Origin of the sequence: Enterococcus sp. DIV1368f, from assembly GCF_051712245.1 — a bacterium.
In the GTDB taxonomy this organism is placed as follows: domain Bacteria; phylum Bacillota; class Bacilli; order Lactobacillales; family Enterococcaceae; genus Enterococcus; species Enterococcus faecalis.
This window is the reverse complement of the sequence record NZ_JBIOON010000001.1, coordinates 889,388-937,500: the sequence shown is the minus strand read 5'-3', so window position 1 is coordinate 937,500 and position 48,113 is coordinate 889,388. Positions and strand designations below refer to the sequence as shown.

The following is a 48,113-nucleotide window of genomic DNA, read 5'->3' as shown; positions in this document are numbered from 1 at the left end:
TACGGCGTGGACTACCAGGGTATCTAATCCTGTTTGCTCCCCACGCTTTCGAGCCTCAGCGTCAGTTACAGACCAGAGAGCCGCCTTCGCCACTGGTGTTCCTCCATATATCTACGCATTTCACCGCTACACATGGAATTCCACTCTCCTCTTCTGCACTCAAGTCTCCCAGTTTCCAATGACCCTCCCCGGTTGAGCCGGGGGCTTTCACATCAGACTTAAGAAACCGCCTGCGCTCGCTTTACGCCCAATAAATCCGGACAACGCTTGCCACCTACGTATTACCGCGGCTGCTGGCACGTAGTTAGCCGTGGCTTTCTGGTTAGATACCGTCAGGGGACGTTCAGTTACTAACGTCCTTGTTCTTCTCTAACAACAGAGTTTTACGATCCGAAAACCTTCTTCACTCACGCGGCGTTGCTCGGTCAGACTTTCGTCCATTGCCGAAGATTCCCTACTGCTGCCTCCCGTAGGAGTCTGGGCCGTGTCTCAGTCCCAGTGTGGCCGATCACCCTCTCAGGTCGGCTATGCATCGTGGCCTTGGTGAGCCGTTACCTCACCAACTAGCTAATGCACCGCGGGTCCATCCATCAGCGACACCCGAAAGCGCCTTTCACTCTTATACCATGCGGCATAAACTGTTATGCGGTATTAGCACCTGTTTCCAAGTGTTATCCCCCTCTGATGGGTAGGTTACCCACGTGTTACTCACCCGTCCGCCACTCCTCTTTCCAGTTGAGTGCAAGCACTCGGGAGGAAAGAAGCGTTCGACTTGCATGTATTAGGCACGCCGCCAGCGTTCGTCCTGAGCCAGGATCAAACTCTCATAATAAAAGTTAGAACAATCTTGCGATTGTTAAGCTCAATTTGTTTGCTAGCATATTGCTTGCTTGTTAAAAATGTTTGTTGTCTTGAATTGAATCAAGACGCCCTACACATTTGGTTCGTCTATTCTTTGTTCAGTTTTCAAAGGTCTACGTTACCTCGCAGCAACTTTTATATCATAACAAACTTTCGTTTGAATGTCAAGAACTTTTTTTGAAAAAGTTTTTTTAAGTTGTTTTGCTCGGTTGTCGTTGTCTGTTGTGACAACTTCTATATCTTATCATTATCTCAGTTGTTTGTCAACAACTTTTTAAAATTTTTTTGTTATTTTATAACAAGTTTTTTTGATCAAATGATTGATTTAAAAGCAATCTCTTTAACGACTTTGTTATTCTAACATGTTATTTATCTTTTCGTCAAGAAAAATTTTTAACTTTTTAAAACTTTTTTCTTAACGAACTGTTTGTCAGAACAGATATTAATATACCAAGGATTTTTCTAAAACGCAACTATTATTTTGCAGAAAAATAACATTTTTTTCAATTTCGAACGATGAATATTTTCTGCAAAGAAAACATTCGTTTCTTTATCTTATAATCCCTTTTCTCTTACTGAAATGTTCGTTAATCATTCGTAAAAAAAAGCAACGTACTTTATTGTACGTTGCTCTCGTCTTTTATTCCAGCGATTGGAATAAAAATTCTAAAGATCGTTCCTTGATGCAATACGCTTTCTGCATCAATACGTCCTTTATAGTTTTCGACTAATTGTTTTGCAATCGATAGTCCTAAGCCATTACCGCCTTTATTTCTTGCACGGGCTTTATCTACTCGGTAGAATCGATCAAATATTTTCTCCAAGTCTTCTTCAGTGATTCCTTCACCAAAATCTTGCACAGCTATTTCAAATTCATTCATCGTTCGAGAAATGGAAATATGCACTTCTTTTCGATCGGTTGAATATTTAATCGCATTATCTAATAGAATAATTAGCAATTGTTCAAAGTGATTACGATAGATTTTCAGCTCAACTTCGGTTGGTAAATCGTCATCTAATGTGATATGAAACTCAGGATAAACCAATTGGAAGTTATTGAATACTTGGTAGACTACTTGTTTAGCATCTGTTCGTTCATTTGCATATTGGGTGTCCACTTGTTCAGCGCGTGAAAGGTCAAGCATTTCTTGGACCAAACTCTTCATGCGACTAATTTCTTGTAAACTGGCCTTTAATGATTCATCTAAAATTTCAGGATCGTCTTTTCCCCAACGATTTAAAAGGTTTAAATGGCCTTCCATAATCGCAACGGGCGTTCTTAATTCATGGGAAACATCTTCAACAAACTGCTCTTGTTGTTCGATATAGCGTCTCATACGATCTAACATTTCATTAAAGATTTCCGAGATATCTGCTAACTCATCTCTCGTATTAATCTCCGGCATGTGGACATCTGATTGCGGGTCTTTGCGGATTGTATCCATCGTGTCTCTCAATACTTTTAATGGTTTTAAGAAATAAGAAGAGAGAATAAAACCTAAGACACTACTTACAATCAGAGAAATCACTTCTAAAACTACAAGTGTTAATAATAAATGATTACGAATTTCATAAAAAGAAGAAAGTTCATAAAACGCTTGAATATAGCCAATCTTTTCTCGTGTTTCTTTTGAAAAAATAGGTTCCACGGAATAAAAACCGGTTTTATCAAAAACGGTTCGAACAACAGGTAATTGTCGATCCAATTGTAATAACTTATCATATTCATTTTGTGTTTTAAAAACTAGCTTTTGGTTTGTGTCATACACAGATAAATAAAGTTCTGGTTGTCCTAGTTCAGATATGAAACTGTCCATTTCCATAAACGAACCTTCTACTGCTGTATGCTTATTATAGTAGTTTTCATCTCTTTCACTCGGCGTTTTTAAATAGTCAAAAACGTCTGTTACCGTTAAATTTTCATTGGCATTAGCTAATCGATTTGTTACTTCTGCAATCGTTGCTTCGACATTTTCCTTTTCTTTGGCAACAATAAGACTGACAGAAGACTTATAGGTAATCACCGCAAAAATGGTAAAAACTACAAATATAAAGAAAGAACTTGCGAAAGCCCACTTTATAGTTAAAGATGGGCCTTCCAGTTCTTTTTTAATCGTTCTTTTCATTAATTAGTTCTCACGAACGCATAACGTAGCCAGTTCCACGGACAGTTTGGATGTAGCTTTCTTCTCCAGGTACGTCAATTTTATTTCGTAAGTAGCGGATATACACATCCACAACGTTTGTTTCTACTTCTGTTTCATAGCCCCAAACTTTATTTAGTAACACATCACGTGCCAAGACAACATTCACGTTTTCCATTAGCGTTAATAGTAATTCGTATTCGCGTTTTGTTAATTCAATCATTTCAGAATTACGACGAACGACACGATTTTCTTTTTCAATTGTTAAGTCACGATATGTAATCGTTGTTTGTTTTGCAACGTTTTTATCGCCCTCAATATCAATACGACGAAGTAACGCACGTAAACGAGCTAACAATTCTTCAATTGCAAATGGTTTAACAATATAATCATCCGCTCCATGGTCTAAGCCAGAAACACGGTCAATTACTGAATCACGCGCAGTCATCATAATAATTGGTGTATTTTTCACTTGGCGAACACGGCGACATACTTCTAATCCATTTAATTCTGGTAACATCAAATCAAGAAGGATAGCATCCCATTCGTTGTTAAGAGCGGCTTCCAATCCTGTACGACCATTGTAGTGTACTTCTGTCGTATACCCCTCATGTTTTAATTCAAGCTCAACGAATCTCGCTAAGTTCTTTTCATCTTCAATAATTAAAATGTTGCTCATTTGATTAATTGTCCTTTCTCTTTAAAAGCTATACTCAAGCTCAACCTTTTTATTCCTTACTACTTATTAGAGAATTACTACTCAATCTGTCTGGTTCTTTTTTAAGCCACAGTAAAACCATGAGCATGGTGAGCCACACTCATGGTCTCCAGCATGTTTATTCTTCGTTGTACCAGCTGTAATGGTAGATTCCTTCTTTGTCTGTGCGTTCGTACGTATGAGCACCGAAGTAATCACGTTGTGCTTGAATTAAATTCGCTGGTAAGCGATCTGAACGATAAGAATCGTAATAAGCAATTGCAGATGAGAATGTTGGTACAGGAACACCTGCTTGAACAGCAATCGCAACAACTTCACGAACGGCTTGTTGATATTTTTTCGTAATTTCTACGAAGTATTCATCTAACAACAAGTTTTCAAGTGCTGGATTTTTTTCATATGCATCGGTAATTTTTTGTAAGAATTGTGCACGGATAATGCAACCTGCTCGCCAGATTTTTGCAATTTCACCAAATGGTAAATCCCATCCGTATTCTTCAGAAGCTGCACGGAGTTGTGCAAAACCTTGCGCATAACTCATTAATTTACTAAAGTATAATGCTTCGCGAATTTTTTCAATCAATTCTTTTTTATCGCCTGCAAAGTTAAAGGCTGCAGGTTTTGATAAAATGCCACTTGCTTTTACGCGTTCTTCTTTGTAAGCCGAAATAAAACGTGCAAATACTGATTCTGTAATTAATGGTAATGGTACGCCAAGATCTAACGCACTTTGGCTTGTCCATTTACCTGTTCCTTTGTTGCCTGCTGCATCAAGAATAACATCAACGATTGGTTGGTCGGTTCCTTCATCATCTTTACGTGTCAAAATGTCAGCCGTGATCTCGATAAGGTAACTGTCTAATTCGCCTTCGTTCCATTCTTTGAAAATCTCTGCCATTTCATCAACAGATAAACCTAAGATTTGTTTCATTAAATCGTAGGATTCAGCAATTAATTGCATGTCCCCATATTCAATCCCATTATGAACCATTTTTACATAATGTCCAGCACCATTTGGGCCAATGTAAGTCACACATGGTTCACCGTCTTCTGCTTTAGCTGAAATTTTTTCAAGAATTGGCGCAACTAACTCATATGCTTCTTTTTGTCCGCCAGGCATGATAGATGGTCCTTTCAAGGCTCCTTCTTCTCCGCCAGAAACGCCAGTACCAATAAAGTTAATTCCTGAGTTTGCTAGTTCTTCATTACGTCGCATTGTGTCTTTGAAGAACGTATTACCGCCATCAATTAAGATGTCGCCTTTATCAAGGTGTGGTAACAATTCTTGGATTGTCGCATCTGTTGCAGGTCCAGCTTTAACCATCAACATAATTCGACGAGGTTTTTCAATTGCATTCACAAATTCCTCAATTGAGTATGTTGCTTGAAAGTTTTTGTCAGGATGTTCTTCAACCACTTCTGTTGTTTTTGATCCTGTACGGTTATACAGCGCAACTGTATAGCCTCTGCTTTCAATGTTTAAAGCAAGATTTTTTCCCATGACAGCCATGCCGACTACGCCAAATTGTTGTTTTGTCATTTTATGACCTCCTATATTATAATCAACGAAAATTCTATGAGCATTCTCTTATAATCCTCACTATTATAACGCACTATCTTTCATATGAAAACAATATAGTGCCAATAAATTTCCAATTTCTTCATATTTTCTTAAAAAAATACAAATCCCCTAGGCTCCATGGTTAGCCTAGGGGATTCAACATTTCAAAAAATGTTTTTATGCTTATGCTTCTTTAGACATTACGTCTTTTCCATCGTAGTGACCACATGCTGGACATACGTGATGGCTTTTTTTCATTTCACCACAGTTTGAGCATGCATTTAAGCCTTTGATTGTTAATTTGTAGTGTGTGCGACGTTTTGCTTTTTTCGCTTTAGAAGTTCTTCTAGCTGGTACTGCCATTGTTGTTCCACCTCCTTGTAAAGATGCGTGTATTTACATACACAATATATTCCAACCTAGCTGTTATCTTCCTCTTCAGCATTATCGCTGAGTAATTCTGATAGTTTAGCCAGACGAGGATCCACTGTTTGTTCTGCTGCTTTCTGCTTACTTTCCAAATATGCTTCTTCTGAAATCACTTCCCAGTCATTGCCACTTGGCATTTCTTGACTGTTTTGTTCTTCTTCTGTAAGCACTTGAATTGGAATGGACAATAGAATGTTGTCTTCGACAGATTCATCTAAATCAATTGTTGGCTTGTCCAATAAAATAATCTCTTCAGCTGCAAATCGTTCATCTCTTGTATCCATTTGTTCTTTTGTCATAAAGACTTCATCGACCGTGATTTGCATTGGCAAAGCCACAGGTTCTAAAGAACGGGATGAAGGAACGGTTACAGTTACCTGAATAGTGTAATGAAGTAAATATTCTGATTTATTGACTGCTAATAAGCCTTCTACTTTGATTGGACTTACATCCAACAAGGTATCATCTCGTTGAAGAAGCTCTTCTTTAAGATGCAATGTTTCTGAAAACACTAGCGGCTCTTCTTTGTATTTATTTAATTCTAACAAAGACCACTTCATAATTATCACTCCTAAGCAACAAAAGCTATTATACAGGGGTATGAAAGCTTTGTCAATGAAATTTTCTTGACAGCCCTTTCTTATTTCCTGTTTTTCTTTCGTTTTTTTTATAATTGTTTTTCTGTTGAAGATAACTTAGCGCTTATTTAATTAAATAACAAAATTTTTGTGTGAAATAACATAAATAATTTAAAACTCAGACATAATTTTACTATTTGTGCCCAACTCTTTATTTACTGAATACGTGTTTTCTGAACATTTCGTACTACTGTCTTCTTTGTAAAAAAAGCTGAGACAAACTGACGAATCGGTTTGTCCCAGCTTTGCGTCCGAGTACATATTGCTTAAAATCAAATGATTGAATTAATTAGACTTAGATAGCTGTTGTTGCTCCGCGGTAAACAATACCACGACGAGGATCAACAGTAATCACTTCGTCATTATTAATTAATGATGTTGCATCTGCAGCACCTACGATAACTGGAATATTTTGCGCAATCGCTACAACAGCTGCATGAGAAGTTAAACCACCTTCTTCAACAACTAATGCTGATGCTTTTTCAATTGCAGGCATGTATTCTTTATCTGTTGTTTTTGTAACTAAAACAGCTCCTTCAGTCGCTTTAGCAACTGCTTCTTCAGCAGTTCCTGCCACAACGGCTTTTGCAATAATTGCTTCTTCGCCGACACCTTGACCTTGAACTAATTTAGAACCGATCATTTGAATTTTCATTAAGTTTGTTGTGCCTTTTTCGCCAACTGGAACACCAGCAGTGATAATGATTAAATCACCTTCTGAAGCATAACCTTCTTCTTGTGATACTTTTGAAGCTAAGTTAAACATTTCATCTGTGCTTGATGGTTTGTCAGCAACTGTTGCGTAAACACCCCATGATAATGATAAGCTACGTGCTTTTTGTTCTGAGAACGTAATTGCAACGATATGTGCTTTTGGACGGTATTTAGAGATCATACGTGCTGTATGGCCTGATTCTGTTGCCGCAACGATTGTTTGGATACCCAAGTTACGTGCTGTATGGCCAACAGATTGTCCGATTGCTTCAGTCATATCTGTTTTGCTATATAATTTCAATGCGAATGAATCTTGGTTAACTAATGTTTCTTCTGTACGAACTGCAATACGAGCCATTGTTTGAACAGCTTCTAATGGGTAATCCCCTGCTGCAGTTTCGCCTGATAACATTACTGCATCTGTTCCATCGTAGATTGCGTTTGCTACGTCATTTGCTTCCGCACGTGTTGGACGTGGGTTACGTTGCATTGAATCTAACATTTGTGTTGCAGTGATAACTGGTTTACCTAAAGCATTACATTTTTTAATTAAAGCTTTTTGGACAACTGGAACATCTTCTGTTGGAATTTCAACACCCATGTCGCCACGAGCAACCATTAAACCATCAGAAACTTTTAAGATTTCATCGATATTATCGATACCTTCTTGGTTTTCGATTTTAGGAATGATTTGGATGTGTGTTGCGTTTTCTTCTTCTAAAATTTTAGTGATTTCTAAAACGTCAGAAGCACGACGAACGAAGCTAGCTGCGATAAAGTCAATTCCTTGACCAATTCCGAAACGGATATCGTTAGCATCTTTTTCAGTGATCCCTGGTAAGTTTACAGAAACGCCTGGTACGTTAACGCCTTTTTTGTTTTTCAAGACGCCTTCGTTTTTAACAACTGTTACGATTTCGTTTGCATCACGGTCGATATCAGTTACTTCTAAATCGATTAAACCATCATCTAAAAGAATGTGTGAACCTACGTTTACATCATTGATTAATTCTGGATAAGTGATTGAGAATTTTTCATTTGTTCCTAAAACTTCTGTCATAGAAATACGTACTGAATCACCAATTTTCATTGTGATTGCGCCATTTTCCATGTCATTTGTGCGGATTTCAGGACCTTTTGTATCTAGTAAGATCGCTACGCGTTTCCCTGTAATTTTTACAGCTTCACGAATGTTTTTAATACGAGCACCATGCTCTTCGTAGTCACCATGTGAAAAGTTCAAACGGCAAACATTCATACCTGCATTAATTAAGTTTACTAGCATATCAACGGATTCACTAGCTGGTCCAATCGTACATACGATTTTCGTTTTTTTCATTACTAAAACGCTCCTATTCCAAATTTGTTTATACAAAGCTAATAAGATTAGCTAATATACAAGATTAAAAAGAAATTTCATGATTTAACTCATAAAGAGATAAATCTGGTTTGTGTTTATTGTTTTCTAACGTGTCAATAATATCAGCTGCAACTACTTGGTTATCTAACATACCGATACATAAACCGCCTTTGCCTTCTTTTAGAAGTTCAACAGCATATGACCCAAATTTACTTGCTAATACACGGTCACGAGCACTTGGCGAGCCCCCACGAACCACGTGTCCTAAAATTGATACACGCGTATGGAAATCACCGTATTCAGAAAGTTTATCAGCAAATTCATTTCCGCCCATTACGCCTTCTGCTAAAATGATTAAGCAATGTTTTTTCCCGCGGTCGCGGCCTTCTTGAATACGTTTGGCAACGTTTTTCATATCAAAATCATGTTCAGGAATAATGATTTCATCTGCTCCGCCTGCCACGCCTGACCACAATGCGATATCACCAGCGTTACGTCCCATTACTTCGATAACGAATGTACGAACATGAGAAGTCGCTGTATCACGAATTCGGTCAATTGATTCCAAAACAGTGTTAATCGCTGTATCAAAACCGATTGTGAAATCTGTTCCAGGAATATCATTATCAATTGTTCCAGGAATTCCAACAGCAGGGAAACCACGTTTTGTCAAAGCCATTGCGCCATGATAAGAACCGTCTCCACCAATAACAACTAAGCCCTCAATACCGAATTTTTTCAATTGTTCGATTCCTTTTAATTGCCCTTCTTCAGTAGCAAATTCAGGATAACGAGCAGAGTACAAGAATGTTCCACCACGTTGAATCTTATCGCCAACGTCAGCAACATCTAAACGACGGATGTCGCCTGCGACTAAACCGGCAAATCCATAGTTAATACCGTAAACTTCGATTCCATCAAAAATACTTTTGCGTACGACTGCACGAATTGCAGCGTTCATTCCAGGGGCATCTCCCCCGCTGGTTAAAATACCAATGCGTTTCATTCGCTATTTCACCTCATATAATATACTTTCAACTGCCAAAAGAAACCTTTTCGCAAAAATTGATATACAAAAATATTACGTCATTCATTTTACCATTAAAGAACCAAAATGTCTTGATTTAAGAAGAAAAAAATGAAAAAAGTTGAAAACAACTAGTATTTTTTACCGTAAATCATTTGAAAATGACGTTTTGCTCGCCTAAAACGTAAGCTAATTGTTGCTGGCTAGCGCTTGTATGAGCGACCCAATTTTCTTCATTTAATACTATTTTCTTTCCTGTTTTTTCAAAATAGACAATCACTGGAATGTGTCCAGCATGACGACTGAGTACCTCTTTCATTTTCTGAAAAACGTCCGTTTGTTCGACATCTTTTGTAATTCTGATAAAACACGTTTCGTCACTAATTGATGTTTCTACTTGTTGGGCTTTTTCTATTCGTTGAACCAATATTTGCAATTCTTGATTGTACGTACTGCGTTCCACTTTTCCTTCCACATAATAAACTTGCCCTTTCTCGACACTCTGTCTTAACTGGCGAAAAACAGTTGGGAACAATGTTAGTGAAATACTTCCTGTTGTATCATCGCCATCAACAAAGGCCATTTGTTCTCCCTTTTTGGTCCGAATCGTCCGAATGTTTTTGACATAAATCAATAATTTCGTGGGCTGATTTTCAACAAGTTCATGAACAAGTTGCGTTTGCTTGGCTAAGCGTGTTTTTTTGAACTCTTCTGTCGGATGTCCTGATAAATAGACCCCTAAATATTGTTCTTCTTGTTCTAGTCGCTCTTCTAGCGGATAATCGGCAATTTCTTCTTCCTTTGGCTTCAACGTTTCTAACAAATCCATACTACCACCGCTGAGAAGAATACTTTGGATATTACTCTCTAAACCTACTGCTAATTGACGGCGATTAGGCGCAATTTCGTCAAATGCACCGATGGCAATCAATGGTTCGATATTTTCAACTTTCAACCACTTACGGTCAATTCGCAAAAGAAACTCATCGAACGTTTTGTACGGTCCGTTTTCTCGGCGTTCATTTAAAATATTTTGAATGAAGTCTCGGCGGATTCCTTTTAAAGAACTAAAACCAAATAAAATTTGCTGTTGCTGATTTAGGTAAAAGCTGTAGTGACTTTGGTTAATTGACGGCTGCAAAATCGTCTGCTTGTTTTTTCTAGCTTCGCCAATATATTCTTTAATTTTTGTTGGATTATGACGAACAGAATGCAACAATGCGACATAAAAAGCACTCGGATAATGAACCTTCAAGTAAGCCATTTGAAAACCAATAAAGGAATAGGCAAATGCATGCGAGCGGTTAAAGCCATAATTAGCAAAGCGCTCAATATAATCGTACACTTGGTTAGCTGTTTCTTGGGGATAGCCTTGTTGTAACGCACCATTAACAAAATGATTTCGTTCTTCATCTAGCACATCTTTTTTCTTTTTACTAATGGCCCGACGTAAAATGTCAGCTTGTCCTAAAGAGAAGCCTGCCATTTTCGCAGCAACTTGCATAATCTGCTCTTGGTAAACAATAATTCCGTACGTATTTTCTAAAATGGGGGCGAGACTAGGCTCTGGATAACTAATTTGTTCCAAGCCTTTTTTCCGGCGGATGAAAACATCAATATTTTGCATCGGCCCAGGACGATACAAGGCATTGACAGCAGCAATATCTTCAATGCTAGTTGGTCCTAATTTTCTTAATACATTCCGAATTCCAGCAGATTCAAACTGGAAAACACCACTTGTTTCCCCTTTTCTAAATAAAGCCAGCGTTGTTTCGTCATTTAATGGAATCTGATTTAAACGAATGGTTTGATTATAGACGCGTTTAACAGCTGTGAGGGTATCATCAATGATGGATAAATTTCTTAAGCCCAAGAAATCCATTTTCAGAAGACCAATTTTTTCAACATCATTCATAGTAAATTGGGTCAATAAAATTTCATTCGATCCTGGTTGTAACGGAACCAAATTCAAAAGATTTTCATCACTAATTACCACACCTGCTGCGTGCGTAGAAACATGGCGAGGCAATCCTTCTAGCTGAACAGCTGTTTTATAGAGCAATTGATTATTTGGCGAAAAATTGACCAATTCTTGCATCCGTTTCGACTCTTGGTACGCTTCTTCTAACGTAATTTTCAGCTTGTTTGGGACAGCTGCCGACCAACGATTCGCTTCACTCTGGGACAACCCGAAAACACGTGCAACGTCCCGTAAAACCATTTTCGCAGCCATCGTACCAAACGTGGCAATTTGCGCCATGTGATAATGACCATATTTTTGACTGACATAAGCTAAAACTTCCTCCCGCCGATTATCAGGAATATCTAAATCAATATCGGGCATCGTGTAGCGTTCTGGATTCAAAAAACGTTCAAAAAGCAAATCATATTTGATTGGATCTACATCTGTAATTGATAGCACATAGGACACTAAAGAGCCTGCAGCTGAACCTCGGCCAGCGCCTGTAACAATTTGATTGTTATGACAGAAGTCCATCACATCCCAAACGATTAAAAAGTAATCATCAAAACCCATATTGTGAATGATGGTTAACTCTTTTTCTAATCGTTTTTGGTAAACTTCATTTAGATGAGTCACTCTTTCTGGTAATTTTTCTAAACACAATGTACGTAAATAAGAACCTGCCGTTTGATTAGCTGGCACAGGAAAATGCGGTAATAATTTTTGATGTAAAGGAATGTCAACTCGGCAATTTTCAGCTAGCTGAATCGTATTCTGGACCACTTCTGCACCAGCTATTTGAAGCATTTGTTCCATCGTCGTCTCTGCTTCACGCAAGTAATTCAGACCTTCTATTTCCGGTGTTTGGCTTGTAATATTCAATTGATTATTTTCTTTGATGCTCTCAAGAACAGTTACGGCAAAGCCTTCTTCCCTTGTTAAATGACGTACCTCTTGCAAAGCCACGCCAGGTAATTGTTCTCTTTGGTAAAAAGAAAAGAGCGCTGGATTGCGTTGTTGATTCATTGAAAAAGAATGTTCAACAAATAACGACTGGGGATCAAAATATGAAGCAAGTTGTTGGAAAGCGTGAACCGCTTGTTGTTCATCTTCAAAAAATGTTTGGGCGACTTCTCCTTTAGCTGACAAAGTCACGGCAAATAAATCACTTAATAAGGATTGATGTTCCGCTAAGTAAAAGGGACCCTCTGTCGTCATTTTGCTGCTAGATAGTTGCATTAATTGCTGATACCCTTTTAAATTTTTAGCAAATAAAAGCAACTCGGAATGCCCTTCTTTTTCTGCTGGGGTATATTCTAATCTTAAACCGATAATTGGTTGAATTCCCGCTTCTTGGCATGCTTCATAAAATTCAACCGCCCCATGCAAGACATTGATATCGGTAATCGCTAATGTTTGATAACCTAACGCTTTCGCTTGTTTTACATAGGAACGAATCCTAACCGTACTAGATAAAAGCGAATAGGAAGTAACGGTATGTAATTGTGGAAATGACATTGGACAGCTCCTTTTTGAATCCTTGCTATTTTTTTCCTCTTCTCTTATTTTCCTATCGCGGATTCTTTACTTTTAAAGAAAATATGCTAAACTAAGAGCTAGAAAAGAGGTGCTCATATGCGTTATCTTGTTGTATTTTTCTGGACCTTCGCATTAGGCCAAGTCGTTGGATATATCGGCGGTGCATTATCTGGTGGTTCATACGACTTTAAAATGACAACGATTCTATCGTTGGCAACAGCCGTTATTATTTTATTAATTGCACACTTTGCAGTACCGAAAGAAACCAAACCTGTTAAATAAGAAAAAACCAGTTACTAAAGTTATTGTAACTGGTTTTTTTATCTTTTCAACTGTTTAGAGCTTTTTATTTAAAACTTTTCGGAAATTAAAGAAGGACAACCCAATGTTTCCTAAAACGAAACAAGCGGTTACCAGAAAAACAGAAGAATAGCCAAAACCATGGGCAACTGTCGACCCTACCATCGGTCCTAAAACTTGACCGAAATTACTACACATCTGATTGTAACTATAAACTCTACTTACGCCCTCTGTTGGCGTTATTTTACTAATTAACGTATTAATCGATGGCATTAATGCGCCTGTTGAAAAACCTAAAAGGAATCGTAAAACACCTAACTGAAAAGGTGTTTGCACAAACGCCATGGGAATGTAACAAATAAAAGAAAGAATTAATCCGCCTAATAAAACTTTTTGGTTCCCAATGCGGTCCCCAATTTTTCCCAAAGTTGGAGAAGAAATAATTGCTGAAACACCGGCAATCGAAACAATCAAACCACTAACAAATAATACATTCTCTGTATCGCCACTTAAAGATCGAATATATAGCGTTAAGATTGGGCTGATACTTGTAATTCCTAATTGTAAAATTAACGTAGTCACAAACAAACCAATCAATACTGAAACATGATCCATCTTACTAAAAATTTCTTTCGTCGTTAATAAATCCTTTTTCTCAACTGGTTGAAAATCTTCTTTAACTAAAAAGATAGTCAACAACGTTGTAATGAATAAAATAACACCGGTAATAATAAAGACATTTTCCATTCCAAACCACTGTGCCAACGCACCGCCAATCGATGGCGCAATTAACGTCCCAGCAATTGCACCTGTTGATAATGTCCCTAGAGCCCAGCCATTTTTCTCTTTTGGCGCCTGCGACGCAATCATCGCTGTTGCGTTAGGAATATAGCCGGATAAAATCCCGTTCATAAAACGCATAATCAACAGCCAGTATACATTAGGGACAAACGCTAACGCCCCCATTGTGATCGTCATTCCTGCTGCAGCCCGAATCATCATAATTTTCCGACCTTTTCGATCAGCTAAATTTCCCCAAATCGGTGCAACAATCGCAGCAGCAAACGCCGTGACAGAAATTGCCAATCCAGAAAACAACTCTACTTGACTCTTAGGCGTCCCTAATTGTTCAACATATACTGGAATAAACGGCATAACTAAGCTAATACTCGCCCCTGTAAAAAAGCAACCAATCCATGCGACTAACAAATTCTGCTTCCATTTTATTTTCATACTTTTATCCACCTTATCACCTCTTCACCTACCACTATACTCTAAAAGAGTGAATCTCTCAAAAGAAAATTCTTTTAAAAAAAGTCTGGCAGACCGGCCAAAACGACCAATCTGCCAGACTTCTTAACACTTGGGCTTAAGATAAATAGCTGAACAAATGCAACACCTTCGAAGCTAACCGCTGTTATCTCAGCCTCACTTCTGTTTACTATAAAATAGCTAAGATTACAAAGTTTAAGATAAACAACGCATCAATGACCCAAATAATTGGTGAAACTTCTTTGGCTTTTCCTTTGACTACTTTCACCACTGCATAAAAGATGAACCCAGCAGCAATCCCATAAGAGATGCTATAACATAATCCCATGAAAATTGAAGCAAAAAATGCTGGAATCGCATCTTCTAAATCCGTCCAATTGATGTCTTTGAAAGAAGCTAACATCATAATTCCCACTAAAATTAACGCTGGAGCCGTAGCTTGTGCTGGCACAATAGCAATAAGTGGTGAAAAAAGACTACTTAGGGCAAATAGAATTGCTACCACTACCGATGTCAAACCTGTTCGACCACCCGCACCGATTCCTGCTGCACTTTCTACATAAGTTGTCGTATTCGATGTACCAAAAATCGCACCGATAGATGTTGCAATAGCATCTGCAAATAAAGCTTTGTCCATTTTAGTGCTGAAGCCCTTACTATCTTCTAAAGCTAATTCATCTTCTTTAGAGAAAATCCCTGTTCGACGTCCCGTACCGATAAATGTTCCAATTGTATCAAACGTATCTGATAAACTGAAGGCAATAATGGTCATTAAAACTTGAGGAATTTTTGAAGAATCGCTAAACAATGACTGTAAGCCCTCAGCACCAAAAGCAGCGCCAAAAGTTGTACCTAATTCTTTAAATGAATTGCCCAACGAATTAGCATGCCAATCAACCGAAGCAGTGTCTACCACCCCCATTGGAATTGCGACTAACGTAGTAACCACAATGCCAATTAAAATAGCCCCACGAACATTCGTGACAACTAAAATCGTTGTTAAAACTAGCCCAATTACCGCCAAAATAATAGCTGGATTATCAAAATTTCCTAAAGCGGGCACGATACTCGAACCATTCACAACACCATTTTGAGGTTCTGCTTGTACTGTGAAACTTAGTAAGCCAGCATTTTTCAACCCTACATAAGCGACAAAAATTCCAATCCCACCACCAATAGCATGTTGCAAACTCTCTGGAATTGCTTTAATAATCATTTTGCGAATTTTTGTCACTGTAATCAAAATATTAATCAAACCACAAATAAAAACCATTGCTAATGCTTGTTGCCATGTATACCCCATCCCAAAAACGACCGTAAACGTGAAGAAAGCATTGAGTCCCATCCCCGGTGCTTGAGCGTAAGGTACATTAGCAAACAGCCCCATAATTAATGTACCAATGATTGAAGCAATAATGGTCGCTAAAAAAACAGCCTGAAAAGGCATCCCTGTTTCTGAAAGAATGGACGGATTAACAAATAAAATATAACTCATTGCAAAAAAGGTCGTAACCCCCGCCATTATTTCAGTTGATACCGTTGTCTTGTTTTCCTTTAATTTGAAAAACGTATTCATAATTGCACTTCTCTCCCTTAAAATCCATGTTTTCGAATAATTACTCTTTGATTATAAGAGAATCGCTATCTTTTTACAACAAAATATTAACTATTATATATACTTTTCTATATAATGTTCGTGTTTTGCAGATATAAAAAAAGAAAAAGCTTTACATTGCTTCTTCTTTTCCTAATAATTGGATTAGCCCAAACAATAGCATCTGTAGAAACATCATTAATAAAATAAACATTAATTTTTGAAGGGACCAGTCAAAAAAGATAATTTTCACTGTTTCAATTGGACTCATAAAAAGATAGACACTGTGTAATCGATCAAAACGTCCAACATAAATCGCCAAAGCAGACAAGAAATGAAGGCTGGCTTGAAAGACTACAATTGTTCTATAGCCGCAATAACTTTGCAATTTCTGGCTAACAGTTGTTACTGTTTTCATCCCTAAAAGCCCATATATAACAATCCCGCTAGTTAAGCAAACAAACGCCCACCAATCACCAATTTGGTTTGCAAAAATCGTATTAAAGCCTCGATAAATAGATAGCGTTTCTAAATGAAAAAAATCCGTAAATAGGTACGGCGCATTAGGATAAAAAATTAACCAAGCAAAACCTATCAACCAATCCCTTTTACGTTTTTCTGCGTTTAAAAGATAACTAAGTTCAATTGGAATATAGGCTAACAACACGTTCAACGCCATAAAATGAAAATGCGTAGCAAATAACCACATATAGATACAATAGATTAAGGTGATCACTCGTAAATAATTTCTAGAATTTTTCAAGATGCTCTGCGCTCCTTTTTCAAACGGTTTATTTTAGTGTAGCATACTTCTTAAGCTTTTTTTTAAACCTTATAAATGAACATGCTTCTCCCCTTGATAATCTTCGGTTTTATGCTAGACTGAGTAAAAGGCATTTAGGAGGAATTTTTACTTGAAAAAATTAATTGCTATTGATTTAGACGGCACAACATTAAATGCACAGTCTTTAATCAGTCCAAAAACCGAACAAACACTAAAAAAAGCGATTGACAACGGTCATTACGTCAGTATTGCCACTGGACGTCCCTATAGAATGAGTCATCAATTTTACCAACAACTTGGCCTAACGACCCCTATGGTTAACTTTAATGGCGCTTTAGTCCACATTCCAGAGAAAAAATGGGACTTGGAAAGCGAAGCCAATATTGAACGTGACCTAGTCTTTGATATTTTGGCACAGAAAAAAGAATTACAATTAGATTTTGTTGCTGCTGAAAACAAAGAAACATTTTATATCGATACGTTAGATGGGTTCGATCCGAAATTTTTTGCTTCCAAAGCAACCTTAGATAATTTACTTACTGCTAAAAATTTACGAACAAATCCTACCTCAATGATGGTTCGGACCACACCAAACCAAGCTGAAAAAGTTGCTGATACATTGACAAAACAATATGGTGACTATATTGATGTCCGCACTTGGGGCGGTCCAATGCCTATTTTAGAAATGGTCGCAAAAGGAATTCAAAAAGCCCATGGCGTTGATCAAGTGGCGAACTTTTTATCTGTCAAACCAGCTGATATCATTGCTTTTGGCGATGAACATAATGACGAAGAAATGTTAAGTTATGCTGGTTGGGGTGTTGCTATGAACAATGCCACGGATAAAATTAAATCCGTAGCCAACGATGTCACTGAAAAAACAAATGATCAAGATGGTTTAGCAGATTACTTAGAAAATTATTTAGATCTATAAAAGGCTAAGATAAAAGTATTTCTTTAAAAAGAACTTGCTTTGGTTTAGCTGATAATCTTAAGATTACGAAAGTAGGGCATAAGTCGAAACGACTTATGCCCTACTTTCGTTTTTTTTATTCCTTCAATGAATTTTGAAACGTGCTGATTTTTTCAGCCAATCTTTGATAAGTAGTAAAAGACGGATGCTGTAGCTCTTGTTCTTCGTTAACGGATAAAGTTTGTTGTGTCGTAATGGCCTTTGTTAGTGCATCTACAAAATGAATAAAAGAATTGTTGGTTTGTTTATTGTATCCTGGTGAATAATATTTCGATTGACGATAAAAAGGCCGCAGAGCTGTTTCTGTGATTTTTTCCTGTTCATCTGAAAAGTATTCATCATAGCTGACATGTTTTATTTTCTGCTCTTCTGTTATCACTTGAAGTCGACCGATTAGGCCATTGCCTAAATCTTCTGCGTAACCGATATACGTTTCTTTCGCTGGCTCTTTTAGCCAAGTGTCCATCTCTGCTGCTAAAGGCATTAATCCTTCACGCGCAGAAGTTGATGAACCGCGTACCGTATAAAAATTACCTGTGACACGATTTTCGTCACGCATTTGTTTTTCTACATAAGTAATACCATTAACAACGGTGACTAACGTATCGTCTGTACGCGTGTTGCTTGCTTGAAATTCAGGATAATCTGACAGGCGTTTGTTGACACCCGAATAGCGTGTATCATAATAAGGGTCACTAGCAAACTCTGTAAACTCAACATTCAGAATTCGTTGCGTTTCAGGTTCTGTAATAATCTCTACAATGCCGTAATTTCCGCCAGTAAATACACCTTCATTTTTATAATAGTTACCCGTCATTAATCCCAAAGGCGGTTGATTGGACCAAAACATTTTTTCCTTTTTTTCTTCTGGTGTATATTTTGCTGGTGGGGTTGTCCCAAATGTCGTTTGCGTGGCCCCTGTAACCACTTCGTACGTGTATTCATGAGAATCAAAAGTCAATTGATTAGCAATCAGTTCGTCATTTTTAGTCGGCGCTTGTTTTTCCACCGCAGAAGTCGTTTGATTGGTGACGGTAACTTGCTTCACTTGCTTTGTCTCTTGCGGACCACTTGTTGTTTGTTTCGTTGGCTCTTGATCTGGCGCACAACCAACCAAAATAAATAATCCGATAAAAACCAACATTCCTTTAATATGTTTCATTCACTTCTCTCCTTTTTATAAACGCTTAATTTCCTCTTATCTCCAGTGTAGCAAACATTTATAAACCAAAACTGACGGAAAAATGAATAAATAATAAACAAAAACGCTAAGCCTCCTGCAGCTTGAGAGACTTAGCGTTTTTTTATTTAATTGCTTGGCGCTTTTGGCGCAACCACTCTTCTTTAATGTGTTCAGATAGGCGAATCATTCGTTTACCAACTTCACTATATTGGTTAGTAGCTAAATTGGCTAAAGAAATTCGAACTGACCATTTGTCACTCCCAAAAGCATCCGCTTTTAAAAGCATTAATTTTTCTTTTTCTGCTAAAGAGGTTAATACTTTTGTGATCGTCCACGATTTCGTTAAATAACTTGAAAATTCTGGGCCATAACGTTTTTCTGTCCAATCTCTAAAGTTAATTTCACAATAGTATGCTGTATTTAAACTTGCTAAAGGCTCTTCAATGCCTAAGGTGCGGAACAAGAGCTTTTCACGCGTATGACAAATATCCATCACTTCGTCTTTATATGCTTGACCGTCTTTTAACAAAGCATACAAACTAAATAAAGCCATCATCGCTTGCTGAATAGAAGAAAGTCCCGCTGCATGGTTCAACGCAATATCGCGGCTGTCTGCGACCAAGCGGCTGATAAAGTTAATTTGGCTTGTGTCTGCATTTAATGTAGCATAACGTGCCTGTAATTCCATTTTTCGAGCCACTGGCAATTCTTTTAATAATTGATCAAAGATGTTCTCTTGGCTGACCGCAATGGTCCCCACACGCCAACCGGTAGCGCCAAAGTATTTAGAATAAGAATAGATACAAGCTGTATTGTAAGGTAACTCCGTAAATAGTGAACGGAAAGCTGGCACAAAGGTTCCGTAAACGTCATCTGTTAAAATCATTAACTTAGGGTTATCCACTGCAACGATTTGTTTGATTTGTTCAATGGTAGGTTTTCCCATAGCATTGGCAGTTGGATTGCTGGGATTTACGACAAAAACCGCTTTGATGGACGGGTCTTTTAGTTTATCAATTTCCTTGTTTGAGTGTTGATACGTCGTTTTTCCATCAATGATCATTTGCTCTGCTTTGATTTTAACCACGTCAAAATCATAACGTGGTAGTTCTGGAATTTCTAGATAAGGAGCAAACGTTGGTAATAACAACGCAATACGATCACCTTTTTCTAGTAAATAATTATTTGCCAACGTATCAAACAAGTAACAAATCCCTGCTGTACCACCTTCAACGGCAAAAATATCAAACGGTTGTGCTTCGCTGGAAAATAATTCTTGATTTAAATATGCTTTAATCGGTTGTTCACACGCCTTCAAGCAACGAACAGGATTCGGATAATTATCCCCAATCACATAGTCTAACATGGCATCTAACCACATTTCCTTATCCATCCCAAAATAGTTATGCTCTGCTGTCCAAATTTCTTGTAAGAAAGTTGCCCCTTTGCTAGGATTTTCTGCTAAAAAGTTTAAGAAGCGTTGCGTTCTACCAAAGCTTGGCTGAATCATACCAGCCGTTTGTTCGCTCCCCTCTCTTAAGGTTTCTTTTGTAGCAAATTGACCTAATAAAAAAAAGGCTTCCCTTGGTGTTGGCGCCGTCCAATTAGGATTGCCTCGCCCTGCATTTAGCAATGTTTCTAAATTATGATTTTCTTCATGTAATTTCTTCTCTAAAAATAGACTTAATTCAAACGGACTAAGGTTTTCTGTCAATTCATCACTTGTTATCATTTTATCCTCCTGAAGCACACGCAGTCATTTAGTATTTAGTATGTAGTCTATACTACTCTTCTACCTCCAGATGTCAACCATTTAAGCGGAATATTCTGACAATTAATAAAAAAGAAACAATCCTTTATAAAAAATAAAGGATTGCTTCTTTTTCGCTGATTAACCAAAGAACCGTTGCATCTCAATTTTTGCTGATTGAACAGAATCAGAAGCATGGATTAAATTTTTGGTGACAGACAACCCATAATCCGCTCGTAAGGTGCCACTTTCAGCATCTAACGGATTCGTTGCTCCAACTAATTTACGCACTTTTTTAACCACATTGTCCCCTACAACGACCATCACAACCACTGGGCCACTTGTCATATAGGCTAATAATTCAGGGAAAAATAGTTCATCTTTTAAATGCTCATAGTGTTCCTTCACTGTTTCTACTGTTAGTCGTTCGAATTTAAGGTGCAATAAGTCAATACCTTTATCTTCAAAACGTTGAATGATTTTGCCAACTAACTTCCGTTCAACGCCATCTGGCTTAATAATTACTAAACTTGTTTCCTTCATTTTTTCCATCCCTTTCAAAACTTCCTTTTGCCCTTTCCCAAGGGGTAGCTACAGAATAAAATGAAAGCGGATACTTTGTCAATGATAAATTTTCTTTTCCTTTTGATTAAATAAAAAATTAAAGATTATTCACAAGGTTTGTGAATTGTTCTTTCAGTTCTGTATTACTTGTTTCTTTTAAAAACAAATAAGGTTGCTCTTCTACTGGCTGTTCTTTACTCACATAAACTTTGGCTTCACCATTCACTAAAGTAAATAAATAGACATGCTTCTGGGCAACTTGTGTCGCACTGTCAGAGTATACTGCCACCAGACAATAACCCCCTTCGCTGCCTGTTTCTGACCAATTTAACCAAATGGGATTGTTCCCAATAGCTGGTTGTATTTTAGGTTCATAACTCAATAAATCATCAGGCACTTGAATCGTGTAAAAAGCTACAGAGTGACCTGGTTGGTACGCTTGATAGTTCTGATTGCGTTCTTGACCCCAGGTTTCCATGTATTGTCCTAACTGTTTTGCTTTTTGCTGATTCCAAATCGTCCCTTCTTCTGTAACTAATTCAGTTAATTCTTGTGTTTGCGTTGTTTGCTCTAATTCCAACGCCGTGGTTTGACTAACTTCGGTTGCTGAAATTGCTCTTGTTTCTTCAGTATTTACATTGTTTGTTTGTACGGTTTGTACTTTCTGTGATTCTTCTTTCGATTTTTGCCAACCACAGCCAGATAAAACGCTTCCAACAACCGCTATCATAATAATCCCGTTTAGTTTCATTCCTTAAACTCCTGTTTTTATTTTTATTCTATCGAAATAAATCTAAAATCTCAATCCCTTTCTTTGGATAGTTGAAAACCATTTGGGAACTAGTAATTCTCCACAATTATAGTCCTCTAGTAATTGTTGGTATTGCTGTTCCATAGTCCTGATTTCTTTTTCACCAAAGCTCAGTGCCCAAACTAAAGAATAGAGTCCTGCGTGAAAAGTATAAAGCTTTTGAAACTGCCAAAATAAGGTAGGAACTTTCCCAGCAAAATAACCTTGTAATTGACCATAAGCAAACAACGGCGAAACATTTCTTGAAAAAAATTGTAACTTGTAAAATTCTTCATAAGGATCCCCAAAATCCCATCGATTAAAATCAATCACACCGACCTGCCTAGTTGGCAAGTAAATAAAATTTCCCACATGGAAATCTCCATGCTGATAAACCACAGGCCGTTGTTGCAATAACGGTAATTGTTTTTCTAAATATGAAATTATTGGCTGCTGGTACGGCATACAAAATTGAGATTCCTTATACTTATTTAGTTGGCTCTGCTTTTTTTCGTATAAATTTTGCGCAATCTCTCTTTGACTAATCCTTTCAGGCAACAAAAGCTTATGGATTTTGTTTAAATAGCGGCCCGCCTCTACGCCTAAGTTCAGTTGTCTTTTGGGAGAAAGAGCGGGTAAAACATCGCTTAAGTCTTCACCTTCTAGATACGTTAATAACATGTATCCTTGTTCACTTTCAGGAATAGGTGCACATAAAAAAGGTTTAGAACTGGGAAATCCTAACGCCGCTACTTTTTTGATAAATTGATATTCTTGTTGTTTGGCTAATAACTCTTCTTGTTGAAAAATTCGCAATAAAAAGGTTTCTTGATTTTTGGTAACTTTAAACTTTAAATCAGTTGACCAACCACGGTGAATAGCTTCAACTTTTTGCCATTGCTGAAACGCTGGAATCTTCTCAAACGCCCTCATTACTTTCGCCTCCATTTCCCTATTGGTTTTAGTATACCAAAGAAAAAAGGCTGGAGACAATTGGGGATAAATTGTCTCTAGCCTTCACTGGTTATCGTTTTCTAGTTTTCCTTATATAAATCGTTCCACTTGTTACTAAGAAAGCTCCTCCTAAAACAATCCAGAAAGTACTAGGTACTTCTGCACCTGCTTTTGGTAATACTTTTTTGGAAAGCTGTTCTTGTTTCCCAATCATATTTTTATCAGAAAAAGCATGCGTACTTTCTGTTGATTTGGTTCCCTGATTTGCTGATGAATTCAGCGAATTATCTAAGGATGACTCACTAGTAGTTTTTCCAGCTTTGTCTGGGTTTTGGTTTTTTCCTTCGATTGGTTCTTCACTTGTTTTTGTTTCTTTGTCTTTATCTGGTTTGCCACTTGCATCTGGTTCTTTGTCTTTGTCTGGTTCGCCGCTTGCATCTGGCTCTTTGTCTTTTTCTGGTTCACCACTTGCATCTGGTTCTTTGTCTTTATCTGGTTCGCCACTTGCATCTGGCTCTTTGTCTTTGTCTGGTTCGCCACTTGCATTTGGCTCTTTGTCTTTGTCTGGTTCGCCGCTTGCATCTGGCTCTTTGTCTTTTTCTGCTTCGCCGCTTGCATCTGGCTCTTTGTCTTTTTCTGCTTCGCCGCTTGCATCTGGCTCTTTGTCTTTGTCTGGTTCGCCGCTTGCATCTGGCTCTTTGTCTTTGTCTGGTTCGCCGCTTGCATCTGGCTCTTTGTCTTTGTCTGGTTCTTCTACATGTGGTTGATTTATCTTGTGGTTATTTTCAAATAAAGCACCTAATTGTAGCAATGTTCGGTCTTCATTTAATGCACTATTAAATTGAATCCCCAAAGGCAGTCCTTCTTTTGAAACGTAAGTTGGTACACTTAATGCTGGATGTCCAAATAAATTTGCTTGTTGTGTAAACGGTGTATATGTGAACGCCGTCAGCCATTGGTCATAAATCAATTGTTTTTGTTCTGCTGGTGACAATTGATCAATTTTTTCCATCTGTGCTGCATGTTCTGGTTTTAGTAACGGATTATCAATACTAGGTGCCGTGGCAGCTGTCGTTGGTGTTAATAAGATAGGATACTGTTGATAAAATTCGTCCATCGCTTGTGCTTGTAAAGCAATATCTGTCCAAGCCGCAGTTGTCTCTTCACTCGTTATATTTTTTCCTGTTTGAAAAAGCGCCCATGTTAACAGTTCTACATCATTTCGTTCAAGCGGTCTTTTCAATTTCTGCCGCGCCATAAAATCGGCAATTCCTGCTGAGCCAGCAGCTACAGTATAATAATTTTTCATTAGACGTTCCCCATCAACAGGGTGCTTCACTTCAACCAATGTGTACCCTTGGTCTTTTAAAAAAGCAACAGCTTCAGCGACCGCCTCTTTTGCTTCGGCACTTACAGGCGTTCCGGCAGGAGATTCTGTTGTATAAGCAATGGGTTGCGCTTGACTTAAATGTCCCGCAGGAAGATCTTTTTTGGTTAATAAGGTTTCAAATAATGCATTTGTATCCGCCACGGTTCGACTTAAACCAAAGTGAACAGTTTGACCTTTTGCACTATTAGAATTACCAATGATTACTCCTCTAGAAGGTTTCAAGCCTACGGTGCCTGTCCAAGAAGCAGGGATACGGATAGAGCCACCAGCATCACTTCCAGAGGCAATAGGAACAAATGCCGCGGCGACACTAGCACCCGCTCCGCCTGAAGAACCGCCTGAATAATGGTTAGGATTCCATGGATTGACGGAAACGCCATATAACTTTGAATCTGAAATATTCTTCCAACCTAATTCTGGATAATTCGTTTGACCAATGATTATGAATCCGGCATTTTGTAGTGCTTTGACAAAGGTCGATGTCCCACCAGCTACTTGATCTTGGAGAAAACCAAAACCGTTCGTGTTGCTTTCACCTTTCAAGGATTGTCCTAACCCTTTTAGTAAGAGCGGCACACCTAGAAATGGTTGACCTGTATCTTGTAAAGCTTTTGCTTCTGTCAAAGCCGCTTCTTCTCGTAAAGTAATGACCGCATTTAATGTAGGATTTTCACGTTTAGTGATGGCCAACGCAATTTTTACTAATTCTTCGCTCGTCACCTTTTTTTCTCTTACTAAAGTTGCTAACTCCAGTGCAGTTGCTTGTTTATAATCTGTTTCTGAAAAAGCATTCTCTGCAGAAACAGCTTTTTCATCTGTATCACTATTTTGTATCTCATTTGTGGTTTCAGTAGTTGCTGCAACCACATTTCCGCTACTGCTTTCGGCGATTGCCGAAGAGGATTCTTTTTCCTGCATCACCGTTTGGCTAGTAGTTTCAGATTCCAAGTTAGCTACAGTCTGACTGGTTTCTGTTGTTACTGATTCCGTTTCTGTTTGAACGGTTGTTTCTAGTATACTTTCTTGTGCCAACATTGGTACCCCTACCAGTGTTTGGCTAATTAATAAAATAATCCCTAACTTTTTGAACAAAATCGACTTCTTCATAAGTCACATCCTTTATCTATTAATACAGATAAAAAATCTGTATTACTTATAGCATAAATGAAAGCGATTAAAAAGTAAAGTTCTCTTGAACATTCCAATGTTCAACTTTTAGGCTAGGTTCTTTTTATATGCTAAAATAGAATAGAAACGGAGGTTTTTTAATGGAATGGATTGAAATTAAGCACGCAACACAAAATAATTTGAAGAATATCTCTGTCAATATCCCTAAAAAGCAACTAACTGTTGTTACTGGACTTTCGGGTTCAGGAAAGTCCTCCTTAGTATTTGACACATTAGCCGCTGAATCACGTCGTGAACTAAATGATACATTTAGTTCGTTTGTTCAAAATTACTTACCCAAATATGGTCGTCCAGAAGTTGAAAAAATCGAGAATCTTCCTGTTGCAATTGTCATTAACCAGAAAAAAGTAGCAGGCAATTCTCGTTCGACAGTGGGAACGTATACAGATATTTATACGTTTTTACGTTTGTTGTTTTCACGAGCAGGTTCTCCATTTGTTGGTTATTCAGATACTTTTTCGTTTAATCATCCGGATGGAAAATGTCCAACATGCGATGGCTTAGGAAAGATTACCGAAATCAATCTTCATCAGCTAGTTGATTATGACAAATCATTAAACGAAGGGCCTATCGATTTCCCCACATTTACAGTTGGCAACTGGCGGTGGAAGCGTTATGCCCATAGTGGTCTATTTGATTTGGATAAAAAAATCAAGGACTATTCTCCTGAAGAGTTAGCATTATTTTTATATGCTCCACAACAAAAACTAGCTAATCCACCCAAAGAGTGGCCTCATACAGCTTTGTATGAAGGAATCGTCCCGCGCATGCAACGTAGCATATTGCATACAGACGAAGGCAAACGTCATCAAAAATACCTTAATCACTTTGTTACCGTAAAAAGATGTCCTGATTGTTTAGGAAGTAGAGTCAATGAACGTGTTCGTAGCTGCAAAATTAATCAGAAAAGTATTGCTGATGCTGTTGACATGCCACTCACTGAATTACATTCTTTTATTCGTTCGATGGACCTTTCCTTAATAAAAAATATTCAAGAAGAGCTACTTGTACGTCTAGAAGCATTAATTAATATCGGTCTCTCCTACCTCACATTAGGACGAGCAACTGAAACACTTTCTGGTGGTGAAGCACAGCGGATTAAAATTGCTAAGTATGTAAACAGCGCCTTAAACGATATTATGTATATTTTAGATGAACCAAGTGCTGGCTTACATCCAAAGGACATCGAACGGATCAGTCGTGCGTTGCTCAATTTAAAAAATAAAGGAAACACCGTGGTTCTGGTGGAACACAATCCACAATTAATTAGAGAAGCTGATTTTATCATCGATATAGGACCTTTCGCAGGCGAAAATGGTGGCCATGTCCAGTTTTCAGGAACGTATGACGCATTTTTAGCCTCCAAAACCTTGACTAGTCAAGCGCTTCAAGAGCCGCTCCCTTTAAACGACCAACCAAGAAAAGCAAGGAAGTCTTTATCAATCGAACATGCGACACTGCATAATTTAAACAATCTATCTGTCGAAGTTCCGTTAGGAGTTTTGACTGTTATTTGTGGGGTCGCCGGTTCAGGTAAATCATCATTAGCGGAAGAAATTTATCAAAAAGCCCAAGCTGATAACCAAGAAATTATTCATCTTTCACAAAAAAGCATTACCGCAAATTTACGATCCACACCAATGACCTATCTCAATATTTTTGATAAGGTCCGCAAACTGTTTGCGGAAGAAAATCATGTTAGTCCAGCTTTATTTAGCTATAATTCCAAAGGCGCCTGTCCTACTTGCAAGGGGAAAGGAATAATTGTCTCCGATATGTCTTTTATGGAGGATGTTACTAGTGTTTGCGAAACCTGTCACGGAACGCGTTACAAAGAAGAGGTGCTTCATTATCTGTATAACGGAAAAAATATCGTTGAAGTACTAGCTTTAAGCGTTAAAGATGGCTATGATTTTTTCAAAGACCAGCCTTTTGCTCTTTCATTAAAAAATTTACTAGAAGTTGGCTTAAGCTATCTTAAACTCAATCAATCGCTCTCAACATTATCTGGTGGCGAATTGCAAAGGGTAAAATTAGCAGACACACTTCACCAAAAAAAAGCTATCTATTTAATGGATGAACCTACAGATGGTTTACACTTAATTGATATCCAACAAAGTCTTCAACTTTTCAATCGAATGGTAGAAGAAGGAAACAGCTTGATTTTATTAGAACATCACATTGACGTGATTAAAAGTGCTGACTGGTTAATTGAACTAGGTCCCGAAGGTGGAGAAAAAGGCGGGCAGCTTCTTTTTACAGGAACCCCAGCAAATATGCTAAATTCCACTCATTCTATTACTAAAGGCTATCTGTAAAATAATTGGAACAATAACAATGTTACTTTTATCCCCAATCTATATTACTTTTTAAGCTTGGAACAAAAATCTTTCTGGATTTTTGTTCCAAGCTCTTTCTTTTTTAATTTATATATGCACAGACCAATTCAAATACTTTTTCCATTGCCTGTGTTTGCGTATCTTCTGTTACTTTGACTGCGTTAGCATCCGCTCTATCGCAAATAATTCTTATAGAAACAAAAGCACAATCATTTAAAAAGCAGCATTGTGCAATAGCTGCGGATTCCATATCCACACAGTCAATAGAGAATTGTTCAATTAAGTTTCTTTTTTCAGTTGTGTCACAAACGAAGCCTTCTCCAGTTCCAAAACGAACACACTTTATCTTTTCATCTAGATGTTGAAGTTCGGCCAGCATTCCTTTATCTCCTTTATAGTACAGCTGGTAAGGAAATTTATTGATTGACTGTCTTTCACGAATATCGTAATGGCAGTATTCCTCACCTAGCACCATCTCAAAGAGATGCAGGTTTTCATTCAAACAGCCACAAATACCGATATTAATTAGTTGTTCTATTTGAAATGAATCAATAAGTATTTGACTATATAGCGTAGCATTCGTCTTTCCTTGTCCTGCACAAACCATAATGACTTGCGATGTTTTTTGTTCATAAATATAAAATGTATTTTTTGCTAGCTGTATCTTTCGTTGTGGTGGAAAATATTCCAATAATTTTTGAAGCTCTAAATCCATTGCGGCAATAATTCCTAATTTCATCTATCTCCTCCTTTTTTCTATTTCAACCCAACTTCCATCTTCACAGGTTGGTGATCTGTATATTTAAATTGTTCATCCTTTGTTTTCACGCTATGAACAGCCACATTATCAGAAACAATAAAACCATCAATTACATACACTTGGGATGTTTCATAAGAGCCAGTGTATGGCTTATTAAGCACCCGCACAGTCGGCTGTTGATCATCATAAGCAAGTGAAAAATGTTTAGGTAAGTCTGCTGGATCAATTTCTCCTGGTGCCCAACCAGCTTCCCCTAGGTCAGGATACCGATGACTGCCTTTGAAAACTTGATTAAAGTCACCTCCAGCAATTACATAGTTTCCTTTAGCGTATTCTTGGGATAATACGTCAGCTAACTTTTTGCTTTGAGCAATCTTCCCTTCCCCATTGTCATAGGCTTCCAAATGTAAGTTAAAAACCACTAATTCTTTGTCTGTGCCTTTAATTGGAAAGCGCGTTTCTAGAAGCGCTCGTTTTAAGTTACTAATGCTAACGGGCCAACGAAAGGGATTGGGTAAAGCAATGCGTTTGGCCTCTGTTATTTTTTTATTTGATAATGTTAATAAACCACTTTCTACTCGTCCAATCGGCGGCCAAGGAATGGGCACATAATCTACCTTAAAATTATAAGCAAATGCGCTGTTCAGCTGTAGCTGTTTTTGTAATTCTTCCTCTTGATTGACTTCATAAGAACGTTGCGAGCGACGATCGACTTCTTGGAATAAGTAAATCATCGCTGGTAATTCTTTCAAGGTTTCTTCAATGCCTGTTAAATTCTGTTGAACCATTGCCTTATTAACTGGTTGGACAGTTTTGCCACCGTCCATAAAAAAATCTTCTGTTTGTCCTAGGCCAGCATAGCCTATGTTATACGTGACTAAAGAAATGGATTGCTTTTTTTCGATGGTTTGCTCTGAAAATTGTTTATTTATAGCAACTGGTTCAACCGCTCGTGGTCGAAACTCTCGGAAGGTTAAATATCCTATCAAAATTAAAGCTATGCTTAAAAGAAGGACCATCAAGCTACCGACATATTTAAAAAACTTTTTCATTGATTCCGATGTTCCTTTCACATTATGTCAAACCAAAAGTAGCAATTATCTTCGTTGCTACTTCTTCTGGTGTCATGTTTGAATTATTTATTTTCGTTATTTTTACATTTGGAAATGTACTTTCTAGTTCACCTTCGTGGCTTACTAACCGATGTTCTTTGAAGGTATTGAGTAATTCTTTTCGAGAAAAGTCGACATCGCGTTTTGAAGGTTTTGCCTCTAGCCGCTCTGGATGAACATTCCGTTCTAGGCGGATTTCTGTTGAAGAGACGAGTTCGACGAAATAAACGGACTCATGTTTACTAAGAAAAATTTCTGATATTTCTTCTAAAAATTGAAAATCCTGTTCTTGATCAAAAGCAATCACCACTGTAAAAATAATGTTTTTTGTTGTATTTGTGGCTGGATTTTCTACAAAGGCCTGAAAAAGTTCCTTTCTAACGGAATCAGACAATTGAAACGCACGTTCCGTATACCCAAGATAGTTTGCAAATAAGTCAATGGTTTGATGATTAAATAGTAATTTAGCATCTAACTGCTTTTCTAAAGCCTTGCCAACGGTCATTTTCCCGACAGCTTGGGCACCAATTAAAACGATTAAAGACATCAACTTCCCCTCCTCTAGCCTAATTTTTAGGTGGCTATCTTCTACTATATCACACTATATTACAACACCTTACAAAACTGTTCGGAAAATTTTCTGTTTTTTATTACAAAAAAAAGACAAAAGACTCTATAATGAGAGAGGACTCGATTGATTATAGATGAGATAGGTGACGGAGAATGGCAATAGAAAAATATTTTCAAACAATAGATGGCAGTCAAATTTTTTATCAAATTTTTGGCAAAGAAACAAATTACCCCCTTGTGTTACTTCATGGTAATGGCAATGATCATACTTTTTTTAATTATCAAATTTCTTATTTCTCCAAGGAGTATCAAGTTATTGCGGTGGATACCCGCGGACATGGACGTTCCACCAATACACAAAGTCAATTAACTTTTCCGCTTTTGGCAGAAGATTTAGCTGGTATTATTCAACAAGAACACTTAACAAAAATTAATTTATTGGGCTTTAGTGACGGAGCAAATATTGCCATGGTTTTTACCCATTTATATCCTGATTTCGTCAACAAACTCGTCTTAAATTCTGGAAATGTCACCATGTCTGGTCTGAAAAAATATGTAACGATTGCCACTTATTTTCAATATTGGTTTTGTCGTATTGGCGCCTTTTTTTCAAAAAAATTGCGCGCACGGCTCCCTATCGTGGCTCTGTTATTTGAAGATACTGGACTGACAAAACAAGATTTAGAACACATCCCCTGTCCTACTCTTGTTATTACTGGCAGTCGAGATTTAATTGCGCTTTCCCATTCACGGGCGATTGCTGATGCCATTCCTGCTGGCAAATTGGTCTTGGTAAATAAACAGGGTCATTTATTTGCCAAAAACTCACCAGATATTTTTAATAAAACAATCGAAAAATTCTTAAAGGAAATGAAGGTGTCTAAATGAAACAAATTATTCATTGGATCAAAACGCATACAGGATTACTAAAAACACTGTTTGTTATTGCGGTCTCAATTATTGTTGTTGCCCAACTTTTATCAATTGGTAAAACGATCTCATTTGAACAGTTAAAACAGATTTTTGATGAGATTCCGCTATGGAAATTGTTATTGATGATGGTTATCGGTTTAGTTTCCGTTACTCCGATGCTAAATTATGACTTAACATTAAATCGCATTTTAAACTTGAAAGTCTCAAAACGGGAACTCCTTGAATCTAGCTGGATTGTCAATACAATCAATAATATTGGTGGATTCGGTGGTTTGGTCAGCATGGGACTTCGTTCTGAATTTTATGGAAATAAAACAGAGGAAAAGAAAATTTTACCTGCGTTAACCCATATTTTACTTTTTGTGTTATCCGGTCTATCTATTTATAGTATTCTTTGCTTTTTCCTTGTTCAGTTTGATCCAAAGATGGCTTATTTACAGCAATATTGGATTTGGTTATTAGGTGGCGGTCTTTATTTCCCATTACTTTATCTTATTTTACATTTCCAAAAAAATAGTTCCTTTGGTAACCTCGATGCAAAAAATCGCTTATCTTTAGTTGTTTCTTCGTTTTTAGAATGGACAGGTGTTTTAATTACCTTTATCAGTATTGGTTACTTATTAGATGTACCGATTCCTTTAATTGATATTGTTCCTTTATATGTAGCAGCTTCGATTATTGGGATTGCTTCGATGATTCCAGGGGCTTTAGGTAGTTTTGATGTCATGATGATTTTAGGACTAAGCAACTTAGGTGTTGATCGTGAAATTATTGTTTTGTGGTTATTGCTCTATCGTTTATTCTATTATATTATTCCTTTCTTAATTGGCTGTTTGTTCTTTACAAAACACTTAAGCCAAAAGTTGGATACTCATTATCGTCAACTGCTAAAACAAATTACTTTGGAAATTGCCCACAAGCTGGAAGTGGTTTTACTTTATTTTTCAGGAATCATGATGGTGCTCCTAGCCACTATTCCAGAAGCCTTCACTCAAGTGCATTGGTTAAGAGATATTAACCCCTTCCGTTCTCATATTATTATTCAAATTCCGAGTATTGTTTTAGGCTTTGCATTATTAATTATGGGACGTGGGATTGCTGATCGTGTTAAAAGAGCCTATTATCCAACGATTATTTTATTAATTGGTGCTATCTTGTATTCATTTGTTGTTGACTTTAGTATGTTTTCCATTTTCTATTTAGCTATTTTATTATTTATCGTTATTTTTTCAAAATCAGAATTGTACCGTGAACAACTGGTTTACTCTTGGGAGTGGATGACGATTGATGGGTTTATCTTTGGCTTGTTGACCTTGTTATACCTGGTAATTGGTGTTTATAATTTACCAAACTTCCCACACCATCGTCATCATTTTGTGGAATTTTTCTTGTTCCCTTCCGAACGGATCTGGTTGTCAGGATTTATCGCTATCCTCTTAGTTATGAGTTTTAACTTTCTATTTGTTCGCTACCTCCAAGGGAAAAAACACCAAGTGGGTGAGTTTCCAGAAGATAGTATCTTGCATAATATCTTAACAACTTATGGCGGGAATATTGACAGTGAACTTGTCTTTCTTCATGATAAACAGGTTTTCTTATATCCCAAAGAAGAACCGACTGTCTTTTTACAATTCAACACCATTAATAATAAATGCGTTGTGATGGGCAATCCTTCGGGGAACAAAGAAGATTTTCCTGCGGCGATCGATGCATTCCTTAAAGAAACAGATCGTTTCGGCTATGTCCCCGTCTTTTACGAAACCAATGAGGACAGCGTGATGTTGCTACACGAATACGGCTACGAATTTATCAAAATGGGCGAAGAAGCCTTAGTTAATCTAGAAACATTTACGATGTCTGGGAAAAAATTCAAAGGTACCCGCGCAGTGTTTAATAAAATTACCAAAGCCGGCTATTCATTTGACGTACTCCAACCTCCTTTTAGTGCCGAACAAATGCACGAATTAAAAGCTATTTCAGATAGTTGGTTAGACAATCGAAAAGAAAAAGGCTTTTCACTGGGATTTTTCGATGAAGCGTATCTTCAAAGAAACCCAATTGCTGTTGTCCGAAATGCTGAAGGAGAAATGGTCTCTTTCGCTAATATCATTCCTAGTTACACAAATGAAGTTGGTACCATCGACTTGATGCGTCACCATAAAGAAAAAGCCCCTTCTGGAAGTATGGATTTCCTATTTATTCATTTATTTGAATATATGAAAACAGAAAATATTCATTATTTCAATTTAGGGATGGCTCCGTTAGCTAACGTTGGTCAATCAAGAAAAAGTTTTATTCAAGAACGGATTGCTGCGTTAATTTATGAATTTGGTTCAGAAATTTACTCCTTCCAAGGATTACGCGAATACAAGGAAAAATTTGCTAGCAAATGGCAACCCCGCTATACACTTTATTCTAAAAGTAGTTGGATTGTCTACGTGATGATCGCTTTACTCATTGTCGATCAAAAAAATATTGACTAACAAAAAGAATCCCAATTAAGTATAAAAAGCTTGACAACTTCACTGAAATTTAGTGAGGTTGCCAAGCTTTTTAATTTCTTTCATCTAGTTTTTCTTTAATCAAAAAGGCTGTTTCTTCGACAGATTTTGCGGTTACATCAATTACTGGGATACCATACTTCGCAAAAATTTCTTCAGCATAAGCTAATTCTTGTTCAATCCGTTCAACATTGGTATAACTGGTCTCATTACCTAAACCTAAGGAAGCCAACCGACTGCTACGAATCTGTCCTAATGTTTCTGGCGAACAAACTAAACCAATCATTTTTTGTGGATCCATTTCTTCCAAAATTGGCGGCAATGGAACTTCTGGAATTAATGGTAAGTTAGAAACGCGGTAGCCTTGATTTGCTAAATACATACTGACTGGCGTTTTTGAGGTCCGCGAAACGCCTAACAACAATATATCAGAATCAAGAAACCCTTGAGGATTTTTGCCATCATCATATTTTACAGCAAATTCAATCGCTGAGATTTTATCAAAGTAAGCACGGTCTAGTTGATGGCGTCGTCCAGGCTCTTCAATAGGATCTACTCCGGCTTTCGCTTGAATTAATTCAAAAAATGGCGCCATTAAATCTAAATATAACAACCCTGTTCGTTCACTAAATTCTTTCGCCGCTGTGATTAGTTGTTTACTGACTAATGTACTGACAACTAAGGCTTTATCTTTTAAGGCATCTTTTAAAATCTCTAATAATTCTTCTTCTGTTGTGACAAAAGAAAAATTGTATCGATTAAGAAAAGAAATATCTGGATATTGTGCGCTTGCTGCAGCTAACAATTTTTGTGATGTTTCTCCAAGTGAATCGGAAATAGTATAAACAATGATCTCTTTTTTCATAATTAAGCTCCCTTATCTGTTTTGTGCGGCTTCTTTCGCTTGTTGCGTAATATAGGTTAAAATTTTCGTTTTCGTAATTTTTCCAATAACTTTTTTAGGATTTTCTTTTTCAACGACTGGCAAAGAATCCACTTCGTATTTTTGCAAAGTGTCAGCAGCTTCAAGAATAGTAAATTCTGGTGTGCAGGTTTTCACATGTGGCACTCTTGTCATACAAACAGCAACAGGTGTGCCATCAATATTTGTATTTAAAGAGGCCCGTAATAAATCTTTTCGTGACAAAACCCCTAATAATTCTTTTGCTTCATCCATGACATAAAGAGAACCGACATCATACATAAATAAGTTGGTAATCGCATCTCGAATTGAGGTGTCTTGGGCAACCATCAATGGTGGACTCATGATCTCCTGAACTTTTGTTTGAAAAACATCAAAAAAGAAAAAAGCCTCCATATTATCACTTTCGTAAGTATAACCAACTTTCGGACTTGCTTTTAAAATTCCTGAAAGTGTTAAAAAAGACAAATCAGAACGCAGTGTCGCACGTGAAACGGCTAGTATGTCCGAAATGCGTTCACCACTAACTGGCTGATGCTCTTTTACAACAGCGATAATTTGCTCTTGTCGTTTACTTAATTTCATCATTTCCTCCTCAATTCCTCTTAAACAAATTGTGCATTCGCTTACAATTATACACATATTTATTGTTTTTTCAACATATTTACAAGAAACTTTTTCTATTGACAAACTTATTTCCGTCTATTATGATGTTTATTGAACATATAAGACACATATTAAACGGAGGTCACGCATGAAAAAGTTTATTTATTCTTTTAACGAAACACACAATGAAGGTAAAGAGACTCTTGGTGGTAAAGGGGCGAACTTGGCAGAAATGACACGCTTAGGTTTGCCGATTCCGCAAGGATTCACGATTACAACCCGTTGCTGTATGGACTATTTGGCAGATGCTACTTTCTTTGAAGAACACTTACAATCAGAAATTTTGAAAGCGGTTAAAAACCTAGAAACTGAAACAGGCAAATCTTTTACCGCGGACAATGAGATTCTCTTAGTTTCTGTTCGCAGCGGTGCTGCCTTCTCGATGCCTGGTATGATGGATACTATTTTAAATTTAGGTTTAAATGATCAACGTGTGAAAAAATTTGCGACCTTAACCTCTCCTGGTTTTGCTTTTGATTGTTATCGCCGACTTATTCAAATGTTTGGAGACGTCGTCTATCACATTCCCAAAGAATTATTTGACCAACAAAAAGAGCGCTTGGAACAAGAGCTAAACAAAAAAATTACCGCTTTTCAAGAAGAAGATCATTTCGCCTTGATTGTCCGCTACCAAGAAGTTTTTGAACAACATCATGTGGTCTTCCCGCAAGACCCTGTCGCACAACTTTTTGAAGCAATCAAAGCTGTTTTTGATTCATGGAATAATCAACGTGCGGTGGTTTATCGAAACTTACATCATATTGCACATGATTTAGGTACAGCTGTCAACATTCAAGAAATGGTTTTCGGCAATCGTGGACTAGACAGTGGCACTGGCGTTGTTTTCACTAGAAATCCGGTCACAGGGGAAAATCAATTGTTTGGAGAATTTCTTTTGAACGCGCAAGGAGAAGATGTAGTGGCTGGTATTCGGACGCCAGAACCCATTCGTCGTTTACGTTTGACTATGCCAAAAGTTTATCAAGATTTTCGCCATTACGCAGAACTTTTAGAATATCATTATCGTGACATGCAAGATATTGAATTTACCATTGAAAATGAAAAATTATATATTTTACAAACAAGAAACGGGAAACGAACCGCCGCAGCTACGGTTAAAATTGCTTTAGACTTAGCCAAAGAAAATCGCATTACTAAACAAGAAGCACTGTTGCGTGTGACACCTGATACGATTGATCAATTAATTCATCCCGTGTTTGATCAAGAGAAACGACAACACATGGAACGCTTAGCTATGGGACTTCCTGCTAGTCCTGGTGCAGCAAGTGGCCAAATTGTTTTTACAGCAGAAAAAGCCAAAGAACTGACCAATCTAGGAAAGAAAGTCATTCTTGTTCGTCAAGAAACTTCACCAGAAGATATTGAAGGCATGGTTGTAAGCGAAGCAATTGTAACCAGTCGTGGCGGAATGACTTCTCATGCCGCCGTGGTCGCACGAGGAATGGGAACTTGCTGTGTGACTGGTTGCGAAAGTTTAACCGTCAATGAAGAAACCAAGCAACTACACTGCGGACCACAAGTCATTTTAGAAGGAACAATCATTTCCGTCGATGGCTCAACGGGGGAAATTTATCTTGGCGAAATTCCTACAATTTCTGCTGATAATAACGATGACCTTCAAGAGCTCTTGTCTTGGGCAGATGCGTATGCTGATTTAACTGTTCGTGCCAATGCAGAAACTACACAAGATTTAGAGACTGCTATCCGTTTTGGCGCAGCGGGGATTGGTTTAGCGCGAACAGAGCATATGTTTTTCGGTGAAGAGCGTGTCTTGGAAATGCGTCGCCTGATTTTAGCAGAGTCTGAAAAGGAAGCAACCTATGCGTTGGAGCAACTTCTTCATTTTCAACAGGAAGACTTTTATCAAATGCTGAAAGTAGTTCAAGACAAGCCCATGGTGGTCCGCTTGTTAGATCCGCCGATGCATGAGTTTTTACCTCATGAAAAGAATGATATTCAATTATTGGCGAAGCAACTACAACGGTTCCCAGTGACCATCGCCAAACAAATTGAACGGTTACAAGAAACCAATCCAATGTTGGGCCATCGTGGTTGTCGCTTAGGTGTAACCCAACCACAAATATACAAAATGCAAGTTACAGCCTTATTTACTAGTGCCATTCGATTAGTCAAAGAAGGAATTACTGTTTATCCAGAAGTGATGATTCCTCTAATCGCCGAAAAAGAAGAACTTCTCTATCTCAAACGCATTTTAAAAGAAACGATTGACGGTCTCTTTGAAGAACATAAAATGACTCCTTTCCCTTACGAAATCGGGACAATGATTGAACTACCTAGAGCTTGTCTGATTGCGGATCAGTTAGCAGAAGAAGCAGACTTTTTCAGCTTTGGAACAAATGATTTAACACAAATGACCTATGGTTTTTCTCGTGATGATATCGGTAAATTCATTAATACGTATCGGGAAAAGAAAATCATTACCCAAGATCCGTTTCAATCATTAGATCAAACAGGTGTTGGTCAACTGATTCAATTAGCTGTAGAGAAAGCGCGTCGTACTAAACCAAACATGAGTATTGGCGTATGTGGAGAAGTCGGTGGTGATCCGCAATCCATCACGTTTTTCCAAACACTTGGCCTAAACTACATCTCTTGCTCACCTTATCGGGTACCTATTGCGAAACTCGCAGCTGCCCAAGCCAAAATTTTAACCGAACCGGCTGTGACTGAAGAACAAATGGTCCTTCTTTAATTTAACGTGTGTAACAAATGATTCATCCTTACAAGATAAAAAGTGCTAGGAACATCAGTCGAAACGATTGATGTTCCTAGCACTAAATTTTAAGATCAATGATTGCACTCTGGTTATTTTCTTATAAACGCAGCATCTTTTGTCAAGGGGTCTGTTACATCTGATACATATCTTTCTACCTTCATATGCAAATCATATTTTTCTCTAAGTTCCGTAATACGGGTCATCATTGGAGAAGCGTGGTGTTTGTCTAATGCTTCCTGGTCTGTCCAACTATCAATCAGCAGAACTGTTTCTTCATCGTCCATTGGAAAAAAGTATTCATAGCAACTATTCCCTTTTTCTGCACGGATTGCCTCTACAATTCCGCTGGCAATCATTTCTTTGGCAAATTCTCTTGCACGTCCATTTGTCCCACTATAATAAATATTTATAGTAATCGCCATCTGTCTTCCCCCCTAAATTTACTTGCCTTTTTACGTTCCCGACTAAGGTTATTCAGTATTTTTCTGTGTTCTTCTGTGTTCGGAATCACTATAATATAGCAATTCTGTTTTGTAAAGAAAAACAGAATTCTAAAAGTTTTGGCACATTTTTTGGCACAAAAAAGAATAATACTATTCTATCCATTCATCATCAAAATATTCGTCTACAAATTCATCTATTGTTTCACAACGTTCTGTTTCTTCCTCAAATGGATTTTCTTCAGGTATGTGTTCTTCACTCCATTTGGTGAAATTATGAATCTGAATGTTTCTAATATCATAAAAATCGACCTCATTTTCTCCAATCAACACAACATCGAATTCTGCCATTCCACGAAATACACCAAAAACATGTGGTTTCACTCGGTCATATTCATCTAACGAATTCAATTGGATTTCTAAAACTTTATTTTGCTTAATAGAGCGATCTAAAAAATATTCTATTTGTCGCTGTGATTGCTGCGGCAGTCTATCAATATTGCGAGCATGATATTCATCAGTACTCTTTATTGCTTCAGTCAATTCGCCTAACGGAAACGCCGTTGGCCACTTTAATTCAAAAGGACGGTCAACATAATCATTGTAAGGTTTAAACTCTTTTTTAGTTCGTCTCGCCATCTGATACACTCTCCTATCAGAAACATTATACGAACGTTTGTTCTATTTTTCAACAAAAAAATATTCACATAACAAAAAACACACACCTCTCGTAAGAAAAAGAGGCAGGTGTTTTACTATGGACCATGATGGATTCGAACCATCGACCGAACGGTTATGAGCCGTTTGCTCTAACCAGCTGAGCTAAGTATTTTGTAAAAAAAATAAATGTAATAAAACTAGTAAGTCTATCTTAGCCCTATTTAATATCAATGATTATTTAACCAGTTGCTCTCTGGCTTCATTATTAATCTTGCATTACAATATGCCATTCCTGGCGTAAGTATCGTATTAATTCTATATGAATGTTGATGTTTTTCAATTGCTAAAGGAAGCGTTTCATTACCAAATTTCAAAGGAGCTAAGTACATTATTTTTTTATTGTAATATTGAGGAACAACAAGTCTATTATTTCTTAGTATTCTTTGTTTCATTTGTTCTGTTGAAGCATTTAGTATAGTGACTATCAATGAATGATCTAATTGTTGAAGACTTACTGGTAATCTATCATAATTATCTCTTACTATGTGATCCATATTATATAAAATTGTTAATTTAGTATCAAAATACATATCCTCTGGGTTGTCTTCAAAGTAGTCAATGTGAGATGGTAAATCTCCTCTCATGCTCTCTGGTATTTTATGGTCTGAACTTCTATAAAAACTTTCAAAAAACCACGGTTGTTCACCAGTCCTTTTGTTCTTTGTAAACAACATGAAAATTTCTTCACCATTAACAGTCAATAAGCCTGTATTCATAATACATTCATTTTCTTTAATCAACAACCTATCTTCATCAAAAGATTTTGAAAAAGTATGATGAATGTATTGAAACAAAACCCCATATTTTTTCTGTTTATCTTTAGAATTTGGATTTTCATAATACCAATCTTCTTTTTCTGCTAGTTGCTCGGCTAAAAAGATTAATTTGTTGTCAAAATTCCCCAACGCTGCAAAAGCTTTTAGAGGTGGGATATCTGCCATTTTATTATAGCCCATAATAATCACATCCTTATTTTAAAATATTTTTAAAATTATTTTATCACTTTTTACTAGACAATTTCAAATTTCTCATGTAGTATATTGTTAAAGACGAGGGTTACAAACTAAATTTATACGGAACGTATACTCAATCCTCAATATTACGTATCAACCTTACAAACTAAAATAAAAAAAGTAGTCAATTTATTTTGACTACTTTTTTATTTTCAAAAAACGACCAACTTATCTAGAAAAAGCGGTCTGCGTGAAAAAATAAGAGTTTAAATATGTACAAACGTTTTACAATATCTGTTTTTTGAGTTCAATAATTTTTATGTAAAAAGATGCCGCCTCATTGGGGAAAGGCGGCAAGAGGTAGTAATAAAATGAAAAATAAAATTGTTTGGTGAAGATATTTTACCGCTTTCTTTTTTTTATTTCAAGTTTTCATTTTACAAAACAATTGTATTTTATTTATAATTCGAATATACAATTATAAATAAACACCTACTAAACATACACAACTTGGGGAAGTATTGTGCGTCTTCAGTAGGTGTTTTCTATATACACAAGATTTAACTACTATGATAAATTCGAACCATCAACCGAATGGTCATTAGCCGTTTGCTCTAACCAACTGAGCTAATGGTCCTGAAAAGAGCCGCCTTGGGGACGGCGACTCGAGAGAAATTTAAATAAGTGTATCCTTATTTTATATTAAAGCTATTAATAATTCAATGTTTGACCAGGATAAATAAGATTTGGATTTGCTAATCCGTTTAATGCAGCTAAAGCTTGATAAGTAGTGCCGAGTTTGGCTGCAATACTAGATAAATTATCGCCGTATTTAACCGTGTAGACATTACTTGTTGCCGATCCATTGACTTTCAAAACTTGACCAGGATAAATAAGATTTGGATTAGCCAATCCATTTAATGCCGCCAACGTTTGATAGTCTGTTCCATATTGATAAGCAATACTTGATAATGTTTCGCCATATTTTACCACATGAGTCGCTTCTGGTTGTTTATCAGGAACAGTTGCCGCATCTGGCAATAATTCAATATCGCCTTTGCTGATCCATGACAAGATACCTTCAAGCAATACTCTGCTCTCAGTTACTTCTTGTACTTTATAGCTGTTTCCTTTTACCCATTGCGGAATAGCTTCGCCAGTTGCCCAAGCATCAACACTAAATTTCACTTTAACAGTGTCGCCCACTTTAACATCGGAACTTGGCGTATTTTCTACTTCTTCCCCTGCATCAATTGCTGGAGTTTCAGTTTCTGGTTTATTGGTATCTGTATAACCACTATCCGTAATTCCTGTTAAATCTACATTACCATCTAAACCACCTGCAATATAAGCGGATGTGAATTGCCAAATACCAATACCATCCATGCTTGGGAAATAAGCATACAATGGATATGGTGACACACCATCGATAGGATACGCAGCAATCCATAAAGAATTAGGAAACTCTTTGATGATTTGTTGATAGTTTACATGATTTAGTGTAAATGGCTTATAGCTGTAATACATTGGAGTATAGCCAGCCTGTTTGATTCTGCGCATACCGTACAAAATTGTCTCTGTATTTGCTGCTTTTTCGGCATCTGAACTTACATATCCTCCATATCCATCTGGAACACTAGCCAACGCTCCATGTTCAAAATCTAATGCAACGATGGAATTTTTAGGCGTTTGAATACGTGGCAAAAAGTAATCCATTGTTTTTTTCGCAATGTCCATGTTTCCCCAAGTGTCATACCAAATATAGGTATGCGCACGTTTACCTTGGGCAATAGCACTTGCCACTTGCGTTTTATAGGTATACTGCTCGTAAATACCACTAGCATTGTAGCCGCCAATTTGAGCGATAGCGAATTTATCATGCGCATAGCCAAAACGACCCTGTTCGCCTTGATAAATCGCCCAGTCAACGCCTTGGTCACCTTTTGCAGCAAATACATTTAAAGGCATAAAAAATAGAGCAACAAGCGCTCCTACTAAAATTTTCTTTTTCATTTTTACTTCTCCTTGTCTTTTAAATTATATGCTGACACACCTGTTACTACTCCTAAAAAAGTTGCTATGGCATTAATAGTTAAAACAGCCATATCGGTTTCTTGCCACCCATAAGCCTTACCTAACGTAGCTACTAAAACAGATCCCGCAGGAAGCACTGTTAGTACGCCCCATTTGATAATTTTATAGTACTTGTCTGGTAATATCATTTCTAAATCCCTCCTAAGTATTTCGTGATTAAATAAACAGCAACAGAAACCCCAATTCCTGCAATTGTTCGCCACGTCCACTTTTGATTCTCTTTTATTTCCGCAATATCGCCTTCATTGTTTTTGGCCATTGAGAGTGCTATATCTGCTTTCTCTCTTAATTGTTCATGATTATCCAACTTTGTTTCAATCCGTGCCAAACGATCGACGATTTCAATTAAAGGATCATCTTTCAAGTTATCGTCTCCATTCCTGTAACAAAAAACCGCCTAGCTTTTGCTAAACGGTTTTCCTGTCATTTTAGTAAATTCCTCTTCTGTAATACAACTAGGTACAAATTCTGCAACCTGCTCTGGAGTAAATAGCCCCCAGTCATACATCAGTTTAATGTCATCATATGAATACATTATTTTGCACCTCCGATTTGTTCTTTAATCGCATCAATTTCTTTTGAATTTTGAAGCGAAGTAAGCATAGTCTTTGAATTGATTTGAGCTAATGATTCTGCTTTAGCAGCTAGTTTTTCATTTGCTTGTTTTAAAGCAGTGTTATCTGCTTCTAATACTGCTGAAAGGTTTTCTAACAGATTTAATTTCTTCGAATAATCTTGCGTGACCGCTTCTTCCCATTTTCGTTCCGAGAAATTAAAGAATTGTGATTGTTCATTTGCTAAACCTTCAAGTGGTTTTTCTTCCACGTATGGTAAAGCAACGTTGTATGTGTCACTTACTTCTTGTGGTTCATAGCCCACAGGATACAAAACTTTATAAATAGTTTTCATCTATGTCATCTCCTGATTATAATCTGTTTTTAGCAATATAAGTGATTGTTCCCCAATACCACGTGTTTTTTGCGATGGTTGTTTGAGCTGATATTCTAACACCACTGACAAATTTAACAATTCCGCCACTCCCTACACTATTAATTAACGGAAATAGTTTGTCCGTGTTCGGTTGAAATTCTGCTGGTATTCCCCAAACAATCGTTTGATCTTTTGCAAAATCTTTATCGATTCGCGTTTGAATCGTAAATTGAACAGTTACAATGTCACCGTAACGTTCAAAAGTTACAGATCCACCTTGTAAAGAATCAAGATCAGTTGGCGTAAATGATTTATATTTTAATCCATTTTGAGTTAATACTGCGTTTCCTTTTGAAAGACATCCATCTTGAAAATCCTTAGTACCTAGAATAGTCTCATTTCCAACAGCCTTTACTAATTTACCTTCAATACCATCGATAGCATCTGCGTGTGTCTTCATATACTTTACAGTGCCATTTTCTTTTAACTGAACGATATCTGCCATTACACTTCCCCTACCTTTTCAAACGTAATTGCTGGCAATCCATCTAGTTTTGTTTTATCTTCTTTAGACATCAAGCCATTTTTTATTGAGGTTGCAACGTCTGTCGTTGTTGCGTTTTGTCCTGCTGGACCTTGTGGACCAACGTCTCCTTTATCTCCTTTTGGACCTTGTGGACCTGGGTCTCCCTTTTCGCCTTTTAATACTTCTGGTTTCCCTTCCACGGCATTCCAATGTGTTTGAGGAAATACCTGTATTCCTCCTTGTTTTAATTTAACAATGTCTGTCATTGTACTTCGCCTACTTTCTCAAACGTAATATCAGGTATTCTGTCAATGGCTTCTTGAACTTTTTGGTCGACATATTGTTGATTCACTCCGCCGCCATCGCCACCACCAGTTGCTGAAATAACACCATCTTCTGAAATAGAGATATTCGCTCCAGCGGTATAATTTTTCAACTCTTCCAATTTCGATTTTAGTTCATTGGTGAAATTTTGATCTGTTTGTTTTAGCGCAGACAACGTGCCGTCTTCTGCAATTTCTAACAGTTGGCCAACCTTTATTCCGCCCAGTTCGTCTGTGGTAGCGATTGGAAGAATATACACGCCTCCCTCGCCATTTGACAATCGTTGAAACATTTCAGAAGTGATAATACCGTCTGTTTCTTCTGTCGCATAAGGAAGTTCTGTCAGTGCATTTTCTAAGCCTAAATCTGCTTTAGTGATAATTACTGCCCCAGTATATCCATTAACAGATAACACTTTTGATTGACCCGCAATAATTTTTTCTAATCCTCGAACAGCAGATACATGTGTTATAGGATAAAACTGACGTTCTACGCCATTTTTATCGGTTTCCATCATTCGTTTTACTTTAACCACTTATTTCACCCACTTTTTCAAACACATAAGCGTTCTGTTTTGTATCATCAACTGTTGCGATAACCAATGCTCCATCGGTCACAGTATAATCAACTGTTCCAACAATTTCTGTTTCATGATTCAGCGAAAAAGCATCATCTTGTAAAATAACCAAGTCACTTATTTCGCCATATTCTAACGTAGACAAACGTTTTTCTAATTTCTGATACAAATAATCCATATCAGCCAATAAACGTTCAGAAATTGAATTATGGCGCACTCCTTGAATGTCTACACGTGCATCCATTAGCTCGGCTAACATTGTGCCGCCAGGATCAATCGTTTTTAAAATATCTTTGATTGATTCAAACCATGAAGTGAAATCTGTTTTTTGCGCATCTCGCCACGCTTCAAACTCTTCTTTTCTGGCGTTCATCCAATCAGTAAAATCGCCTTTGTTTTCATTGATAAAAGCGGTCATATCCGCTATTAAATCTTCAATTGACTGCCAGTATGACCCCATTTCACCTTCTGTTTTAGAAGCTGCTTTAATGACGAAATAAGAAAAATTCTGCGTTGAACCAATTAATTCTTCACCGTTATAAATCGTAAAATAAGCTTCTTGGCGATGTAACGACTGCATAGAATATTCATCAAAAGTGTACTGAATGATCCCACTACGCGCATCTACAACCGTTGCTGGCCGCTGAATAGGGTATTTATTACTGATTACAGATTCAAAAAATACCTTGCAATTAGTTAGATCTAATGGCAAAGCATTTTCTACGATATTTACTTCTAATTTTTCTGTATTCTTATTCCCCTGACGGACATTAATAATGCCTACATAGTTGTAAGGCTCGGTAGTGCTTAGTGTTGCTTGCCATTTAACCATAAAAAAATCCTCCTTTCACTATTTTGGTGGTATAACTATTGATTGGATAGAACCCTCAAAATAAAGACGGTCGTACTTTGCGACAATTTGGCCTTGCTCAGCATTCTGCTCTATGGTTTGAATACGTCCATTATCTAAGCCGTAAATCACGCCTGTGTGGCCATATGCGGGGTCTACTGTCCAACCAGTTCCCCATTGTCCACTTCGTCTAATATTGACGATAGCTCCAACGACTAAATCTTTATACGTAGGATTTGAGATTACTTTCCAACCGACTGCATTCCAATCATATGCTTCGCCAATATCTGCAGCAGCTGATGTATCACCAATGACATGTGACAATCCATAAATTGTACCTGCACCTAAACCACAGCCACCCATAAAGCCAGAATATTCGGCTGGTACTGCGTAACATTGGCCATTACCTAACCATTTTCCCATTAAGGTCTCTAAATGTTCAATTCCAGCTTTCCCTGTCGCAGTAGAAGCTTTCAAATCTTTGAATTTGTCATACCATGCTTGTGCATAGGTTTGTCTTTCTGGATGTGCTGCAGCTGGACGTTCAAAGTTTAATTCAAACGCATAAGCAGCTGTTTTAGGCGAGCTAACAACTTTAAATTCATCAACTGTTAATGGACTTACTTGTCCTAACCATTGCCCATTGAACATACACCAATTAATTAATTGTGCTTGAGCTAACGATGTTCTGTAGTCTTGTTTAATACCTGCAGCTGCGATTAAGCGTTGCACATATTCTCGGCCATTCCAAGTTGGTGCTCCAACCAATGGATATGCTGATCCGTCCCATTGGACCCAACCATAACCAGGACCTCCATTTTGTTCTGTATCTGGATTCATGTTTGGGCCAACTTCACCTTGCACATTTCCGAGGATACCTGCAGCAGCTGCTTTGCTGTATCCGTTAGCTAAAAGGTAACTCCATAAGTCCCAAGCAAATTTATCAGCATCACTTGTAACTTCAGATGGATAACCACCTGTACCAGCTCCAGAACCACCACCGCCATTTTGACCAGGGATAACTTCTTTGCCTTGTAAAAACATTTTATCTGCATATATCGTTGAAGGAGTGCCACCTTTACCGATAAAATAAAAATGATTTCCCAAATGAAACTGATTTTTACCAGATAAGACAAGTCCTGTATTTTTTTCGTTAGATAATCCAATTGTGTTATAAGAACTATCGCCTACTAGTAACAATGCTTTGCCATCTGTAACGACTGGATTTCCGTTAACATCGTTTAATTCAGGAAAAGGATTTCCTTTTGTTCCCATCGTACCAACATGACTATTGCCATTCCAGAACTCCGTACCTTTTTTGGTCAATTCCATTATTTTAGTTTTTCCATTCCATGCTTGTAAAGCACCATTGACTAAACGTAATATATCTCCGTAAGAGTTAAATGACGTTTCAAAAATATCAGATCTAATTTTACCAGCTCTGATAAAATCGGCATTTAAAATACCATCAATGGTCCAGGCGTTTCTAAATGGGCCTTTCCATCCAGTAGTTGAAAAACCGATACCTTGGTTATTAATAGCGATAACATTCTTTGCGGTATCTGTGGAATCTGTATCCATAAAATAAAGCGTATGTGGCCTATTTTTAGGATATTGAAGAATACTACCACCTTTCACGCCATTGATTAAATCGGTAATGTAATCAATAAAGTTACTCATGTAGTCTTTTTTAGTTAAGGTTTTAATTGCTTCTTGAAAATCTTGACTTTGCTGTTTATAAAAAGCAACTTGGATATCTCCAGCAGTAATCTTTATTGTTTTTTCTGCTAAAGCATCATAGACAATCCCTGTAACTTTCGTTTGAATGTCAATATCATAAAACTTGTGATAAACAGTGAACGTATCGAATAAATTATAGTTTCGCATTTTCGCAAATTCTTTTGCTTCTTCTGAATCTGTGAGTTTCTCAATTTCTAGTTCAATAGAAACTTTAGGCTTATCACTTCCTGGATATAATGTAGTGAAGTATTTACCTGCCACTTTATTTAAGCTGGATAAATCTTTTACTCCTTGATCTTCAGTGAACTGAACGTATTGAGCGTAAACATCTGGATATTTGTTGATATATTCGCTCTTAACCGCATTTCCATAAATCCGTTGAGAAGTTCCGTCTGCACCACTTTGAAGTTCTGCAAATGGTAAAACTTTAGTAACAATTGATTGCCAATCAAATTTAATGGTTAATCCTTTTAAATCTTTACCATAGCGAACAGTTCCAACGTTATCTCGTCCTCTACGTCTTAACAAAGATAATTTAAAAGGTTCTCGTTTGATTTCTCCACCCCAATATTGAAGCAAAGAACCTTGTTCACCAGCAATACAATTAAGTACGTTTCTAGCTTCGAATACCGTACTAGAAGCTGTGTTAATATCAGAATAAAGTTTGATATCGCATGGTTCGTCCATGTTCTGTTCGATTAA

At 37.3% G+C, this 48,113-nt stretch carries 41 protein-coding genes, 1 tRNA gene and 1 rRNA gene (2 of these 43 running past the window's edge); 6 read left to right on the top strand and 37 right to left on the bottom strand.

Annotation, left to right across the window (positions count from 1 at the left end):
* The 9 genes from IGL07_RS04800 to dnaE all read right to left on the bottom strand — a co-directional run.
* Positions 1-832, bottom strand: a 16S ribosomal RNA gene (locus IGL07_RS04800) (it extends 729 nt beyond the left edge of the window).
* A gap of 646 nt (positions 833-1,478) precedes the next feature.
* Positions 1,479-2,987, bottom strand: a complete 1,509-nt coding sequence (locus IGL07_RS04795) for a HAMP domain-containing sensor histidine kinase (protein ID WP_002376241.1) — start codon at positions 2,985-2,987, stop codon at positions 1,479-1,481.
* A gap of 10 nt (positions 2,988-2,997) precedes the next feature.
* On the bottom strand, positions 2,998-3,684 hold the full coding sequence (locus IGL07_RS04790) for a response regulator transcription factor (RefSeq protein ID WP_002355954.1): 687 nt from the start codon (positions 3,682-3,684) through the stop codon (positions 2,998-3,000).
* Between the two features lie 157 nt (positions 3,685-3,841).
* The gene (gene gndA, locus IGL07_RS04785; RefSeq protein ID WP_002355953.1) at positions 3,842-5,263 is read right to left on the bottom strand and encodes an NADP-dependent phosphogluconate dehydrogenase; all 1,422 of its coding nucleotides are present in this window, start codon (positions 5,261-5,263) and stop codon (positions 3,842-3,844) included.
* A 204-nt stretch (positions 5,264-5,467) separates the two neighbouring features.
* Entirely contained in the window at positions 5,468-5,647 is a 180-nt protein-coding gene (gene rpmF / locus IGL07_RS04780) for a 50S ribosomal protein L32 (RefSeq protein WP_002355952.1), read from the bottom strand.
* Positions 5,648-5,703: 56 nt separating this feature from the next.
* Entirely contained in the window at positions 5,704-6,273 is a 570-nt protein-coding gene (locus tag IGL07_RS04775) for a YceD family protein (RefSeq protein WP_002363429.1), read from the bottom strand.
* Between the two features lie 373 nt (positions 6,274-6,646).
* Positions 6,647-8,404 carry a pyruvate kinase gene (gene pyk / locus IGL07_RS04770; RefSeq protein ID WP_010817142.1) on the bottom strand — a complete coding sequence of 586 codons (1,758 nt, stop codon included), beginning with the start codon at positions 8,402-8,404 and terminating at the stop codon, positions 6,647-6,649.
* A gap of 64 nt (positions 8,405-8,468) precedes the next feature.
* Positions 8,469-9,431 carry a 6-phosphofructokinase gene (gene pfkA, locus IGL07_RS04765; protein WP_002355947.1) on the bottom strand — a complete coding sequence of 321 codons (963 nt, stop codon included), beginning with the start codon at positions 9,429-9,431 and terminating at the stop codon, positions 8,469-8,471.
* Between the two features lie 172 nt (positions 9,432-9,603).
* Positions 9,604-12,933, bottom strand: coding sequence for a DNA polymerase III subunit alpha (gene dnaE, locus IGL07_RS04760; RefSeq protein WP_010817141.1), 3,330 nt, complete (start codon positions 12,931-12,933; stop codon positions 9,604-9,606).
* A 117-nt stretch (positions 12,934-13,050) separates the two neighbouring features.
* Between dnaE and IGL07_RS04755 the strand changes: the two genes are divergently transcribed.
* Positions 13,051-13,236 (top strand): YjzD family protein, encoded by a 186-nt coding sequence (locus IGL07_RS04755; protein ID WP_002355945.1) that lies wholly within the window; start codon positions 13,051-13,053, stop codon positions 13,234-13,236.
* Between the two features lie 54 nt (positions 13,237-13,290).
* Here IGL07_RS04755 and IGL07_RS04750 read toward each other — a convergent pair whose 3' ends face one another.
* From IGL07_RS04750 to IGL07_RS04740, 3 genes are all read right to left on the bottom strand, one after another.
* On the bottom strand, positions 13,291-14,487 hold the full coding sequence (locus tag IGL07_RS04750) for a multidrug efflux MFS transporter (protein WP_002381323.1): 1,197 nt from the start codon (positions 14,485-14,487) through the stop codon (positions 13,291-13,293).
* Positions 14,488-14,695: 208 nt separating this feature from the next.
* Positions 14,696-16,102, bottom strand: a complete 1,407-nt coding sequence (locus tag IGL07_RS04745; protein WP_002355943.1) for an NCS2 family permease — start codon at positions 16,100-16,102, stop codon at positions 14,696-14,698.
* 151 nt (positions 16,103-16,253) lie between these two features.
* Positions 16,254-16,829 carry a DUF1361 domain-containing protein gene (locus IGL07_RS04740; RefSeq protein ID WP_002385113.1) on the bottom strand — a complete coding sequence of 192 codons (576 nt, stop codon included), beginning with the start codon at positions 16,827-16,829 and terminating at the stop codon, positions 16,254-16,256.
* 205 nt (positions 16,830-17,034) lie between these two features.
* Between IGL07_RS04740 and IGL07_RS04735 the strand changes: the two genes are divergently transcribed.
* On the top strand, positions 17,035-17,838 hold the full coding sequence (locus IGL07_RS04735; RefSeq protein WP_002355941.1) for a Cof-type HAD-IIB family hydrolase: 804 nt from the start codon (positions 17,035-17,037) through the stop codon (positions 17,836-17,838).
* A gap of 115 nt (positions 17,839-17,953) precedes the next feature.
* Here IGL07_RS04735 and IGL07_RS04730 read toward each other — a convergent pair whose 3' ends face one another.
* From IGL07_RS04730 to IGL07_RS04705, 6 genes are all read right to left on the bottom strand, one after another.
* Positions 17,954-19,039, bottom strand: coding sequence for a hypothetical protein (locus IGL07_RS04730; RefSeq protein ID WP_010712265.1), 1,086 nt, complete (start codon positions 19,037-19,039; stop codon positions 17,954-17,956).
* A 142-nt stretch (positions 19,040-19,181) separates the two neighbouring features.
* Complete coding sequence (gene aspD, locus IGL07_RS04725) at positions 19,182-20,792, bottom strand: aspartate 4-decarboxylase (RefSeq protein ID WP_010817140.1); 1,611 nt, start codon at positions 20,790-20,792, stop codon at positions 19,182-19,184.
* A 159-nt stretch (positions 20,793-20,951) separates the two neighbouring features.
* A complete protein-coding gene (ndk, locus tag IGL07_RS04720) occupies positions 20,952-21,362 on the bottom strand; it encodes a nucleoside-diphosphate kinase (RefSeq protein ID WP_002381321.1) in 411 nt (136 codons plus the stop codon).
* Positions 21,363-21,471: 109 nt separating this feature from the next.
* Positions 21,472-22,125 carry a DUF4767 domain-containing protein gene (locus IGL07_RS04715; RefSeq protein ID WP_002409092.1) on the bottom strand — a complete coding sequence of 218 codons (654 nt, stop codon included), beginning with the start codon at positions 22,123-22,125 and terminating at the stop codon, positions 21,472-21,474.
* A 42-nt stretch (positions 22,126-22,167) separates the two neighbouring features.
* Positions 22,168-23,112, bottom strand: coding sequence for an aminoglycoside phosphotransferase family protein (locus IGL07_RS04710; RefSeq protein WP_002387052.1), 945 nt, complete (start codon positions 23,110-23,112; stop codon positions 22,168-22,170).
* Between the two features lie 76 nt (positions 23,113-23,188).
* The gene (locus IGL07_RS04705) at positions 23,189-25,615 is read right to left on the bottom strand and encodes an amidase family protein (RefSeq protein WP_267542991.1); all 2,427 of its coding nucleotides are present in this window, start codon (positions 25,613-25,615) and stop codon (positions 23,189-23,191) included.
* Positions 25,616-25,776: 161 nt separating this feature from the next.
* On the opposite strand from IGL07_RS04705, the gene IGL07_RS04700 reads away from it, so the two are divergent.
* Complete coding sequence (locus IGL07_RS04700) at positions 25,777-28,014, top strand: ATP-binding cassette domain-containing protein (RefSeq protein WP_010817138.1); 2,238 nt, start codon at positions 25,777-25,779, stop codon at positions 28,012-28,014.
* 103 nt (positions 28,015-28,117) lie between these two features.
* On the opposite strand, the gene IGL07_RS04695 is transcribed toward IGL07_RS04700, so the two are convergent.
* The 3 genes from IGL07_RS04695 to IGL07_RS04685 are packed head-to-tail and all read right to left on the bottom strand — an operon-like array spanning position 28,118 to position 30,454.
* Positions 28,118-28,774: a 5'-methylthioadenosine/S-adenosylhomocysteine nucleosidase gene (locus tag IGL07_RS04695; protein WP_002376218.1), complete on the bottom strand. Its 657-nt coding sequence runs from the start codon at positions 28,772-28,774 to the stop codon at positions 28,118-28,120.
* A gap of 17 nt (positions 28,775-28,791) precedes the next feature.
* Entirely contained in the window at positions 28,792-29,847 is a 1,056-nt protein-coding gene (locus IGL07_RS04690) for an endonuclease (RefSeq protein ID WP_195526194.1), read from the bottom strand.
* 22 nt (positions 29,848-29,869) lie between these two features.
* Positions 29,870-30,454 carry an AAA family ATPase gene (locus tag IGL07_RS04685; protein ID WP_002376210.1) on the bottom strand — a complete coding sequence of 195 codons (585 nt, stop codon included), beginning with the start codon at positions 30,452-30,454 and terminating at the stop codon, positions 29,870-29,872.
* A 176-nt stretch (positions 30,455-30,630) separates the two neighbouring features.
* Between IGL07_RS04685 and IGL07_RS04680 the strand changes: the two genes are divergently transcribed.
* Both IGL07_RS04680 and mprF read left to right on the top strand, forming a co-directional pair.
* Positions 30,631-31,365: an alpha/beta fold hydrolase gene (locus IGL07_RS04680; protein ID WP_002358908.1), complete on the top strand. Its 735-nt coding sequence runs from the start codon at positions 30,631-30,633 to the stop codon at positions 31,363-31,365.
* Positions 31,362-33,893 (top strand): bifunctional lysylphosphatidylglycerol flippase/synthetase MprF, encoded by a 2,532-nt coding sequence (mprF, locus tag IGL07_RS04675; protein ID WP_002358907.1) that lies wholly within the window; start codon positions 31,362-31,364, stop codon positions 33,891-33,893. Before IGL07_RS04680 ends, mprF begins: the two co-directional genes overlap by 4 nt.
* A gap of 70 nt (positions 33,894-33,963) precedes the next feature.
* On the opposite strand, the gene IGL07_RS04670 is transcribed toward mprF, so the two are convergent.
* Positions 33,964-34,776 carry a pyruvate, water dikinase regulatory protein gene (locus IGL07_RS04670; RefSeq protein WP_002355927.1) on the bottom strand — a complete coding sequence of 271 codons (813 nt, stop codon included), beginning with the start codon at positions 34,774-34,776 and terminating at the stop codon, positions 33,964-33,966.
* A gap of 12 nt (positions 34,777-34,788) precedes the next feature.
* The gene (locus tag IGL07_RS04665; protein ID WP_002355926.1) at positions 34,789-35,418 is read right to left on the bottom strand and encodes a helix-turn-helix transcriptional regulator; all 630 of its coding nucleotides are present in this window, start codon (positions 35,416-35,418) and stop codon (positions 34,789-34,791) included.
* A gap of 169 nt (positions 35,419-35,587) precedes the next feature.
* Between IGL07_RS04665 and ppdK the strand changes: the two genes are divergently transcribed.
* Positions 35,588-38,233, top strand: coding sequence for a pyruvate, phosphate dikinase (gene ppdK, locus IGL07_RS04660; RefSeq protein WP_010817136.1), 2,646 nt, complete (start codon positions 35,588-35,590; stop codon positions 38,231-38,233).
* 113 nt (positions 38,234-38,346) lie between these two features.
* Here the strand turns inward: ppdK and IGL07_RS04655 are convergent, their stop codons facing one another.
* The 14 genes from IGL07_RS04655 to IGL07_RS04590 form a co-directional block, all read right to left on the bottom strand.
* Positions 38,347-38,679 (bottom strand): putative quinol monooxygenase, encoded by a 333-nt coding sequence (locus IGL07_RS04655; protein WP_010817135.1) that lies wholly within the window; start codon positions 38,677-38,679, stop codon positions 38,347-38,349.
* A 171-nt stretch (positions 38,680-38,850) separates the two neighbouring features.
* On the bottom strand, positions 38,851-39,336 hold the full coding sequence (locus IGL07_RS04650) for a hypothetical protein (protein WP_104670715.1): 486 nt from the start codon (positions 39,334-39,336) through the stop codon (positions 38,851-38,853).
* 119 nt (positions 39,337-39,455) lie between these two features.
* Positions 39,456-39,524: transfer RNA gene (locus IGL07_RS04645), tRNA-Ile, on the bottom strand.
* A 60-nt stretch (positions 39,525-39,584) separates the two neighbouring features.
* Positions 39,585-40,373 (bottom strand): DUF3825 domain-containing protein, encoded by a 789-nt coding sequence (locus IGL07_RS04640; protein WP_126263086.1) that lies wholly within the window; start codon positions 40,371-40,373, stop codon positions 39,585-39,587.
* A 708-nt stretch (positions 40,374-41,081) separates the two neighbouring features.
* Positions 41,082-42,383 (bottom strand): LysM peptidoglycan-binding domain-containing protein, encoded by a 1,302-nt coding sequence (locus IGL07_RS04635; RefSeq protein WP_126263087.1) that lies wholly within the window; start codon positions 42,381-42,383, stop codon positions 41,082-41,084.
* Between the two features lie 2 nt (positions 42,384-42,385).
* Entirely contained in the window at positions 42,386-42,592 is a 207-nt protein-coding gene (locus tag IGL07_RS04630) for a phage holin (protein ID WP_010784051.1), read from the bottom strand.
* A 2-nt stretch (positions 42,593-42,594) separates the two neighbouring features.
* Positions 42,595-42,828 carry a hemolysin XhlA family protein gene (locus IGL07_RS04625; RefSeq protein ID WP_002383824.1) on the bottom strand — a complete coding sequence of 78 codons (234 nt, stop codon included), beginning with the start codon at positions 42,826-42,828 and terminating at the stop codon, positions 42,595-42,597.
* Between the two features lie 33 nt (positions 42,829-42,861).
* A complete protein-coding gene (locus tag IGL07_RS04620; protein WP_002399193.1) occupies positions 42,862-42,999 on the bottom strand; it encodes an XkdX family protein in 138 nt (45 codons plus the stop codon).
* Positions 42,999-43,373 (bottom strand): hypothetical protein, encoded by a 375-nt coding sequence (locus IGL07_RS04615; RefSeq protein WP_002402192.1) that lies wholly within the window; start codon positions 43,371-43,373, stop codon positions 42,999-43,001. Before IGL07_RS04615 ends, IGL07_RS04620 begins: the two co-directional genes overlap by 1 nt.
* Before the next feature lie 16 nt (positions 43,374-43,389).
* The gene (locus IGL07_RS04610; protein ID WP_010716870.1) at positions 43,390-43,899 is read right to left on the bottom strand and encodes a hypothetical protein; all 510 of its coding nucleotides are present in this window, start codon (positions 43,897-43,899) and stop codon (positions 43,390-43,392) included.
* Positions 43,899-44,186 carry a collagen-like protein gene (locus tag IGL07_RS04605; RefSeq protein WP_002365086.1) on the bottom strand — a complete coding sequence of 96 codons (288 nt, stop codon included), beginning with the start codon at positions 44,184-44,186 and terminating at the stop codon, positions 43,899-43,901. The genes IGL07_RS04610 and IGL07_RS04605 overlap by 1 nt, the downstream gene beginning before the upstream one ends.
* Positions 44,183-44,779, bottom strand: coding sequence for a hypothetical protein (locus IGL07_RS04600; RefSeq protein ID WP_025192304.1), 597 nt, complete (start codon positions 44,777-44,779; stop codon positions 44,183-44,185). Before IGL07_RS04600 ends, IGL07_RS04605 begins: the two co-directional genes overlap by 4 nt.
* Positions 44,772-45,653, bottom strand: a complete 882-nt coding sequence (locus IGL07_RS04595) for a phage baseplate upper protein (protein ID WP_128437513.1) — start codon at positions 45,651-45,653, stop codon at positions 44,772-44,774. The genes IGL07_RS04600 and IGL07_RS04595 overlap by 8 nt, the downstream gene beginning before the upstream one ends.
* An 18-nt stretch (positions 45,654-45,671) precedes the next feature.
* A protein-coding gene (locus tag IGL07_RS04590; RefSeq protein WP_438747263.1) for a phage tail spike protein crosses the window boundary here: on the bottom strand, positions 45,672-48,113 show its 3' portion. Its footprint extends 366 nt past the window's final position; the window shows 2,442 of its 2,808 coding nt (coding positions 367-2,808); its start codon lies beyond the right edge, outside the window — the gene reads right to left on this strand; it ends in the stop codon at positions 45,672-45,674.

Excerpts from the sequence above, each read along its gene's own strand:
- ndk (WP_002381321.1), bottom strand. The coding sequence starts at position 21,362 with ATGGAAAAAATGAAGGAAACAAGTTTAGTAATTATTAAGCCAGATGGC.
- IGL07_RS04740 (WP_002385113.1), bottom strand. The coding sequence starts at position 16,829 with ATGTGGTTATTTGCTACGCATTTTCATTTTATGGCGTTGAACGTGTTG.
- IGL07_RS04595 (WP_128437513.1), bottom strand. The coding sequence starts at position 45,653 with ATGGTTAAATGGCAAGCAACACTAAGCACTACCGAGCCTTACAACTAT.
- gndA (WP_002355953.1), bottom strand. The coding sequence starts at position 5,263 with ATGACAAAACAACAATTTGGCGTAGTCGGCATGGCTGTCATGGGAAAA.
- IGL07_RS04710 (WP_002387052.1), bottom strand. The coding sequence starts at position 23,112 with ATGGAGGCGAAAGTAATGAGGGCGTTTGAGAAGATTCCAGCGTTTCAG.
- rpmF (WP_002355952.1), bottom strand. The coding sequence starts at position 5,647 with ATGGCAGTACCAGCTAGAAGAACTTCTAAAGCGAAAAAAGCAAAACGT.
- dnaE (WP_010817141.1), bottom strand. The coding sequence starts at position 12,933 with ATGTCATTTCCACAATTACATACCGTTACTTCCTATTCGCTTTTATCT.
- IGL07_RS04685 (WP_002376210.1), bottom strand. The coding sequence starts at position 30,454 with ATGTCTTTAATCGTTTTAATTGGTGCCCAAGCTGTCGGGAAAATGACC.
- IGL07_RS04700 (WP_010817138.1), top strand. The coding sequence starts at position 25,777 with ATGGAATGGATTGAAATTAAGCACGCAACACAAAATAATTTGAAGAAT.
- IGL07_RS04795 (WP_002376241.1), bottom strand. The coding sequence starts at position 2,987 with ATGAAAAGAACGATTAAAAAAGAACTGGAAGGCCCATCTTTAACTATA.
- pfkA (WP_002355947.1), bottom strand. The coding sequence starts at position 9,431 with ATGAAACGCATTGGTATTTTAACCAGCGGGGGAGATGCCCCTGGAATG.
- IGL07_RS04695 (WP_002376218.1), bottom strand. The coding sequence starts at position 28,774 with ATGAAATTAGGAATTATTGCCGCAATGGATTTAGAGCTTCAAAAATTA.
- IGL07_RS04670 (WP_002355927.1), bottom strand. The coding sequence starts at position 34,776 with ATGAAAAAAGAGATCATTGTTTATACTATTTCCGATTCACTTGGAGAA.
- IGL07_RS04745 (WP_002355943.1), bottom strand. The coding sequence starts at position 16,102 with ATGAATACGTTTTTCAAATTAAAGGAAAACAAGACAACGGTATCAACT.
- mprF (WP_002358907.1), top strand. The coding sequence starts at position 31,362 with ATGAAACAAATTATTCATTGGATCAAAACGCATACAGGATTACTAAAA.
- IGL07_RS04715 (WP_002409092.1), bottom strand. The coding sequence starts at position 22,125 with ATGAAACTAAACGGGATTATTATGATAGCGGTTGTTGGAAGCGTTTTA.
- IGL07_RS04610 (WP_010716870.1), bottom strand. The coding sequence starts at position 43,899 with ATGGCAGATATCGTTCAGTTAAAAGAAAATGGCACTGTAAAGTATATG.
- IGL07_RS04665 (WP_002355926.1), bottom strand. The coding sequence starts at position 35,418 with ATGAAATTAAGTAAACGACAAGAGCAAATTATCGCTGTTGTAAAAGAG.
- IGL07_RS04690 (WP_195526194.1), bottom strand. The coding sequence starts at position 29,847 with ATGAAAAAGTTTTTTAAATATGTCGGTAGCTTGATGGTCCTTCTTTTA.
- IGL07_RS04680 (WP_002358908.1), top strand. The coding sequence starts at position 30,631 with ATGGCAATAGAAAAATATTTTCAAACAATAGATGGCAGTCAAATTTTT.
- IGL07_RS04705 (WP_267542991.1), bottom strand. The coding sequence starts at position 25,615 with ATGAAGAAGTCGATTTTGTTCAAAAAGTTAGGGATTATTTTATTAATT.
- IGL07_RS04640 (WP_126263086.1), bottom strand. The coding sequence starts at position 40,373 with ATGGGCTATAATAAAATGGCAGATATCCCACCTCTAAAAGCTTTTGCA.
- IGL07_RS04620 (WP_002399193.1), bottom strand. The coding sequence starts at position 42,999 with ATGTATTCATATGATGACATTAAACTGATGTATGACTGGGGGCTATTT.
- IGL07_RS04790 (WP_002355954.1), bottom strand. The coding sequence starts at position 3,684 with ATGAGCAACATTTTAATTATTGAAGATGAAAAGAACTTAGCGAGATTC.
- IGL07_RS04605 (WP_002365086.1), bottom strand. The coding sequence starts at position 44,186 with ATGACAGACATTGTTAAATTAAAACAAGGAGGAATACAGGTATTTCCT.
- IGL07_RS04650 (WP_104670715.1), bottom strand. The coding sequence starts at position 39,336 with ATGGCGAGACGAACTAAAAAAGAGTTTAAACCTTACAATGATTATGTT.
- IGL07_RS04750 (WP_002381323.1), bottom strand. The coding sequence starts at position 14,487 with ATGAAAATAAAATGGAAGCAGAATTTGTTAGTCGCATGGATTGGTTGC.
- IGL07_RS04730 (WP_010712265.1), bottom strand. The coding sequence starts at position 19,039 with ATGAAACATATTAAAGGAATGTTGGTTTTTATCGGATTATTTATTTTG.
- IGL07_RS04775 (WP_002363429.1), bottom strand. The coding sequence starts at position 6,273 with ATGAAGTGGTCTTTGTTAGAATTAAATAAATACAAAGAAGAGCCGCTA.
- ppdK (WP_010817136.1), top strand. The coding sequence starts at position 35,588 with ATGAAAAAGTTTATTTATTCTTTTAACGAAACACACAATGAAGGTAAA.
- IGL07_RS04615 (WP_002402192.1), bottom strand. The coding sequence starts at position 43,373 with ATGAAAACTATTTATAAAGTTTTGTATCCTGTGGGCTATGAACCACAA.
- IGL07_RS04655 (WP_010817135.1), bottom strand. The coding sequence starts at position 38,679 with ATGGCGATTACTATAAATATTTATTATAGTGGGACAAATGGACGTGCA.
- IGL07_RS04630 (WP_010784051.1), bottom strand. The coding sequence starts at position 42,592 with ATGATATTACCAGACAAGTACTATAAAATTATCAAATGGGGCGTACTA.
- IGL07_RS04635 (WP_126263087.1), bottom strand. The coding sequence starts at position 42,383 with ATGAAAAAGAAAATTTTAGTAGGAGCGCTTGTTGCTCTATTTTTTATG.
- IGL07_RS04755 (WP_002355945.1), top strand. The coding sequence starts at position 13,051 with ATGCGTTATCTTGTTGTATTTTTCTGGACCTTCGCATTAGGCCAAGTC.
- aspD (WP_010817140.1), bottom strand. The coding sequence starts at position 20,792 with ATGATAACAAGTGATGAATTGACAGAAAACCTTAGTCCGTTTGAATTA.
- pyk (WP_010817142.1), bottom strand. The coding sequence starts at position 8,404 with ATGAAAAAAACGAAAATCGTATGTACGATTGGACCAGCTAGTGAATCC.